57 protein-coding genes and 3 tRNA genes (1 of these 60 running past the window's edge) are annotated in these 56,153 nt (G+C 73.4%); 36 read left to right on the top strand and 24 right to left on the bottom strand.

What is annotated here, in order from left to right; translation table 11 throughout:
• A partial coding sequence (locus tag DQ237_RS15300; protein ID WP_147251837.1) for an integrase core domain-containing protein occupies positions 1-97 on the top strand: 97 nt, incomplete at its 5' end.
• Between the two features lie 22 nt (positions 98-119).
• Here DQ237_RS15300 and DQ237_RS15305 read toward each other — a convergent pair.
• The 3 genes from DQ237_RS15305 to DQ237_RS15315 are packed head-to-tail and all read right to left on the bottom strand — an operon-like array spanning position 120 to position 2,173.
• Complete coding sequence (locus DQ237_RS15305; protein WP_113801014.1) at positions 120-953, bottom strand: hypothetical protein; 834 nt, start codon at positions 951-953, stop codon at positions 120-122.
• A gap of 54 nt (positions 954-1,007) precedes the next feature.
• On the bottom strand, positions 1,008-1,817 hold the full coding sequence (locus tag DQ237_RS15310) for an Fpg/Nei family DNA glycosylase (protein WP_113801015.1): 810 nt from the start codon (positions 1,815-1,817) through the stop codon (positions 1,008-1,010).
• A 35-nt stretch (positions 1,818-1,852) separates the two neighbouring features.
• Positions 1,853-2,173 (bottom strand): GNAT family N-acetyltransferase, encoded by a 321-nt coding sequence (locus DQ237_RS15315; RefSeq protein ID WP_113801016.1) that lies wholly within the window; start codon positions 2,171-2,173, stop codon positions 1,853-1,855.
• 186 nt (positions 2,174-2,359) lie between these two features.
• Here DQ237_RS15315 and DQ237_RS15320 point away from each other — a divergent pair.
• From DQ237_RS15320 to DQ237_RS15335, 4 genes are all read left to right on the top strand, one after another.
• A tRNA-Arg gene (locus DQ237_RS15320) sits at positions 2,360-2,435 on the top strand.
• A gap of 69 nt (positions 2,436-2,504) precedes the next feature.
• Positions 2,505-3,482 (top strand): hypothetical protein, encoded by a 978-nt coding sequence (locus DQ237_RS15325; protein WP_113801017.1) that lies wholly within the window; start codon positions 2,505-2,507, stop codon positions 3,480-3,482.
• Positions 3,483-3,555: 73 nt separating this feature from the next.
• Positions 3,556-3,726, top strand: a complete 171-nt coding sequence (locus DQ237_RS15330; RefSeq protein ID WP_113801018.1) for a CsbD family protein — start codon at positions 3,556-3,558, stop codon at positions 3,724-3,726.
• A 103-nt stretch (positions 3,727-3,829) separates the two neighbouring features.
• Entirely contained in the window at positions 3,830-4,708 is an 879-nt protein-coding gene (locus DQ237_RS15335; protein ID WP_113801019.1) for a trypsin-like serine protease, read from the top strand.
• 55 nt (positions 4,709-4,763) lie between these two features.
• Here DQ237_RS15335 and DQ237_RS15340 read toward each other — a convergent pair whose 3' ends face one another.
• Together DQ237_RS15340 and DQ237_RS15345 are read right to left on the bottom strand one after the other, a co-directional pair.
• Positions 4,764-5,213, bottom strand: coding sequence for a DUF5313 family protein (locus tag DQ237_RS15340; protein ID WP_113801133.1), 450 nt, complete (start codon positions 5,211-5,213; stop codon positions 4,764-4,766).
• A 35-nt stretch (positions 5,214-5,248) separates the two neighbouring features.
• A complete protein-coding gene (locus DQ237_RS15345) occupies positions 5,249-6,058 on the bottom strand; it encodes an alpha/beta fold hydrolase (RefSeq protein WP_205730241.1) in 810 nt (269 codons plus the stop codon).
• Between the two features lie 90 nt (positions 6,059-6,148).
• Here DQ237_RS15345 and DQ237_RS15350 point away from each other — a divergent pair, with 90 nt between their 5' ends.
• From DQ237_RS15350 to DQ237_RS15360, 3 genes are read left to right on the top strand one after another with little or no spacing between them, the layout of a single operon-like run.
• Complete coding sequence (locus tag DQ237_RS15350; RefSeq protein ID WP_113801020.1) at positions 6,149-7,006, top strand: NAD-dependent protein deacetylase; 858 nt, start codon at positions 6,149-6,151, stop codon at positions 7,004-7,006.
• Positions 7,006-7,296, top strand: coding sequence for a biopolymer transporter Tol (locus tag DQ237_RS15355; protein WP_113801135.1), 291 nt, complete (start codon positions 7,006-7,008; stop codon positions 7,294-7,296). The genes DQ237_RS15350 and DQ237_RS15355 overlap by 1 nt, the downstream gene beginning before the upstream one ends.
• Before the next feature lie 16 nt (positions 7,297-7,312).
• Complete coding sequence (locus DQ237_RS15360; RefSeq protein WP_113801021.1) at positions 7,313-8,227, top strand: MSMEG_6728 family protein; 915 nt, start codon at positions 7,313-7,315, stop codon at positions 8,225-8,227.
• Here the strand turns inward: DQ237_RS15360 and DQ237_RS15365 are convergent.
• The gene (locus tag DQ237_RS15365; protein ID WP_240619665.1) at positions 8,224-8,637 is read right to left on the bottom strand and encodes a PaaI family thioesterase; all 414 of its coding nucleotides are present in this window, start codon (positions 8,635-8,637) and stop codon (positions 8,224-8,226) included. The genes DQ237_RS15360 and DQ237_RS15365 overlap by 4 nt on opposite strands.
• On the bottom strand, positions 8,634-8,993 hold the full coding sequence (locus tag DQ237_RS15370) for a VOC family protein (RefSeq protein ID WP_113801137.1): 360 nt from the start codon (positions 8,991-8,993) through the stop codon (positions 8,634-8,636). The genes DQ237_RS15365 and DQ237_RS15370 overlap by 4 nt, the downstream gene beginning before the upstream one ends.
• A gap of 106 nt (positions 8,994-9,099) precedes the next feature.
• Here DQ237_RS15370 and DQ237_RS15375 point away from each other — a divergent pair, with 106 nt between their 5' ends.
• Positions 9,100-9,798 carry a YbaK/EbsC family protein gene (locus tag DQ237_RS15375; protein WP_113801022.1) on the top strand — a complete coding sequence of 233 codons (699 nt, stop codon included), beginning with the start codon at positions 9,100-9,102 and terminating at the stop codon, positions 9,796-9,798.
• A 58-nt stretch (positions 9,799-9,856) separates the two neighbouring features.
• Here DQ237_RS15375 and mscL read toward each other — a convergent pair whose 3' ends face one another.
• From mscL to DQ237_RS15405, 6 genes are all read right to left on the bottom strand, one after another.
• Positions 9,857-10,291 (bottom strand): large conductance mechanosensitive channel protein MscL, encoded by a 435-nt coding sequence (mscL, locus tag DQ237_RS15380; protein WP_240619666.1) that lies wholly within the window; start codon positions 10,289-10,291, stop codon positions 9,857-9,859.
• Between the two features lie 23 nt (positions 10,292-10,314).
• Positions 10,315-10,932 (bottom strand): Flp pilus assembly protein CpaB, encoded by a 618-nt coding sequence (cpaB, locus tag DQ237_RS15385; RefSeq protein ID WP_113801023.1) that lies wholly within the window; start codon positions 10,930-10,932, stop codon positions 10,315-10,317.
• A 95-nt stretch (positions 10,933-11,027) separates the two neighbouring features.
• Positions 11,028-11,369: an FmdB family zinc ribbon protein gene (locus DQ237_RS15390; RefSeq protein WP_113801024.1), complete on the bottom strand. Its 342-nt coding sequence runs from the start codon at positions 11,367-11,369 to the stop codon at positions 11,028-11,030.
• Between the two features lie 122 nt (positions 11,370-11,491).
• Positions 11,492-12,163, bottom strand: coding sequence for an enoyl-CoA hydratase/isomerase family protein (locus tag DQ237_RS15395; RefSeq protein ID WP_113801025.1), 672 nt, complete (start codon positions 12,161-12,163; stop codon positions 11,492-11,494).
• Between the two features lie 24 nt (positions 12,164-12,187).
• Positions 12,188-12,808 (bottom strand): TetR/AcrR family transcriptional regulator, encoded by a 621-nt coding sequence (locus DQ237_RS15400; RefSeq protein WP_113801139.1) that lies wholly within the window; start codon positions 12,806-12,808, stop codon positions 12,188-12,190.
• A gap of 64 nt (positions 12,809-12,872) precedes the next feature.
• Entirely contained in the window at positions 12,873-13,376 is a 504-nt protein-coding gene (locus DQ237_RS15405; protein ID WP_113801026.1) for a putative immunity protein, read from the bottom strand.
• A 42-nt stretch (positions 13,377-13,418) separates the two neighbouring features.
• Here DQ237_RS15405 and DQ237_RS15410 point away from each other — a divergent pair, with 42 nt between their 5' ends.
• Both DQ237_RS15410 and DQ237_RS15415 read left to right on the top strand, forming a co-directional pair.
• Positions 13,419-13,997 carry a sugar O-acetyltransferase gene (locus tag DQ237_RS15410; protein WP_240619667.1) on the top strand — a complete coding sequence of 193 codons (579 nt, stop codon included), beginning with the start codon at positions 13,419-13,421 and terminating at the stop codon, positions 13,995-13,997.
• A gap of 51 nt (positions 13,998-14,048) precedes the next feature.
• Complete coding sequence (locus tag DQ237_RS15415; protein WP_113801027.1) at positions 14,049-14,774, top strand: VOC family protein; 726 nt, start codon at positions 14,049-14,051, stop codon at positions 14,772-14,774.
• 10 nt (positions 14,775-14,784) lie between these two features.
• Here DQ237_RS15415 and DQ237_RS15420 read toward each other — a convergent pair whose 3' ends face one another.
• The 4 genes from DQ237_RS15420 to DQ237_RS15435 all read right to left on the bottom strand — a co-directional run bounded on the left by DQ237_RS15420 (position 14,785) and on the right by DQ237_RS15435 (position 19,774).
• On the bottom strand, positions 14,785-17,148 hold the full coding sequence (locus tag DQ237_RS15420; protein WP_113801028.1) for an excinuclease ABC subunit UvrA: 2,364 nt from the start codon (positions 17,146-17,148) through the stop codon (positions 14,785-14,787).
• Between the two features lie 26 nt (positions 17,149-17,174).
• The gene (locus DQ237_RS15425) at positions 17,175-17,585 is read right to left on the bottom strand and encodes a VOC family protein (protein WP_113801141.1); all 411 of its coding nucleotides are present in this window, start codon (positions 17,583-17,585) and stop codon (positions 17,175-17,177) included.
• A gap of 5 nt (positions 17,586-17,590) precedes the next feature.
• Positions 17,591-18,040 (bottom strand): helix-turn-helix transcriptional regulator, encoded by a 450-nt coding sequence (locus DQ237_RS15430; RefSeq protein WP_113801029.1) that lies wholly within the window; start codon positions 18,038-18,040, stop codon positions 17,591-17,593.
• Between the two features lie 195 nt (positions 18,041-18,235).
• Positions 18,236-19,774: a carboxyl transferase domain-containing protein gene (locus DQ237_RS15435; RefSeq protein WP_113801030.1), complete on the bottom strand. Its 1,539-nt coding sequence runs from the start codon at positions 19,772-19,774 to the stop codon at positions 18,236-18,238.
• Positions 19,775-19,952: 178 nt separating this feature from the next.
• Between DQ237_RS15435 and DQ237_RS15440 the strand changes: the two genes are divergently transcribed.
• From DQ237_RS15440 to DQ237_RS15460, 5 genes are all read left to right on the top strand, one after another.
• Positions 19,953-20,873 (top strand): UTP--glucose-1-phosphate uridylyltransferase, encoded by a 921-nt coding sequence (locus DQ237_RS15440; RefSeq protein ID WP_113801031.1) that lies wholly within the window; start codon positions 19,953-19,955, stop codon positions 20,871-20,873.
• 112 nt (positions 20,874-20,985) lie between these two features.
• Entirely contained in the window at positions 20,986-22,413 is a 1,428-nt protein-coding gene (gene glp, locus DQ237_RS15445; protein WP_205730242.1) for a gephyrin-like molybdotransferase Glp, read from the top strand.
• An 11-nt stretch (positions 22,414-22,424) separates the two neighbouring features.
• The gene (locus DQ237_RS15450; protein ID WP_166509645.1) at positions 22,425-23,066 is read left to right on the top strand and encodes a GNAT family N-acetyltransferase; all 642 of its coding nucleotides are present in this window, start codon (positions 22,425-22,427) and stop codon (positions 23,064-23,066) included.
• 174 nt (positions 23,067-23,240) lie between these two features.
• Complete coding sequence (locus tag DQ237_RS15455) at positions 23,241-23,945, top strand: hypothetical protein (protein WP_113801144.1); 705 nt, start codon at positions 23,241-23,243, stop codon at positions 23,943-23,945.
• 69 nt (positions 23,946-24,014) lie between these two features.
• Positions 24,015-24,088, top strand: a tRNA-Ala gene (locus DQ237_RS15460).
• A 59-nt stretch (positions 24,089-24,147) separates the two neighbouring features.
• Here DQ237_RS15460 and DQ237_RS15465 read toward each other — a convergent pair.
• The 4 genes from DQ237_RS15465 to DQ237_RS15480 all read right to left on the bottom strand — a co-directional run bounded on the left by DQ237_RS15465 (position 24,148) and on the right by DQ237_RS15480 (position 28,042).
• Positions 24,148-24,942 (bottom strand): enoyl-CoA hydratase/isomerase family protein, encoded by a 795-nt coding sequence (locus DQ237_RS15465; protein WP_113801032.1) that lies wholly within the window; start codon positions 24,940-24,942, stop codon positions 24,148-24,150.
• A 64-nt stretch (positions 24,943-25,006) separates the two neighbouring features.
• On the bottom strand, positions 25,007-26,299 hold the full coding sequence (locus tag DQ237_RS15470; protein WP_113801033.1) for an MFS transporter: 1,293 nt from the start codon (positions 26,297-26,299) through the stop codon (positions 25,007-25,009).
• Positions 26,296-26,499 carry a hypothetical protein gene (locus DQ237_RS15475; RefSeq protein ID WP_113801034.1) on the bottom strand — a complete coding sequence of 68 codons (204 nt, stop codon included), beginning with the start codon at positions 26,497-26,499 and terminating at the stop codon, positions 26,296-26,298. The genes DQ237_RS15470 and DQ237_RS15475 overlap by 4 nt, the downstream gene beginning before the upstream one ends.
• Positions 26,500-26,533: 34 nt before the next feature.
• Complete coding sequence (locus DQ237_RS15480; RefSeq protein ID WP_113801035.1) at positions 26,534-28,042, bottom strand: dolichyl-phosphate-mannose--protein mannosyltransferase; 1,509 nt, start codon at positions 28,040-28,042, stop codon at positions 26,534-26,536.
• Positions 28,043-28,084: 42 nt separating this feature from the next.
• Here DQ237_RS15480 and rsmI point away from each other — a divergent pair, with 42 nt between their 5' ends.
• Positions 28,085-28,924, top strand: a complete 840-nt coding sequence (gene rsmI / locus DQ237_RS15485; protein ID WP_113801145.1) for a 16S rRNA (cytidine(1402)-2'-O)-methyltransferase — start codon at positions 28,085-28,087, stop codon at positions 28,922-28,924.
• A gap of 80 nt (positions 28,925-29,004) precedes the next feature.
• Here rsmI and corA read toward each other — a convergent pair whose 3' ends face one another.
• Complete coding sequence (gene corA, locus DQ237_RS15490; RefSeq protein WP_113801036.1) at positions 29,005-30,126, bottom strand: magnesium/cobalt transporter CorA; 1,122 nt, start codon at positions 30,124-30,126, stop codon at positions 29,005-29,007.
• 132 nt (positions 30,127-30,258) lie between these two features.
• Between corA and DQ237_RS15495 the strand changes: the two genes are divergently transcribed.
• The 8 genes from DQ237_RS15495 (at position 30,259) to DQ237_RS15530 (ending at position 39,403) form a co-directional block, all read left to right on the top strand.
• Positions 30,259-31,752, top strand: coding sequence for an amino acid permease (locus tag DQ237_RS15495; RefSeq protein ID WP_113801037.1), 1,494 nt, complete (start codon positions 30,259-30,261; stop codon positions 31,750-31,752).
• Between the two features lie 106 nt (positions 31,753-31,858).
• On the top strand, positions 31,859-32,533 hold the full coding sequence (locus DQ237_RS15500) for a hypothetical protein (RefSeq protein ID WP_113801038.1): 675 nt from the start codon (positions 31,859-31,861) through the stop codon (positions 32,531-32,533).
• A gap of 54 nt (positions 32,534-32,587) precedes the next feature.
• Positions 32,588-34,390, top strand: a complete 1,803-nt coding sequence (gene metG / locus DQ237_RS15505) for a methionine--tRNA ligase (RefSeq protein WP_113801039.1) — start codon at positions 32,588-32,590, stop codon at positions 34,388-34,390.
• Positions 34,387-35,271, top strand: coding sequence for a TatD family hydrolase (locus DQ237_RS15510; RefSeq protein ID WP_113801040.1), 885 nt, complete (start codon positions 34,387-34,389; stop codon positions 35,269-35,271). Before metG ends, DQ237_RS15510 begins: the two co-directional genes overlap by 4 nt.
• A gap of 50 nt (positions 35,272-35,321) precedes the next feature.
• Positions 35,322-36,161, top strand: coding sequence for a hypothetical protein (locus tag DQ237_RS15515; protein ID WP_240619668.1), 840 nt, complete (start codon positions 35,322-35,324; stop codon positions 36,159-36,161).
• 353 nt (positions 36,162-36,514) lie between these two features.
• Positions 36,515-37,603, top strand: coding sequence for a resuscitation-promoting factor (locus tag DQ237_RS15520; RefSeq protein WP_113801041.1), 1,089 nt, complete (start codon positions 36,515-36,517; stop codon positions 37,601-37,603).
• Positions 37,604-37,748: 145 nt separating this feature from the next.
• Positions 37,749-38,477: a 16S rRNA (adenine(1518)-N(6)/adenine(1519)-N(6))-dimethyltransferase RsmA gene (gene rsmA, locus DQ237_RS15525; protein WP_240619669.1), complete on the top strand. Its 729-nt coding sequence runs from the start codon at positions 37,749-37,751 to the stop codon at positions 38,475-38,477.
• Positions 38,474-39,403, top strand: coding sequence for a 4-(cytidine 5'-diphospho)-2-C-methyl-D-erythritol kinase (locus tag DQ237_RS15530; RefSeq protein ID WP_113801042.1), 930 nt, complete (start codon positions 38,474-38,476; stop codon positions 39,401-39,403). The genes rsmA and DQ237_RS15530 overlap by 4 nt, the downstream gene beginning before the upstream one ends.
• A gap of 7 nt (positions 39,404-39,410) precedes the next feature.
• Here the strand turns inward: DQ237_RS15530 and DQ237_RS15535 are convergent, their stop codons facing one another.
• Positions 39,411-40,040: a TetR/AcrR family transcriptional regulator gene (locus DQ237_RS15535; protein WP_240619670.1), complete on the bottom strand. Its 630-nt coding sequence runs from the start codon at positions 40,038-40,040 to the stop codon at positions 39,411-39,413.
• Positions 40,041-40,066: 26 nt separating this feature from the next.
• Positions 40,067-41,032 (bottom strand): acyl-CoA desaturase, encoded by a 966-nt coding sequence (locus DQ237_RS15540; protein ID WP_113801043.1) that lies wholly within the window; start codon positions 41,030-41,032, stop codon positions 40,067-40,069.
• 232 nt (positions 41,033-41,264) lie between these two features.
• On the opposite strand from DQ237_RS15540, the gene DQ237_RS15545 reads away from it, so the two are divergent.
• The 11 genes from DQ237_RS15545 to DQ237_RS15595 all read left to right on the top strand — a co-directional run.
• Positions 41,265-41,340 (top strand) — tRNA-Gln (locus DQ237_RS15545).
• Positions 41,341-41,384: 44 nt separating this feature from the next.
• A complete protein-coding gene (gene glmU, locus DQ237_RS15550; RefSeq protein ID WP_240619671.1) occupies positions 41,385-42,893 on the top strand; it encodes a bifunctional UDP-N-acetylglucosamine diphosphorylase/glucosamine-1-phosphate N-acetyltransferase GlmU in 1,509 nt (502 codons plus the stop codon).
• Positions 42,894-42,907: 14 nt separating this feature from the next.
• The gene (locus DQ237_RS15555) at positions 42,908-43,888 is read left to right on the top strand and encodes a ribose-phosphate diphosphokinase (RefSeq protein WP_113801044.1); all 981 of its coding nucleotides are present in this window, start codon (positions 42,908-42,910) and stop codon (positions 43,886-43,888) included.
• Positions 43,889-44,148: 260 nt separating this feature from the next.
• On the top strand, positions 44,149-44,865 hold the full coding sequence (locus DQ237_RS15560; protein WP_113801045.1) for a 50S ribosomal protein L25/general stress protein Ctc: 717 nt from the start codon (positions 44,149-44,151) through the stop codon (positions 44,863-44,865).
• Between the two features lie 92 nt (positions 44,866-44,957).
• On the top strand, positions 44,958-45,521 hold the full coding sequence (gene pth / locus DQ237_RS15565; protein WP_240619672.1) for an aminoacyl-tRNA hydrolase: 564 nt from the start codon (positions 44,958-44,960) through the stop codon (positions 45,519-45,521).
• Between the two features lie 193 nt (positions 45,522-45,714).
• The gene (locus DQ237_RS15570; RefSeq protein WP_113801047.1) at positions 45,715-47,220 is read left to right on the top strand and encodes a sugar transferase; all 1,506 of its coding nucleotides are present in this window, start codon (positions 45,715-45,717) and stop codon (positions 47,218-47,220) included.
• Between the two features lie 152 nt (positions 47,221-47,372).
• A complete protein-coding gene (locus DQ237_RS15575) occupies positions 47,373-48,623 on the top strand; it encodes a DUF1972 domain-containing protein (protein WP_113801048.1) in 1,251 nt (416 codons plus the stop codon).
• A complete protein-coding gene (locus tag DQ237_RS15580; RefSeq protein ID WP_113801049.1) occupies positions 48,620-49,384 on the top strand; it encodes a CDP-alcohol phosphatidyltransferase family protein in 765 nt (254 codons plus the stop codon). Before DQ237_RS15575 ends, DQ237_RS15580 begins: the two co-directional genes overlap by 4 nt.
• Positions 49,381-50,040, top strand: a complete 660-nt coding sequence (locus DQ237_RS15585; RefSeq protein WP_113801050.1) for a hypothetical protein — start codon at positions 49,381-49,383, stop codon at positions 50,038-50,040. Before DQ237_RS15580 ends, DQ237_RS15585 begins: the two co-directional genes overlap by 4 nt.
• A 309-nt stretch (positions 50,041-50,349) precedes the next feature.
• On the top strand, positions 50,350-55,107 hold the full coding sequence (locus tag DQ237_RS15590; RefSeq protein ID WP_113801051.1) for a PKD domain-containing protein: 4,758 nt from the start codon (positions 50,350-50,352) through the stop codon (positions 55,105-55,107).
• Positions 55,108-55,342: 235 nt separating this feature from the next.
• On the top strand, positions 55,343-56,153 hold the 5' portion of the coding sequence (locus DQ237_RS15595; protein WP_113801052.1) for a PKD domain-containing protein. It continues 2,732 nt past the right edge of the window; 811 of the gene's 3,543 nt are visible here — the first part of the coding sequence; its start codon is at positions 55,343-55,345; its stop codon lies beyond the right edge, outside the window.

The raw sequence follows: 56,153 nt of genomic DNA on the forward strand, positions 1-56,153 counted from the left end.
CACCACGGCCCTGGACAGCTGGCTGAGCCACTACAACACTGCCCGCAGCCACTCCGCCCTCGGAGGCCACCCACCGGTCAGCCGCCTCGCCGTGTGAACAACGTGTCCGGTCGCGACATCTAGCCGCAGGAGTGGTCGAGGTCGAGGTCGTCCGGCACGTACTGGGTGAGCTCGACCCGGCCGCGCGGCACGAGCGGTTCCTCCTCGCAGAGGTCGACCGCCTCGCCCCGACTCAGCCCGCCGGCCAGCCAGCTCGGCCGTCCGGCGAGCGGGCTGTCGGCGGGCACCTCGCCCACGATCCGGCCGAACTGGCGGCCCGTGGAGTAGATGCCGACCCGGCCGCCCTCCTCGGTGAGGAAGTCGGTCATGCCCTCCAGCGTCGCCCGGTTGCGGGCCTGGGCGTCCGACGAGCCGGACTGCCAGGTGTTCGAGGTCTCGACGTCCAGCCACCAGGTGTAGCGGGCCACGCCGCTGTCCAGCCGGGCCGCGCGGGCCGCGGGGCGGAAGAACGCGTGCGTGCTGGTGCGGGCGCGCTCCCAGCCGTACTGCCACGAGCAGGCCGTCGAGTTGCCACCGTCGCAGGTGCCGTACGGGGTCTCGCCGTCCGACGGCCAGGTGGCCACCAGCCCGCGGAGCTCACCGGGGTTCGCGGTGTTGAGGTAGAGCTGCACGGCCGGCTGCCGGGCGACCGCGCCGGTCGACCCGGCGGCCCACTCCAGCTGGTCGGTGAGGCACGGGTTGGTGCGGGTGGGCAGGCCCCCGTTCACCCCGACGACGGCGAAGGCGCCGGGGGTCGGGAGGTCGGCGCCGCACTGCGGGTGGGAGACGTCGTAGCCCGCGCTGCCCAGCGGGCCGGCGCTCTCGACCGGAGCTGCGGCAGCGGTCCCGGTGCCGCCGAGCAGCACCGTGACGCTCGCGATCGCGCCGGCGACGCACCGTGATGCCAGTCTCATCGGCGGCGAAGGTACACGGTCTCCGGGGGTCCCTGCCGGGGGTCGCGGGGCGGCTCAGACCGCCTGGCAGACGGGGCACCAGTAGAGGTTGCGGCCGACCATCACCTGCGTCTGCACCTCGGTGCCGCACACCCGGCAGGGCAGGCCGGTCCGGCGGTAGACGTAGTGCGCGTCCTCGCGGGTGACCGCACCGCTGCGGCGGGTCCGGTCGGCGGGCCGGGTGGTGACGATGCGGCCCATCCGCACCCCGGCGCGCATGAGCGTGACCAGGTCCGGCCACATGCGGCCCCACAGCTCGGCGTCGACCTGGCGGCCGGGGCGGAACGGCGAGACGTCGTGCCGGAACAGCAGCTCGGCCCGGTAGACGTTGCCGACACCGGCGAGCACCGACTGGTCCATGAGCAGCGCCCCGACCGCCGTGCGGCTGCCGGCGATGCGGCGATGGGCGACCGCGCCGTCGGCCCGAGGGCGCAGCGGGTCGGGCCCGAGGCGGTCGAGGATCCGCTCGACCTCGGGGGTCGTGAGCACCTCGCAGGCGGTCGGGCCGCGCAGGTCGGTCCACACCCCCGCGCCGTCGGGCCCGTCGGCCTCCCACCGCATGCGCAGGGCACCCCTCGCCGGCGGCGGCGTGCCGCTGCCGGTCGTGTACGTGCCGTAGAGCCCCAGGTGCACGTGCAGGTGGTCGCCGCCGAAGCGGGCGAACAGGTGCTTGCCGTAGGAGAAGACCTCGTCGACCACGCGCCCGTCGAGCAGCGCGGCCCCGGCGTCGAACCGGCCCTGGGGGCTGGTGACGTGCACGGGTCGGCCGGCGAACAGCTGGGTCTGGTCCCGCGCCAGGCGGTACAGGGTGTGGCCCTCGGGCATCCGCGCAGCCTAGGTGGCCGTCGGCGGAGGCCCGCTCAGCGGTCGGCGGTCTCCAGGCCGAAGTGCGGCCGGTCGTCCGCGGCCACGAGGTCGACCTCTTCGGGATGCTGCTGGATGTAGTGGCGGATGAAGGAGCAGTAGGGGAGCACGGTGAGCCCGCGCTCGCGTGCCGCGGAGAGGACGCCGGCGACCAGCGCCGTCCCGATGCCCCGGCCGCCCATGCTCGGGTCGACCTCCGTGTGCGGGAGGGCCATGGAGCTGCCCTCGACGTGATAGCTGGCCAGTCCGACCACGCGCTCGCCGACCCGGACCTCGAAACGTCCCTTCTCGGGGACGTCCACCACCGTGGTGTCCATCGATCCTCGTCCACCCTTCCGTCGTCTCCGGCGGCGTTGCCGGAGCAGGACGTACGCCCGGAAACGGTAACCCCTGGCGCCGCGTCCCTGTCCTCACACATCCGACGCACCGGGTGCGCCGGAGGTTCCGCCGCGGCGACCGATAGCCTTCCCCGGAAGGTCCGGCGCGGGGGTTGCCACGCCGAGGCCCCCGTAGCTCAGGGGATAGAGCATCGGTTTCCTAAACCGTGTGTCGCAGGTTCGAATCCTGCCGGGGGCACCACCAGCTGCTCACGACCCACGCAGGCCGTGCTCGAGACAGCGCCCGACCGGGGCCTGGGAAGCTCACCCGATGACCCTCGGCGAGGACTGGCTGGGGCCGACCATCCGCGAGGTCGCGTCGCCGCTGACCCAGCGGATGCTGCGTCCGCTCGATCGGCGCTGCCACACCGTGCAGTTCAGTACGCAGCTGACGGACGCCGACCACCGTGCACTCGCGGCATGGCTGTCCGCCTACCCGTCGGTGACGCTCCGGGCGTACGGGGCCGTGCCCGATCTGGAGTTCCTCCGCTTCTACCCGGACGTGCAACGGTTCTCGGCCGACGGGCTGTACGACCACCTCGAGTCGTTCGAGGGCCTCGGTCACCTCCGCCCTGACCTGCACACCCTGGTCCTCGGGTCGACGCGCCGGCGGCTGTCCTTGCAACCCCTGGCGCGGTTCACCGGTCTGCGGAGGCTGTACCTGGAGAAGCAGACGAGGGACCTCGATGTCCTGGCGGGGCTGATGTCGCTGACCAGCCTGACCCTGCGCTCGATCACGCTGCCGGACCTCTCACTGCTCCTTCCGCTCACCGGTCTCCGGGCTCTCGACCTCAAGCTCGGCGGCACCCGCGACCTGTCGCTGCTGCCGCAGGTCGGGAAGCTGGAGTACCTGGAGCTCTGGATGGTCCGAGGGCTGGACGACCTCACGCCGGTGGCCGGGACGACCACGTTGCGGCACCTGTTCCTGCAGGCCCTGTCGCGGGTCACCGAGCTGCCTGACCTGTCCCGCCTCGCACAGCTGGAGGTCGTGCACCTCGAGACGATGACGGGCATCACCGATCTGACGCCCCTGCTGACCGCCCCCTCGCTCCGCGAGGTGTCGCTGGTCGACATGGGACACCTGCAGCCGGCCGACGTCGGTGTGCTGGCGCGTCACCCTCGACTGCGGTTCCTGACCGCCGGGTTGAACAGCGAGAAGAAGAACCGGGCCGTTCGCGAGCTGGTCGGACTGCCCGGGAACGAGAACCCGACCCGACCGGCCTTCCTCGACGGCGACGGCGACGGCTGACCTCGCGGTATGCCGGAGGCTCCACGCCCCTGACCAGGCATGACCGGTCCCGCTCTCGGGTAGCAGCGGCGCCATGACGAACGAGAACAAGATCGCGAACAAGATCGACGAGCTCGCCGGCAAGGGCAAGGAGCTGGCCGGCAAGGCCACCGACAACCCCGATCTGGAAGCCGAGGGCAAGGGCGACCAGGCGGTCAGCAACCTCAAGCAGGCCGGCGAGAAGATCAAGGACGTCTTCAAGTAGGTCGCCACGCAGCGCCTCGTACTGCTCGCACTCCGGATTGGCACGGACCGCGTCGCCGCCCTAGGTTGACGCGCACCCAACCCGTTCCCGAGAGGACGATGCGATGCGCAAGCGCCTGCACGCGGTGCTCATCGGACTGGTCGCGCTGCTGGGCGTGGGGCTCGTCGCCCCCGCCCCGGCCGGTGCGATCACCGGTGGCACGGTCGACACGGCCAACAAGTACTCCAACGTCGGCATCATCGCGTTCTACGACGCGACCGGCCGGTACCGCTGCACGGCCACGCTCGTCACTCCGACGGTGCTGCTCACCGCCGCGCACTGCACCCAGGGCACGCTCGGCAAGACGATCGTGAACTTCAACCCGTTCATCGACGACGCCCCGCCGTCCTCGCTGCCCCGCGCGGCCGACGACACCGGCGACGGTCTGTCGAAGACCGGCTACGGGACGATGACCGGCCCCTGGTACTCGGGGACGGCGTACACGCACCCGCAGTACTCCGACTTCACCGACATGAAGAACTGGAACGACGTCGGCGTGGTCGTCCTCGACAAGGCCGTCGCCGGGATCACGCCGGCCAGGCTCGCGCCGCGCAACCGGCTCGACACCTACGCCCAGCCCGCCCTGAACAAGACGCTGTTCACCGTCGTCGGCTACGGCACCGAGGTGCGGCAGGCGACCGAGGGCCCGCAGAAGCCGACGCCGCAGAGCTACCCGATCGTCCGCCGGTACACCGACGTCGTCGGGCAGAAGCTCACCCCGCAGATCCTGCAGGTGAACGGCAACGAGCACGACCCTCGTGGTGGCGGTGGCAGCTGCTTCGGTGACTCCGGCGGCCCGACGTTCGACCGCGCGGGGTACCTCGTCACCGTGACCAGCTACGGCTACACGTCGAACTGCCGCTACATCGACGGTCTGCAGCGGGTCGACATCAAGGTCGCCCAGGACTGGCTGGCGACGTTCGGCGTCAAGCCGGCCGCCTGACCGGAGCGAACGCCCGCGGGCCCCGTTCCCCTCTGGGAGCGGGGCCCGTGGGTGTTCAGCGGCCCAGGCGCTCCCGGTAGCGGGCGGCGCGCTTGGCCGCGGCGGCCCGACGGCGTTCGCTGTCCCGCTCGTCGCGGCGCCGGGAGTGCTCGTCGCGGACGGCGGTGGCGGTGCCGGGCGGGTAGCCGGCCTTCATCACGCGCGTCTCGGTGGTCTCCGGCATGTAGGCCAGGGAGTAGATGAGGCCGAGGAAGATCCCGCCGCCGACCACGGCTGCGCGCAACCCGAACGGCGCCGGCAGGAAGACGAGGACCAGGGCGATGGGCACCGCCATCTGGACCAGCATCCGGGCCACGTGCCGCAGGCCCCAGGTGCGGGTCGTCGTGTCGTGCAGCACCCACCCGCGGTGCCGCCGCGGGAGACGCCCGCCGAGGGCGTACCAGAGCCACCGGTGCGGAGCGGGCCGGACGATCGGCTCCGTCGTGCGCTCAGCGGGCTCGGTCATCGCCACCAGCGTAGGCCCCGCCGAGCCGGCTCCGGTCAGTTCCGCCGGGTCTCCCACTCGGCGGCGCGGGCGGCGGTCTGCTCGACGATGCGCACGATGGTCTCCGGGCGGTCCGACTGCGGGGCGTGCCCGGCGGCGAGCAGGGGCCGGAACCGCGAGCCGGGGATCCAGGGCAGGTAGCGGACGGTCTGGCCCGACGCGATCCAGTCGGCGGTGCCCTGCACGAGGGTCACCGGGCAGTCGATGCGGTCCATGCCGCGCGGCACGTCGAGCAGCAGCGCCCAGAGCAGGATCCGCCAGTAGTCACGGGAGTCGGCGAACCCTTCGCGGGCGCCGATCGCCTCCTCCCGGCTGGTCGACCACGGACGCGCCTTGAGCGGGAACAGCATGGCGGCCCGGCCGACGGCCGAGCGGGACAGCGGCTCGATCAGCGGTTGCGCGGTCCGCATGACCACCCGGGCCAGGGCCATGCCGGCGCCCTGGACGATCCGCTCCGGCGGGACGTTCAGCCCCGAGGGGGCGATCGCCACCACCGAGCGCGCTCGGCCTCGGCGGGCGAGCTCCAGCCCGAGCCGCGCGCCGAGCGAGTTGCCGAGCACGTGCACGCGGTCGAGACCTGCCTCGTCGAGAGTGCGCTCGACGGCGTCGGTGATCGCGGCGACGGTGGGCCGCTCGTCGAGCGCGGGGGAGCGGCCGGTGCCGGGCAGGTCGACGTTCAGGACGTCGAAGCGCTTGGCCAGCCCTGGCAGGACGGCGTCGAAGTCGCGGTGCGAGCTGCCCATGCCGTGCAGGAGGAGGAGGGGGTCACCCGAGCCGGACCGGGAAGCCCACAGCGGTGCGGTCATCTGCGGGTACTACCCGCTGGGTGCCGTCCGCACCGGGTGAGCCGGGCCACGCTCGCGGCGCGGAGGGCGTTCGCCGGGGACCATGGTCGCGTGACCGCCGCTCCTCCCGCCGTCCCGGGGACGGGCGCCGCGCTCGATGCGCTGGCCGACCTCGTCTCCGACGGCGACGCGCTGGTGCTCTCCGGGGCCGGGCTCTCCACCGACTCCGGCATCCCGGACTACCGCGGGGCCACCGGCAGCCTGCGCCGGCACACCCCGATGACCTACCAGACCTTCACCCGTGACCCGCGCGGCCGGCACCGGTACTGGGCCCGCAGCTTCGTGGGCTGGCGGCAGATGCGCGATGCCCGCCCCAACGAGGGGCACCGCGCGGTCGCGGCGCTGCAGGGCGCCGGGTTGCTCAGCGGGGTGATCACGCAGAACGTCGACGGGCTGCACCAGGCCGGGGGCGCGCGCGACGTCGTCGAGCTCCACGGCGGGCTGGACCGCACCGTCTGCCTGGGGTGCGGTGGCATCGCGGGGCGGGCCGAGCTCGACGACCGGCTGCAGGCGGTCAACCCGCACTTCGGCCCGCGGGCCCAGGAGATCAACCCCGACGGCGACGCCGAGCTGCCCGACGAGGTGCTCGACGGCTTCGTGATGGTCGACTGCCTGGCCTGCGGTGGCGGCCCGCTCAAGCCCGACGTCGTCTTCTTCGGCGAGACCGTGCCGCGTGACCGGGTCGACTCCTGCTTCGCGATGGTCGAGCAGGCCGGCAGCCTCGTCGTCCTCGGCTCCTCCCTGACCGTCATGAGCGGGTACCGGTTCGTGCTTCGTGCGGCGAAGCTCGGCATCCCCGTCGCGATCGTCACGGTCGGCCCCACCCGGGGCGACGCCAAGGCCGACGTCCGGGTCGACGCTCCCCTGGGCGTGGTGCTGCCCGAGCTCGCCGCCCGCCTCGCGCGGTGATGCCCGAGCGCACGCCCGACGGCCGGTACGTCGTCGTCGACGGCCGGCGCTGGCGCACCGCCGACCCGTCGCTGCCCGACGACGTCCGCGCCCGGTTGCTGCACCACCTCGGGGTGGCGCGGTCGGCCGTGCGCACGTCGAAGGGGGACGACGACGCGGTCGCCGCCGCCCGGGCGCGGGTGCAGCTGGCCAAGACGGGGCTCGGCGAGCGCGGACCCGCCTGGTGGGACCAGGACGACGACGAACGCCGGGCCCGGTGGGAACTGGCGCTGCGCGAGCTCGACGGCTGATCGAGACTGGTCGGCGATGCAGACCTTCGTGCCGGTGCCCGACTTTGCCGACAGCGCCCGGCTGCTGGACTCCCCGCGCCTGGGCAAGCAGCGGGTGGAGACCCTGCAGATCCTGCGGGCGATCGAGCTGCCCGACTACGGCTGGGCCAGCCACCCCGCTGTCCTGATGTGGAAGGGGCGCACTCCAGCGCTGGTCGCCTACGGGCTGGCGATGGCCCGGGTGTGGCGGGAGCGCGGCTTCGCCGACAGCACCGAGGCGCAGATCGGGGAGTTCGCGCCCGAGGTGGTGGGCCGCTCGCAGAGCGACCTGGCCGAGGCCGGGCTGCTGCCCTCCTGGATCGGCAACGAGGAGCTGCACCGCTCGCACCGGTCGAACCTGGTGGCCAAGGACCCGGAGTTCTACCGCGGTCGGTTCGCCGAGCTCTTCGGTCCCGAGCCCGACGACCTTCCCTACCTCTGGCCCGGCCCGGACGACCTGCCGCCCGCGCCGGAACCGGAAGGAGTGCGGGTGTGGGTGGCCCGCCCGCGCAACCACAACGAGCTGGGCGCGTGCCTCGCGGCGGGAGTCGTCGGGCTCGGTACGCAGTCGGGGATCGACGTCGACGCCCAGGGCATGAGCCCTGCGGAGCTGCGGGCGCTGTCCAAGGAGATCTCCGGCCGGCGCCCCGCGAAGGACCTGCGCCAGCTGTCGGCCTTCCTCGACGAGATGCGGCCGGGTGACCCGGTGGCGCTCCCCATCGAGCACGGGGCCGGGCTGCTGGTCGGCGAGGTGGTGGGGGAGTACCTGTTCCAGGGGCGCGAGCTGCTGCCGCACCGGCGCTTCGCACGCTGGGACCGGGTGGTGCCGCGGGCGGCCGCTCGACCGCCCGCGACCCTGCAGGACCCGCGCGCCCTGTTCCAGGTGACCCTGGATCCCGCCGTCCTCCGCTAGCCGGGCAGCGGTACGTTCTGCAGCCGCACCTGGCCGCGGGCGACGAGCTTGCCGTCCTCGCGGGTGAGGAGCACCTGCCAGAGCTGCTGCGTGCGGCCCTGCTGGATCGGCTCCGCGACGACGTCGAGCCGGCCGCCCGTGGCGCTGCGGATGAAGTCGGTGTTGTTGTTGACGCCGACGGAGAACTGCCCGTGCTCCTGCACCGCGAGGCTCGCGCCGATGCTGGCGGCGGACTCGACGACCGAGCAGTAGAGCCCGCCGTGGACCACGCCCCACGGCGTGTGCTGGTCCGGACCGAGGTCGACGTGCCCGGTCACCCGCGTGCCGGTCGCCTCGGCGACGTCGAACCTCATCGCCGCGACGAACACGCCCGCAGTGGTCAGGTCCACTGCCGGCCGGTCGGGGTTCACGCGTCCCAGACCAGGCAGAACGGGTGGCCGACGGGGTCGGCGTAGACGCGGAAGTCCCCGCCACCACCGGGCAGCTTGCGGGCGCCCAGTGCCAGCACCTTCGGCTCCGCCTCCTCCACGTCGGCGACCCGGACGTCCAGGTGGAACTGCTGCGGCCGGTCGGGGTCGGGCCAGTCCGGGGGCTGCAGGTCGGGTGCCTGCTGGAAGGACAGCCGGTAGCCGGCGCCGGTGACGACGACCCAGTCGTCGCCGGGGCCGCCCTTGCTGATCTCCATGCCCAGCAGCTGCGCGTAGAAGCCGGCGAGGGCGTGCGCGTCGGGCGCGTCGATCACGACGGAGTGGAGTTGACCGATCATGAGGTCATCCTGACCCGGGACGGACCCGGCCGACAGCCCGATCCTGGTCATCCGCCGTCGGTATCCCGCCAGCGCGCCCGCCGGGAGCGTGTCGCAGGATCGATGCATGGCCGACCCCGTCGCACCCGCTCTCGGCACGCTCTCCTGGCTGCCGGCCGCCGACCGTCCGGACCTGCTCGGGCCGCCGGTGGCCGCCGCGCTCCCGGCGTTGGCCGGCCCGGCGTGGGTCGCCGAGATCGCCGACGACCTGGCCGACACCGCCGCTTTCACCGACGCCTACGGCGTCCCGCTGTCGGCGTCGGCCAACTGCGTGGTGGTGGCGGCGCGGCGGGCGGGGGAGACGACGCTGGCCGCCTGCCTGGTGCTGGCGACGACGCGCGCCGACGTGAACGGGTTGGTGCGCCGGCACCTGGGTGCGCGCAAGGCGTCGTTCGCCCCGCAGGACGTCGCGGTCGCCGAGACCGGCATGGCCTACGGCGGCATCACCCCCGTCGGCCTGCCCGCCTCCTGGCCGGTGCTGGTCGACGCCGCCGTCGCCGCCGCGGAGCTGGTGGTGATCGGGTCCGGAACGCGCGGCAGCAAGCTCGGCGTCCCCGGCTCGCTGCTGGCCGCACTGCCGGGTGCCGAGGTGCTCGAGGGCCTCGGCCAGCCGCTGCCGGCCGCGCCGCCCACCCCGCCGCCCGCTCAGCCGTTGCGGCTGGACCGCGCTCCCGACGACAGCGACGTCGGCTGGGGCGAACGGCCGGCGGAGTCCGACGACCGGCACTACTACGAGAACCGGCCGCCGCACTGGGGCAGCGACTGAGAAGGACCCCGTCCTCCCGGACCCTCGCTCGCTCGGGCCGGGTCCCTGGACGGGGCCGTCACAGCTCGTCCGGGGGGCCGTTCCGGTCAGTTCCGCGGCCCTGCTGGGCGCGGAGGAGGTCGCGGATCTCGATGAGCAGCTCGGTCTCCGTCGGCGCGACCGGTCCGGGCTCCTCGCCGCGCACCCGCCGCTGCAGGAGCCGGTGCAGGGGCATGACCACGAGGAAGTAGAGCACCGCGGCGGTCAGCACGAACGTGATCAGCTGGCTCACGAACTCGCCCCAGGTGAACGTCTGCCCGTTCAGCTCGAACTTCCCCCCGAGCTTGCCGCCACCGCCGATCACCCCGATCAGCGGCGTGAGGAACGAGCTGGCGAAGGCGTTGACCAGGGCGGTGAACGCCGAGCCGATGACGACCGCGACGGCCAGGTCGACGACGTTTCCGCGGAACAGGAAGTCCTTGAATCCCTTGAGCACCCGACCATCCAGCCACATGCCGCGGTCGTTCGCGCGAAGGGTCAGGGCGGCGGGAGGCTGATGGTCAGGGTTGCGGTCGTCGAGGCCGCGGCCAGCGCCGTGGCGGTGCCCTCGTCCACGGCCAGCAGCAGCAGTCCGGCGCCCGGGTCGTCGTCGGTGCCCTGACCCGGCACGGCGAGGACGAGCGCCGCGACAGCCACCCGCTCCGCCGTGCCCGCGTCGTCCGTGGCGAGGACGTCGACCCGGTCGCCGGGCCGCACCAGCGCGCTGACGCCCAGGTCGGCCAGCCGCACGGGTGCCGCGACCTGCCCCGCGGGCAGTCGGCTGGTGAGGCCGGTTCCCACCAGGCGGGCGTCGGTCAGCGGCTCCCCGCGGCGCACGGGTGAGGCGAGCACCTGGCGCTCCAGGAGTGCCGGGCGCTCGACCGTGCCCGCCGGGGCGGCAGCCTCCGGCAGGGTCGCGACCGTCAGGTGCTCCGCGGTCAGCCGGGCCCCGGCCGGCAGATCCACCGCCGCGACGACGACCCGCCGGCCGGCGGCGGCCTCCGCCGGTGCGGGCGCCGGTCGCAGCGCGAGGGCCAGGGCCAGCGCGACCAGCGCGCCGGCAGCGATACGGCGGGCCAGCAGCGCGGGGGAACGGGGGCGGCGGAGGCGGAACACGCATCGACCCTCCCCACGACCGGGGCGCCCCGCGAGGGCGCGACCGGATCTGTGGAGAGGGTCGAGTGCTGTGGACGGCGCCGGTCAGGCGGACGTCAGTTGGCGGCCTTGGCGGTGCTGCCCGAGGTCGACGAGCTCGACGACGTCGTGGACGCGGTCGACGAGGAGCCGCCGTCCTTGGAGCCCGACGACGAGCTCTCCTTGGACGACGACGACGACGAGCTGCTGCTCGGGGTGTCGGAGGAGCTGCTGCTCTTGCGGCTGTCGGTCCGGTAGAAGCCCGAGCCCTTGAAGACCACGCCCACCGAGCCGTAGACCTTGCGGACCGGCGCGCCGCACTCCGGGCACTCGCTGACCGGCTCGTCGGTGAAGGACTGCACGACCTCGAACTGGTGCTTGGTCTCGGGGTTGGTGCAGGCGTACTGGTACGTGGGCACTGCGGTGGCTCCCTGGTCGAGCGGAGGAACGCGGGGCTGGCACTCGACCCCGTCGACTGCCAATCATGCGCCATCGTGGCGCCCGTCGTCCACGAAGGACGACGAGCGTCACCTCTGCGGGGTCAGCCGCGCGGGTCGGTCCGGTCGCGCAGGACGGCCAGCGTCGGTGCGTACATGCGCGCCTTGATCGTGCCCAGCGTCGGGCCGGCCTTGCCGGCGAGCGACGCGGCCAGCTCGACGGCGGTCGAGCGCACCGCATCCTCTTCGACAGCCCGGTCGACCAGGCCGGCGGCCAGCGCGTCGGCACCGCCGTAGCGGCGGCCGGTCGTCATGGCCTCGTGCGCGGTCTGCGGGGTGAGCCGGGCCTGGATGAGCGCGGACATGCCGCGGGTGAAGGGGATGCCGAGGTCGGCCTCGGGCAGGCACCAGAAGCCGCGATCGCCGCGCATGACCCGGAAGTCGTGCGCGAGCGACAGCATCGCCCCGGCCGCGAAGGTGTGCCCCTGCAGCGCCGCCACGGTGATCAACGGCAGGGAGAGCACCCGGGCGAAGAGAGCCTGCACGCGGATCACGTAGTCGTCGCTCTGGTCGCCGTGCGCCATCAGCCAGTCGAGGTCCAGGCCGTTGGAGAAGAACTTGCCGGTGGCGGCGGTGACGAGGGCCCGCGGCCCCTCGGCGCGCTCGACCTCGTCGAGGGCGGCCTCGACCTCTGCCAGCCAGTCGGGGTGGAAGCGGTTCTCGGTGTCGCCGAGGTCGAGGACGAAGACGTCGTCGTCGCGGGTCAGTGCGGGCACGGGGCTCTCCTGGGTCGGGGCGGGTCAGTGCTGGGGGACGGGTGGTGGGCCGCAGTCGAGGACGGCCTCGACGGCGGCGGTCAGCTGGGCGCGGGTGTGCGGTCGCACGATGCCGGCGCGGATCTCGCCGAACAGCATCGCCGCGGGCAGGCGGACCACGCAGAGGGTGACGGCGTCGACGGCGGCGGCGTCGGCGCGGTCCCACAGCGCCCCGGCCAGGTCGCGCAGGGCGGCAGCGAGCGAGGCGTCGAGCGCCCGCAGCTCCACGGCGACGTCCGGGGCCACGGCGTCGGTGAGCACGTCGTCGCGGTGCAGGGACACGAGCAGCCGTGCGGCGCGCAGGTCGTCATCGGCCAGCGCGGCCGGAGCCTCGGCGGCGGTCAGCACCGCCCGGCGCGGGTCACCGCCCGCGAGCGCCGCGTCGACGCCGGACCGCTGACGCCCCAGGAACTCCCGCGCGCGGCGCAGCCAGGCGGCCGCGACGACGGTCTCCAGCGAGCCGAAGGAGTGGTAGATGCTCCCGTTCGAGACGCCGGATCGCTGCGCGAGGGCGCGGACCGTCAGGTGCGCGCGACCGTGCTCGACGAGCAGCTCCTCCGCGGCGTCGAGGACCGCGTCGGGTGCGTGCACGCGCGGTCGGGGCACGGGCTCCACCTCCTCTGCCGGACTCGTCGTCGCACGTAGTAGAGCACACGCTCCACAACCGGCCTCAGCAGTCGAAGACCGACCAGCAGATGTCGTTGCGCAGGAGCTGGTCGTCGAGGACCAGCTCGCGGATCGCATCGGGCAGCTGCTCGCGCTGCCAGCGGCACTCGGCCCGTCCCGCCTCCTCGCCGTGGGCCGCGCGCACCGCCTTGATCGCGTAGGCGGCCGCGCCGAGCTCGTGCGCCGCGACGTGCGCGACGACGGCGGCCTGGCCGGCGGCGTAGGCGGCGAACCGTGCCGCGCCCCGCAGGTCCCGGGCGGCGCCCATGGCGTGGCCGCCCGCGGCGCGGGCCTGCATCATCCCGACCTCGCCGCCCACCCAGGCGCGTGCGTGCGCGATCGCCTCGCGCGGTCGCGGGTCGTTCGGCCGTGCGGCCTCGAACAGGTGCAGCACGTGCTCGGCGCACGCGGCCGCCCACAGCGCGAGCAGGTGGTGGTCGGAGTCGGTGAGCGTCCCGCCCCGGCGCATCGTGACGAAGCGGGGATCGCGCACCTTCGGCAGGATCACTCCGCCATCGTGCCGTCCCGGGGCCGTGCGTAGGTTCGTCAGGTGGCCACCCAGGACGACGACCGCAGCATGCGCGAGCGGATGCTCGCCGGCGACCTCTACCTCGCCGACGACCCGGAGATCGCCGAGCAGAGCGCCCGCGCGCTCGACCTCGCCGATGCCTACAACGCGACCTCGGCCCGGCAGGGGCCGCTCCGCCGCCGACTGCTCGAGGAGCTGCTCGGCGCGATCGGTGAGGGCACCGAGATCCGGCCGCCGCTGCGGGTCGACTACGGCAGCAACATCCGCATCGGAGCCCGCTGCTTCGCCAACTTCGGACTGGTCGCCCTCGACGTCGCGGCCATCACCATCGGCGACGACGTCCAGATCGGGCCGAACGTCCAGCTGCTCACCCCGACCCACCCCCTCGAGCCCGGCCCCCGACGGGACAAGTGGGAGGCGGCACAGCCGATCACGATCGGTGACAACGTCTGGCTCGGCGGCGGGGCGATCGTGCTGCCCGGCGTGACGATCGGCGAGAACACCGTCGTCGGCGCCGGGGCGGTCGTGACCAGGGACCTGCCGGCCGACGTCGTCGCGGTCGGCAATCCCGCGCGGGTCGTGCGCACCCTCGAGCCCTGACCCGGTAAACGCGTTGCGGCGCGGAGACCGCGCTCTCTAGCGTCGCGGGGCATGTCGAGCTCTCTGGCCGCGCTCGCCGTCGACGCCTCCGACCCGCCCGCGCTCGCCCGCTTCTGGTCAGGGCTCCTGGGCTGGGCCGACCTCGGGGAGTCCGGTGACGGTGTCGTCCTCCGCGCGGAGGACGACACCGGCTTCGACCTGCGGTTCGTCCGCAGCGACGCGCGCAAGACGGTCAAGAACTGGACCCACCTGGACCTGACCAGCGCCTCGGAGGACGAGCAGCGGCGGACGGTCGAGCGCGCCCTGGAGCTCGGCGGCCGGCACATCGACATCGGCCAGCTCCCGGAGGAAGGACACGTCGTGCTCGCCGATCCCGAGGGCAACGAGTTCTGCGTGATCGCACCGGGCAACGACTTCCTCGCCGACTGCGGGTTCGTGGGGGCGCTGGCCGGCGACGGCTCCCAGGCGGTCGGCTACTTCTGGCGCGACGCCCTGGGCTGGCCCCTCGTGTGGGACCAGGACCTGGAGACCGCGATCCGCTCGCCCCGCGGCGGCCCGAAGATCACCTGGGACGGCGTGCCCCGGCCGTCCGACGCGCCGCGGAACCGCCTGCGGTTCGACCTCGTCGCCGAGGGTGACCCGGCGGCGGAGGTGGGACGGCTGCTCTCCCTCGGTGCGACCCGGGTCGGCCAGCACGGGGTCGGCCAGCACGGGGTCGGCCAGGTGGTCCTGGCCGATCCCGACGGCTACGAGTTCCGGGTGCTGACCGCGAGCTGAGCCGGTCGGGTCACGCGCCGACGTACTCCGCCAGGTGCTGACCGGTGAGGGTCGAGCGGGCCGCGACGAGGTCGGCCGGGGTGCCCTCGAAGACGATCCGGCCGCCGTCGTTGCCCGCGCCCGGCCCCAGGTCGACGATCCAGTCGGCGTGCGCCATGACCGCCTGGTGGTGCTCGATGACGATCACCGACCTCCCGCTGTCGACCAGGCGGTCGAGCAACCCCAGCAGGTTCTCGACGTCGGCCAGGTGCAGTCCGGTCGTCGGCTCGTCGAGCACGTAGACGTCGCCCTTCTCCGCCATCTGCGTGGCCAGCTTGATCCGCTGCCGCTCGCCGCCCGAGAGAGTGCTCAAGGGCTGGCCGAGGGTGAGGTAGCCGAGCCCGACGTCGGCGAGCCGCTCGAGGATCGCGTGCGCCGCCGGCGTCCTCGCCTCGCCGGTGCCGAAGAACTCCTCGGCCTCGGTGACCGGCATCGCCAGGACCTCGGCGATGTTCTTCCCGCCCAGGGTGTACTCGAGCACCGAGGCCTGGAAGCGCCGGCCCTCGCACGTCTCGCAGGTGGACTCGACGGTGGCCATGACGCCCAGCTCGGTGACGATGACCCCCGCGCCGTTGCAGTCGGGGCAGGCGCCCTCGGAGTTCGAGCTGAACAGCGCCGGCTTCACACCGTTGGCCTTGGCGAACGCCTTGCGGACCGGCTCGAGCAGACCGGTGTAGGTGGCCGGGTTGCTGCGCCGCGAGCCGCGGATGGCGCCCTGGTCGACCAGCACCACGCCGTCCCGGTTCGCGATCGACCCCTGCACCAGCGAGCTCTTCCCCGAGCCGGCCACCCCGGTGAGGACGACGAGGACGCCGAGCGGGATGTCGACGTCGACGTCCTCCAGGTTGTGCGCGCTCGCACCGCGGACCTCCAGCGCGCCGGTCGGCGTCCGCACCGAGTCCTTCGTCCGCGCCCGGTAGTCCAGGTGCCGGCCCGTGACGGTGTCGCTCTTCCGCAGCTCCTCGACCGTGCCCTCGAAGACCACCTCGCCACCACCGGAGCCGGCGCCCGGCCCGAGGTCGACGACGTGGTCGGCGATGGCGATGGTCTCGGGCTTGTGCTCGACGACGAGCACGGTGTTGCCCTTGTCGCGCAGCTGCAGCAACAGGTCGTTCATGCGGGCGATGTCGTGCGGGTGCAGGCCGATGGTCGGCTCGTCGAAGACGTAGGTGACGTCGGTCAGCGACGAGCCGAGGTGCCGGATCATCTTGGTCCGCTGCGCCTCGCCGCCGGAGAGGGTGCCCGCCGGCCGGTCCAGGGAGAGGTAGCCCAGCCCGATCCGGGTGAACGAGTCGAGCAGGTGCTGCAGCCCGGCCAGCAGGGGCGCGACGGACGGCTCCTCGAGCTCCCGGACCCAGTCCGCGAGGTCGCTGACCTGCATGGCGCAGAGATCGGCGATGTTCTTGCCGCCGATCCGGGAGGACCGGGCCTCGGCGCTCAGGCGGGTGCCCTCGCACTCGGGGCAGGTCGTGAAGGTGACCACCCGCTCCACGAAGCGCCGGACGTGCGGCTGCAGCGAGTCGACGTCCTTGGAGAGCATCGACTTCTGGACCTTCGGGATGACGCCCTCGTAGGTGAGGTTGACGCCCTCCACCTTGATCTTCGTCGGCTCCTTGTAGAGGAGGTCGGCCATCTCCTTCTTCGTGTACTTCCCGATCGGCTTGTCCAGGTCCAGGCCGATGCCCTGGAACAGCCGGCCGTACCAGCCCTCCATGCTGTAGCCGGGGACCATCAGGCCACCCTCGTTGAGCGACTTCGACTCGTCGTACATGGCCGTGAGGTCGAAGTCGTTCAGCGCGCCCATGCCCTCGCACTTCGGGCACATGCCACCCAGGTACACGGCCTCGCGGACGACGTTCTTCTCGACCCGGCCTCCCTTCTCGGTGCTCATGACGCCGCTGGCCTTGCGGGTGGGCACGTTGAACGCGAAGGCGGTCGGCGGACCGATGTAGGGGGAGCCGAGGCGGCTGAAGAGGATCCGCAGCATCGCGTTCGCATCGGTGGCGGTGCCGACGGTGGACCGCGGGTTGGCCCCCATGCGCTCCTGGTCGACGAGGATCGCCGTCGTGAGACCTTCGAGCAGGTCCACCTCCGGGCGGGCCAGCGACGGCATGAACCCCTGCAGGAACGCGCTGTAGGTCTCGTTGATCAGTCGCTGGGACTCCGCGGCGATCGTGTCGAAGACCAGGGAGCTCTTGCCCGAGCCGGAGACCCCGGTGAAGACGGTCAGCCGGCGCTTGGGGATCTCGACGCTGACGTCCTTGAGGTTGTTCACGCGCGCGCCCAGGACCCGGATCAGGTCGTGGCTGTCGGCGGCGTGCGGAGCCGTGCTCATGGGATCTCCGTCCGTTCGGCGGTGGCTCAGGGCAACTCCTGGATCCGCACCGTATTGCCCGCGGGGTCGCGGAAGGCGCAGTCCCGCGTGCCCCAGGGCTGCTGGGTGGGCTCCTGCACGACCTCGGCGCCGGTGGCCTGGACCGTGTCGAAGACGGCGTCGAGGTCCTTGGCCGCCAGCATGACCCAGCCGTACGTGCCCTTGGCCATCATCTCGGCGATGGTGCGGCGCTCGTCCTCGGTGATGCCGGGGTCGGCGGCCGGCGGCGCCAGCAGGATCGAGGTGCCGGGCTGGTCGGGCGGCCCGACGGTGATCCAGCGCATCGTGCCGGTGCCGACGTCCTGGCGGACCTCGAAGCCCAGCGCGTCGCGGTAGAAGGCCAGCGACTCCTCGGGGTCGGAGTGCGGGAGGGAGGTGGTGTGGATGGTGATGTCCATGCCGCTCACGCTAGGAACGGGATGCCCGCCGGCGCTTCTCGATTCCTGACCGGTCTGCCGACCCGCTTCGTCACGCACGACGGGAGCTCCGCCGTCCTCTCCGCTGCCGCCTTCCGGTAGGCGCTCGGCGGCATGCCGACCAGCTCGGTGAACCGGGTGCTGAACGTGCCCAGCGACTGGCAGCCGACGGCGAAGCAGACCTCGGTGACGCTCAGGTCGCCCCGACGCAGCAGCGCCATCGCGCGCTCGATGCGGCGGGTCATCAGGTAGCTGTAGGGCGATTCGCCGTAGGCCCGCTTGAACTCGCGGCTGAGGTGGCCGGCGGACAGGTGCACGCCGCGGGCCAGCGCCTCGACGTCGAGCGGCAGCGCGTACTCCCGGTCGATCCGGTCGCGGACCCGGCGCAGGAGCGCGAGGTCGCGCAGCCGCTGCTCCTCCGCGGGGGTTCCGACCATGATCGCGATCGTGCCAGCGACGGTCGTCGTCCGGAAGCGGTCGCGACCCTCACGGGGGGCAGGCTGGATGCGACGCCGCGTCCGTCCCTCGCCGCTCAGCGTCCTCCCTCACCGTTCGGGGTCCTCCCTCACCGTCGACGGTGAGGGAGGACCCGGGACGATCAGGTCACCTGATCATCAGCGGGCTCAGCGGGCTCAGCGGCCGAGGTGGCGGTAGCGGTGCAGCCGGGTCCGGAAGCGCTCGGTGTCGTCGCGGCCCAGCAACCCGGCCAGCTCCTCGCCCAGCACCCGGCCCAGCCGCAGGCAGAACTCGGTCGGCTCGTCGGCGGCGTCGGGGCGCTCGGGGACCACCCGGTCGACGATCCCCGTGCGCCAGAGGTCGGTCGCCCGCACGCCCTGGTTCGCGGCCATCTCCCCGGCCCGCTCGGTGGTGCGGTGCACGATCGCCGACGCCCCCTCCGGTGGCAGCGGCCCGAGCCACCCGTTGGCCGCGGCCAGCACCCGGTCCGCGGGCACCAGCGCGAGCGCGCCGCCGCCGGTGCCCTGACCCAGCAGCACCGCCAGCGTCGGCGCCTTGAGCACCACGAGGTCGTGCAGGCAGCGGGCGATCTCCCCGGCCAGCCCGCCCTCCTCGGCCTCGCGGGAGAGCGCCGCGCCCGGGGTGTCGATGAGGGTCACCAGCGGCAGCCGCAGCTGCTCGGCCAGGTGCATGCCGCGCCGGGCCTCGCGCAGCGCCGCCGGGCCCAGCGGCGCCGACATCGACTGGCCGCGCCGGTCCTGGCCCAGCACCACGCAGGGGGCGCCGCCGAAGCGGGCCAGCGCGAGCAGCAGCCCCGGGTCCTTCTCGCCGGCCCCGGTGCCCGAGAGGCCCACGACATCGGTCGCCGCGGTGCGCAGCAGCCGCCGCACACCGGGCCGGTCCTCGCGGCGCGACGCGGTGACGACGTCCCACGCGGTGCGGCCGTCCTCCGCGTCGTCACCGTCCCTGCCGTCGTCCGCGGTGGGCCGCTCGGCATCGGCGACGTCGACGTGCCAGGTCTGGCGTGCGGCCAGGACCCGCAGCGCCCGATCGGCCACCTCGGCGACCTCGTCGTGGGGCACGACGGCGTCGATCAGCCCGTGCTCGGCCATGTGCTCGGCGGTCTGGACGCCCTCGGGGAACTTCTCGCCGTACAGGGACTCGTAGACCCGCGGCCCGAGGAACCCGATGGAGGCGCCCGGTTCGGCGATGGTCACGTGACCGAGGGACCCCCACGATGCGAGCACCCCGCCGAAGGTGGGGTTGCGCAGGTAGACGAGGTAGGGGAGCCCGGCCTCCTTGTGCCGCGCGATGGCCGCGGTGATCCCGATCATCTGCAGGAAGGCGACCGTGCCCTCCTGCATGCGGGTGCCGCCGGACACCGGCGCGGCCAGCAGCGGCAGTCCCTCGTCCGTCGCCCGCTCCACCGCCGAGATCAGCCGCTCGGCCGCGGCCACCCCGATGGAGCCGGCGAGGAACCCGAACTCGCCCGCCACGACGGCCACCCTGCGGCCGCGCAGCCGGCCCTCGCCGGTGATGACCGACTCGTCCTGCCGGCTCTTCTCCGCCGCGCGGGCCAGGTCGGCGGCGTAGCTCTCGCTCACGTCGCGGGGCTGGATGGGGGAGTCCCACGACTGCCAGGACCCGGGGTCCAGCACGAGGTCCCGCAGCGCCCGGGCATCGAGGCGGGCCGGCCGGTCGGTCGGTGCGCTCACGGGGTCGAGTCCTCCTCGGTGCGGTGCTTCCCGGTTCCGCCGTCGGCCCACGGGTCGGAGAACCGTAGCGGGGGCCCGGGCGGACGCAGCCGGCCGAGGGGGATCGTCGCGCACATCGGGCGGGACCGGGCGCCGGCGATCGTGCTGCCGGTCGCGGTGGCCTGGATAGGCTGCCCGCATGTCGAACCCCACGAGCCGCCCGGCGCGGAAGGCGGTCATCCCCGTCGCCGGCATGGGCACCCGATTCCTGCCGGCCACCAAGGCCGTGCCCAAGGAGCTGCTCCCGGTCGTCGACCGTCCCGCTCTCCAGTACATCGTCGAGGAGGCGGCCCGCGCGGGCCTGCCCGAGGTCCTGATGGTCACCGGCCGCAACAAGGCCGCCATCGAGGACTTCTTCGACCGCACGCCCGAGCTCGAGGCGGCGCTGGAGAAGAAGGGCGACGCCGGCCGGCTGGCCGCCGTCCAGGAGTCGACCGACGTGGCGCAGGTGCACTTCGTCCGGCAGGGCGAGGCCCGCGGGCTGGGTCACGCGGTGCTGCAGGCGGCGGCATTCGTGGGGGACGAGCCGTTCGCCGTCCTGCTCGGCGACGACCTCATCGACGCCCGCGACCACCTGCTCGAGCAGATGCTCGCCGTCCAGGCCGAGCACGGCGGCTCGGTGATCGCGCTGCTCGACGTCGGGATGGAGAACATCGACAAGTACGGCGCGGTCGCCATCGACCCCGCGTCGTCGGGCGGCGACGTCGTCGCCGTCACCGGCCTGGTCGAGAAGCCCCCGGTCGCCGAGGCCCCCAGCAGCCTGGCGATCATCGGCCGCTACGTGCTGGCCCCCGAGATCTTCGACGTCCTGCGGGAGACCGCTCCGGGTCGGGGCAACGAGATCCAGCTGACCGACGCGCTGGCCACCCTCGTCGAGCGCGGCGAGCCCGTCCACGGCGTGGTGTTCGGCGGTCGCCGGTACGACACCGGCGACAAGCTCGACTACCTCAAGGCCGTCATCAGGCTCGCCGCCGAGCGGGACGACCTCGGCCCGTCGCTGCGCGGCTGGCTGCGCGAGTTCGTCACCGAGCTGCCCGCCGAGGGCGCGTCGCCGTCCTGACCGGCGCCGAGGAGGGCACGATCGGGCGGCGGCGCGGAACCGGAGCACCTCCGGTCCCGCCGTCGCGCGAAGCGGTGCCGGGCCACGGCACGGCAGGACGACGGTGGTGAGGATGTCGGGGCACAGCGACGGCGGGAACAGCGACGGCGGAGGGTTCCGGGGCCACCGGGACACCGCCCAGGTCGACATGCCCATGGCGCCACCCCAGCGCACCGGCCCGGTCGGGGCTCGTCCCTCGGCTCCGGTGCCGCCCAAGCCCGCGCTGACCGGGCCGGTGCCGCTGCCTGCCGACGGCCGCTCCGACGCCTCCCCGCTGGTGCGCACGGTGGAGCGCCACCTCGACGAGATCCTCGCGGCGGTCCCTCAGCCGGACGCCATCGAGCTGGCCGTCCTCGACGCCCAGGGGCTGCTCTGCGCCGAGGACGTCGTCAGCCAGCGGGCGCTGCCGGGCTTCGACCAGGCCGCGCTGGAGGGGTACGCCGTCCGGGCCGAGGACGTCGCCGCCGCCAGTGTGCGCCGTCCGGTCGAGCTGGCCGTGGTGGGCGAGAGCGTGGCCGGGGCGAGCGAGCCGACCGCGATCGGCCCGGGCCTCGCGCTCAAGGTGGCTGCCGGCGCGATGCTGCCGGCCGGGGCCGACGTCGTCGTCCCCGGTGTGTGGACCGACCGGGGCGCCGCTCGGGTCGCCGTCCAGGCCGGTCCGCCCGCCGGCAGCTACGTCCGCCGCACGGGTGACGACGTCGCACAGGGCGACCCCGCGGTGCAGGTGGGCACACCCATCGGGCCGGCGCAGATCAGCCTGCTGGCCGCCGTCGGCCGCGACCGCGTGCTGGTGCGGCCGCGCCCCCGCGTCGCCGTCCTGAGCGCCGGCACCGAGCTGGTCGACGTCAGCACGACGCCCGCGCCGGGGCAGCTGGTCGACGTCAACAGCTACGCGCTGGCGGCGGCCGCCCGGGACGCGGGCGCGGACGCCTACCGCTCGGGTGTCCTGCCCACCGAACCGCGGCGCCTCTCCGAGGTGCTGGAGAGCCAGCTGCTGCGCAGCGACCTGGTCCTGATCTCGGGCAACGTCGCCGGTGGCGGCTTCGACATGGTGCAGGAAGCCCTGGCCCAGCTGGGGGAGATGCGCTTCCGCCAGGTCGCCATGCACCCCGGTCCCGCGCAGGGCTTCGGCCGGTTGGGGCGCGACGAGGTCCCGGTCATCTGCGTGCCGGGCGAGCCGGTCGCGGCCCTGGTCTCCTTCGAGGTCTTCGTGCGGCCGGCGATCCGGCTGATGCTGGGCAAGCGCCAGCTGTTCCGGCGCACCGTCCAGGCCATCTCCGGGCAGCAGCTGCTCTCCCCGCTGGGGTACCGCCAGTACCTGCACGGCAGTGTCATGCGGCATCCCGACGGCGGCTACGTCGTCGAGCCGGTCGGCGACGCCACCGACGCCCTCCTCGCACGGACGGCGCGGGCCAACTGCCTGATCGTCATCGACGAGGACGTCACCGAGGTGGCCGCCGGCGGACTGGTCACCGTCATGCCGCTGCTGCTCGGCGGCTGACCGCCCGGCCCGTGGACGATCCGCTGCTGCACCCCGGCTGGCCGGCCCGCCTGTCCGCCGGACCGGTGGAGCTGCACCCGTTGCGCCGGCGTGACGCCGCGGAGTGGAGCCGGCTGCGGGTGGCGAACGAGGGCTGGCTGCGGCCCTGGGAACCGACGGCGGCCGCCCCGTGGGCGACCCGGCACAGCCCGGCCGCCTACCGGGCGATGCGGCGCACCATCGCCCGCCGGGCCCGGGCCGGCACCTCGCTGCCGTTCGCGCTGAGGGTGGACGGGCGGCTGGCCGGGCAGGTGACGGTGGACAACATCGTGCGCGGCGCGTTGCGCACCGGCTCGCTCGGCTACTGGGTCGACCGGGCGGTGGCGGGGCGGGGGGTCGCCTCGCTCGCGGTCGCGCTGGTCTGCGACCACGCGTTCGGCCCGGTGGGGCTGCACCGCCTGCAGGCCGACATCCGGCCGGAGAACGGTCCGAGCCGGCGGCTCGTCGAGCGGCTCGGCTTCCAGCGGGAGGGCCTGCTCCGGCGGTACCTCGACATCGACGGCGGCTGGCGGGACCACCTCGCCTACGCCCTGCTCGCCGAGGACCTGCCCGACGGTGTCCTCGACCGCTGGCGGGAGATGTCGCCGGGTCGACACGGCGACCGGTCGACATAGCACGCACGGTGGTGGCCGACCCGGCGCCGGTGGGCGACACGCCGTCCCTCGTCACACCGGTCCCACAACACATCAGCGACACGCCCGCGCGCCTCCCGGATCGCACCGTCGTCCCTGCTTAGCCTCGCCTGGCGAGTGACTGATGTGACAGGTGGTGTTCCTATGGGATCGGGCGTGCTCTTGGCCGCTCTGGTCGTGCTCTGGTTCGTCGTGCTGGTGCCCATGGTGGTGACCCGCGGCGATGCCGACGGCGGCCGGGTGGAGACGGCCGACGCCGGCCGCACGCTCCAGCGGCGCCGGTCCGCCGAGACGGTGCGGCGCGCGGAGACGGAGCGGGTCGAGATCGACCGCGACGTGCTGCGGACGACCGGTGAGCTCAAGGTGGACGTGCACGCGCTCCGACGTCGGGCCCTCGGTGGTCTGGTGCTGGCGACGCTCGCCTCCCTCGTGGGCTCGCTGCTGCTCACCCCGTGGCTCTGGATCGCCACGGGCGTCTTCGGCCTGGCGACCGTCGGCTACGTGCTGGTGCTGCGGAAGGTGGCCCGCCGCGAGCGGATGGCCGCCCGCCGGGCCGCCCGGGTGGCTGCGCGCGAGGCGATGCGCACCCGGACCACCGCGCGCCCCGTCGCCACGCCCGTGCAGCGGACCGCCCCGCCCGCCGAGGTGTTCGAGACCGTCGCGCAGCAGGGCCTTCCGGCCATCCCGCACTCGAGCGTCCCGCTGGCCCCCGTGCACGCGCTGCGGCCGGGTCGGGTCGTGGCCGCCCGCACGCCGGCGCCGGTCGGATGGCAGAACAGCGCGGTGGTCGGGCTGGACGACGACGACATCGGTTTCGCCGACATCGACGAGTACCGCCCGGCGCGAGTCGCCAACGCGTGACGACCTCCCTGCTCCCCGACGCCCCGGTGGTGGCGTCGGGGAGCGGGACCGGTAAACTCTTCCTCGCAAGGGGCTGTGGCGCAGTCCGGTAGCGCACCTCGTTCGCATCGAGGGGGTCAGGGGTTCAACTCCCCTCAGCTCCACCCTGCACGACCGAAGGCCGGATCCGCGAGGATCCGGCCTTCGTCGTTCCCCCTCCGCCTCAGCGGGCGGCGCGGAAGTCCGGCTGCCGCTTCTCGACGAACGCGCGCACGCCCTCCCGGCCCTCCGGGTCGCCGGCCGACTCGGCGATGAGCCGGGCCTCCTCGTCCAGCTGCTCCTCGAACGAGCGCGTCGCCGCACGGCGTACCAGTGCGCGGGTGCGCACCATGGCCCGGACCGGTCCGGCGGCCACGGCCCGAGCCGTCTCGACCGAGATCTCCCGCAGCTCCTCGTCCTCGACCAGCCTGGCCACCAGACCGGTCAGGTGCGCCTCCGCGGCGGTGAGCGACTTGTTGGTGAGCATCAGGTCCAGCGCCCGGGGCGCCCCCAGGGCACGGGCCAGCGCCCAGGACGTGCCGCCGTCGGGGGAGAAGCCGAGGGCGCCGTAGGCCGGGCGGATCTTCGTGGTGCGCCCGCAGATGACGATGTCGCAGGCACCCATGAGCCCGATCGCCGCGCCGGCCACCGCGCCCTGCACTCCGGCGACCACCGGCACCGGGCAGTAGAGGACCTTGCGCACCGCTTCGTGCCAGTCGTGCGCCAGCTGCCCGACGTGCGCCGCGGGATCGGCCGCCCCGGCGAAGGAGTGCACGTCCCCGCCCACGCAGAAGCGCGGCCCGTTCGCCAGGACCAGCACGGCACGGGAGGCCTCCGGACGCGCGTCGAGCGCGGCGGCGAACGCCGCCGCGAGCTCGGGCGTCAGCGCGTTCCCGGTCTCGGGCCGGTCGAGCGTGATCCGCCAGACGTCGCCGTCGGCCTCGGTGAGCACGTACGGCCGGTCCTGCGCCTCGGTCATCGTCGTCCTCCCCGTCGGCGAGTTGCTGGTCCCGCCACCGTAGGCGGCGGGACCGGCAGGCGCGTCACGAGCGGCGAGCGGCCGCCGCGACGTGGAGCTCCTCGTCGATCGCACCTGGAGCGCCGCCGAACTCGTCGGCGACCTCGCCGGCCACGTCGTCCTCGGTCGGTGCGTGCCCGGCCATGTCGGCGTCGGCCCGGGCCAGCAGGGCGTGCCCCGTGCTCAGGACGATCACCGCCATCACCACCGCTCCGGCGCCGACCAGGAAGGGGACGTGGTCGGTCAGGTGCTCGGCCAGCTTGCCGGCGGCGAACGGCGCCAGACCACCGCCCAGGAACCGGACGAAGCCGTACGCGGCCGAGGCCACCGGGCGCTCGACCGGCGCCACGAGCATCACGGCCTGGGTGGTCAGCGTGTTGTTGATGCCGATGAAGATGCCGCTCACGATCACGGTGACGACCACGACGGCGCGGACGTCGGCCCAGATGCCCATGACGGCGAGGTCGACGGCGAACAGCAGCAGCGCGGCGTAGAGCGAGCGCGCGGTGCCGAACCGGTCCTGCAGCCGAGGGGCGCCGACGACGGAGAAGAGCGCGACGAACAGACCCCAGCCGAAGAAGACGAAGCCGAGCTGCAGGGCGGAGAGCTCCATCGGGTAGGGCGCGTAGCCCATCATCGTGAAGAAGCCCCAGTTGTAGAGCAGCGCGGTGAGGCTCATGGTCAGCAGCCCGCGGTGCCGCAGCGCCTTGATCGGGGCGCTCAGCCGGGTCGGGCTCGCGGGCTTCGGCGTCGGGTCGAGCAGGACGACGGTGGCCAGGAGGGCGATGGCCATGAGCCCGGCGACGCCGAAGAACGGCCCGCGCCAGCTGATGTCGCCGAGGAGGCCACCGATCAGCGGGCCGGTCGCGATGCCGAGGCCCAGGGCGGCCTCGTAGAGGATGATCGCGCCGGCGAACCCACCGGACGCGCTGGCCACGATCACCGCCAGCGAGGTGGCGATGAACAGCGCATTGCCCAGGCCCCAGCCGGCGCGGAAGCCGACGATCTGGTTCACGGTGTCGGAGAACCCGGCGAGCGCGGCGAACACCACGATGACGGTCAGGCCGGTGACCAGGGTCCGCTTGGCGCCCAGCCGGCTGGAGACCCAGCCGGTGCCGAGCATCGCGACGGCGGTGACGACGAGGTAGCTGGTGAACAGCAGGCTGACCTGGCTGGGCGTGGCGTCGAGCTGGGCGGAGAGCGCGGGCAGGATCGGGTCGACCAGACCGATGCCCATGAAGCTGACGACGCAGGCGAAGGCGACGGCGTAGACCGCCTTGGGCTGCTTGAACATGCTGGCACCGGCGGCGGAGCTCACCGGACCACCTCCAGGGTGTCGGGCCGGCGCCGCGCGTCGGCGAGCTGGGTGGGCGTGCGGCCGGCCTCGCTGAAGCGCGCGACGCCGAGACCGACGTCGCGGCGCGGCGCGGCCTGCACCGCGGGGCGGCGGACCGGGCGGTGGGGCGGGCTCAGCCGGAGGACGACGTCCTCGAGCCGGTCGACCGGTTCACCATGCACACCAACTGTTGTACAACCCAACCATGTCTTCGGGTCAGAACCATGACGGGAACCACATCCGCTGGACCCACTCGGCGTTCGAGAGCGGTTCCCCGGTCAGCACCGGCCAGAAGAAGACGAAGGTGCCCGCCACGACGGCCACGTACAGGCAGGCTGCACCCAGCCCGGCGCGGCGGCGCAGCCAGGAGGCGTCCAGCGGCCCGACGACGTCCTGCAGCGCGAGGGCCACCGCGAGCACGAAGAAGGGCAGCGCTGGCGCGATGTAGAAGATGAACATCGTCCGGTCCAGGTTGACGAACCACGTCAGCCACCCCGCCGCGATCCCGACGCCGGCGGTCAGCGCGGCCGGGTCGCGCCGCGCGATGATCCGCCAGAGCAGCCACAGCATCGCCGGGGCGAACACCAGCCAGAGCGTCGGCGTCCCGACCATGAGGATGTAGCGGATCGCCTGCTCGCCGTCGGCGTCGGTGAGCCCCTGCGGGTTCCACAGCAGGATCGGCCGCCCGTCGACGAGCCACGACCACGGGCCGGACTCCCAGGGGTGGGGAGTGGAGAGCCCGTTGTGGAAGCGCCACCACTCCGCGTGCTGGTGCCACAGCGAGCGGAGTGCGTCCGGGACCCAGGGCCACGCGGTGTCCGGGTGCTGCTGTGCCCAGGCCTTGCCCTGCGACGTCTCCCCGAGGAACCAGCCGGTGAAGCTCGCGAGGTAGGTGAGGACCGGGACGGTCGCCAGCGCCCACACCGCTCCGGGCAGCCCGCGGCGGGCGGTGGTCGCGGTGGGGCTGCGCACGCCGGCCTCCCGCCACGCGGCGCGGTCCCAGAACAGGGACAGGACGGCGAAGAAGGCCAGGAACCAGATGCCGCTCCACTTCACCGCGCAGGCGCAGCCGAACAGGAACCCGGCGGCGATGCGCCAGCCCCGCGGGCCGAGCCGGAACCCGCCCGCGCCGACCGCTCCGGCGGCCCGCACCCGTGCGCGCACGACGTCGCGGTCGACCACCAGGCAGGAGACGGCGGCGAGCACCAGCACCTGCAGGAAGATGTCGAGCAGGCCGATCCGGGACAGCGTGAACTGGAAGCCGTCGGCCAGCATCAGCACCCCGGCGAGGAGGCCGACGAGCGTCGATCCGGTGAGCCGGCGGGCGAGGCGGAACAGCAGCACGACCGCCACGGAGCCCGCCACTGCCGAGGGGAACCGCCAGCCGAAGGAGTTGTAGCCGAACAGCTGCTCGCCGAGGGCGATGAGCCACTTGCCCAGCGGCGGGTGGACGATGAAGGAGTAGCCGCGGTTGTACTCGTGGCCCCAGATCAGCAGCTCGCGGGCCTCGGGCGGGTAGTAGGCCTCGTCGAACAGCAGGTCCCTGGGGTAGTTGATCCCCCACAGCCGGGCCGCGAGCGCGACGAAGCCGAGCACCGCGGAGATGACCCAGGACGTCAGCCGGTCGGCCGGGAGCGGGGGCACGACCTGCCGGCGCGGTCCCGGCGCGCGCAGGCGGGTGGCCGGTGGTGCCGGGTCGACCGGTCCGGGAGCCAGCACCGCCATGTCGTCAGGGTAGTGAAGGGGTGCCGTGACAGGCTCGTGGTCGTGAGCGGACGGCTGGTGCTCGGCGGAGCACCCCTGGGACAACCCGGCGACGTCGGTCCCCGGCTGCGCGAGGTGATGGCGACGGCCGACGTCCTGGCCGTCGAGGACACCCGGCGGCTGCACCGGCTGGCTGCCGACCTGGAGGTCACCTTCACCGGCCGGGTGGTGACCTTCCACGAGTCGGTCGAGCAGGCGCGGCTGCCCGGACTGCTCGATGCGCTGTCCTCCGGATCGACGGTCCTGCTCCTGACCGACGCCGGCATGCCCTCGGTGTCCGATCCCGGGTACACGCTGGTGCGCGCCGCGATCGAGGCCGGCATCGACGTCACCTCGGTGCCGGGGCCGTCGGCGGTGACGACGGCGCTCGCCGTCTCCGGGCTCCCGGTCGACCGGTTCTGCTTCGAGGGGTTCCTGCCGCGCAAGGCGGGGGAGCGCCGGTCGACGTTCACCGCGCTGGCCGACGAGCGCCGCACGATGGTGTTCTTCGAATCACCCCACCGGCTGGCCGACGCGCTGGCCGATGCCGCCGCGGTGCTCGGCGACGACCGGCCGGCGGCGGTCTGCCGCGAACTCACCAAGACCTACGAGGAGATCCGGCGCGGGGGGCTGGCCGAGCTCGCGGCGTGGGCGGCCGAGGGCGTGAAGGGCGAGATCACCCTCGTCGTCGCCGGCGCGCCCGAGCGCGTGGTGGAGCTGAGCGAGGCCGAGATCGCCGCCGCGGTCGCCGCCGAGGAGGCCGCCGGGGCCACCCGCAAGGACGCCATCCGCGCCGTCGTCACCCGGACCGGCCTGCCCAAGCGCACCGTCTTCGACGCCGTCGTCGCCGCCAAGACCCCCTGACGCCGTCAGTGCACTGATCGTGGTGACGGCGCGGTCATCACCACGATCGGTGCACGGTCGCGGCGCCGAGCCGCGAGGGATCAGAGCCAGCCGTTGCGCTTGAAGCCGCGGTGCAGGAAGAAGCAGGCACCCAGGATGACCAGCCACACCAGCAGGTAGCCGTAGCGCCAGTGCAGCTCCGGCATGTGCTCGAAGTTCATCCCGTAGATGCCGGCGATCGCGGTGGGGACCGCGACGATGCCCGCCCACGCCGAGATCTTGCGCATGTCCTCGTTGTCGGCCATCGACGTCCGCGCCAGTGACGCCTGCAGGATGGAGGTCAGCAGCTCGTCGAGGCCGTTGACCTGGTCGCGCACGCGGATCGCGTGGTCCAGCACGTCGCGGAAGTAGGAGCGCATCGCGTCCGGGACGACGTCGACCGGCCGCTCGGCGAGCTTCTGCAGGGGCACCTCGAGCGGGGAGACCGCCCGCCGCAGGGCCATGAGCTCGCGCTTGAGCTGGTACAGCCGCCCGATGTCGTCGGTGCGCTCGGGGCTGAACACCGACGCCTCCAGCTCGTCCACGTCCTCCTCGACCGCCCCGGTCACCTCGACGAAGGTGTCGACCACCAGGTCGGAGACGGCGTAGAGGACGGCCGAGGAGCCGAGGCAGAGCAGCTCGCGCTGCTCCTCCAGCCGGTGCCGCAGGTCGGTGAGCGGGCTGTGCTCGCCGTGCCGCACGGTGATCACGTAGTGCTCGCCGAGGAAGACCATCACCTCGCCGGTGTCGACGACCTCGCTGGTCGCCGTCAGCTGCTCGTGCTCCACGTAGGTGGCGGTCTTGAGCACCATGAACAGCGCATCGTCGTAGCGCTCGAGCTTCGGCCGCTGGTGGGCGTAGACGGCGTCCTCGACGGCCAGCGGGTGCAGGTCGTAGCGCTCGGCGATCGCCCCCAGCTCCTCCTCGGTCGGCGCGTAGAGCCCGAGCCAGACGAAGCCGCCGCGCTCCTCGGCCATGCGCAGCGCGTCCTCCGGCGCCACGGCCTCCTGCCGCCGTCCGTCCACGTAGACCGCGCAGTCGACGACGGCTGGTACGTCGGGCCGGCGGGTGGGCGCGCGGCGCTGACCGCCGGCCGGCCGCGGGCGCAGCGTCGGCGGCTCGCCGGGGGGTGCCTCCGAGGGCAGCTCGAGCGGGGCGGCCGGTGGCGTCTCACCAGCGGTCATCGCAGGCACCTCCTCACGGATCCACCGGACCGGACGGGACAGCAGCGTAGGCGTGCGGCCCTCCGGTGCCCGTGCCACGCTTCCTGCAACACACGACGCCGGCGCCCCGCCGGCCGACGGAGGAGGACACCCGTGGCCGGCACGACCCACCGCATCAAGTCGGTGGAGGAGTCCATCCGGGACACCGACGAGCCCGAGCACCGGCTCAAGCGGAACCTCTCGGGCCTGGACCTGACCATCTTCGGCGTCGGGGTGATCATCGGGACGGGCATCTTCGTGCTCACCGGGGTGGTGGCCAAGGAGCAGGCCGGCCCCGCCGTCTCCGTGTCGTTCGTCATCGCCGGGATCGTCTGCGGCCTCGCGGCGCTCTGCTACGCCGAGTTCGCCTCCACCGTCCCGGTCGCCGGCTCGGCCTACACGTTCTCCTACGCGACCTTCGGGGAGTTCCTCGCCTGGATCATCGGGTGGGACCTGGTCCTCGAGCTGGCGCTGGGTGCGGCCACCGTGGCCGTCGGCTGGTCGGGCTACCTCGGGCAGCTGCTCGGTGACCTCGGGCTCTCGCTGCCCAGCGCGATCGCCGGGGACGACGCCAGGGTGGACGTCCCGGCGGTGGCCATCGTGCTCGCCATGACCGCCGTCCTGGTCCTGGGCATCAAGCTGTCCTCGCGGGTCACCGGCGTCATCGTCGCGATCAAGGTGGCCATCGTGCTGCTGGTCATCGTCGTCGGCGCCTTCCACCTGACCGCGGACAACTACACGCCGTTCGTGCCGCCGGCGCAGGCCGCGGCGGAGGGATCGGCCGGCTGGCACAGCCCGCTGATCGAGCTGCTCGGGTTCGCCCAGGGGACCTTCGGCTGGGGCGGGGTGATCGCCGGCGCCAGCATCGTCTTCTTCGCCTTCATCGGCTTCGACGTCGTGGCCACCGCCGCCGAGGAGACGAAGGACCCGAAGAAGGACCTGCCCCGGGGCATCATCGCGTCACTGGTCATCTGCACGCTGCTCTACGTCGCGGTGTCGCTGGTCGTCGTCGGCATGCAGAACTACACGGAGCTCAGCACCGAGGCGCCCCTGGCCAACGCGTTCTCCGCGCAGGGGATGCCGGTCTTCTCCGGGATCATCTCGCTCGGTGCGCTGGCCGGGCTCACCTCGGTCGTGATGATCCTGATGCTCGGCCAGTCCCGGGTGCTGTTCGCCATGAGCCGTGACCGGCTCCTGCCGCCGGCGATGGCGAAGGTCCACCCCTCGTACGGGACCCCGTACCGGATCACCATCGGCACGGGGGTCGTGGTGGCGGTGCTGGCCGGCGCCGTCCCGTTGGACGTGCTCGCCGAGCTGGTCAACATCGGCACGCTGTTCGCGTTCCTCCTCGTCTCCCTCGGCGTCGTGATCCTGCGCCGCACCCGGCCGGACCTGCCGCGGGCGTTCCGGGTGCCGTTCTCACCCGTGCTCCCGGTCGTGTCCGCGCTCGCCTGTCTCTGGCTCATGCTCAACCTGCCGGCGGAGACCTGGGCCCGCTTCCTGATCTGGATGGTCGTCGGCGTCGGCTTCTACTTCGTCTACGGGCGCGGGCACAGCCGGGTGGGCCGCGCGCGGGGCGCCGAGGTGACCTCGGCCACTCGGACCTGACGTTCCTCACCCTCCGGGGTGAGAAATCGCGAGCCCCGGCTCAGGCCCGGGGCGAGCGGTCCCGTCCTGACCGGAGACACCGTCCACCGGTCAGGGAGAGAGTTTCGTGGCGATCAGCGTCCTCGATGTCCGCGGCACCGTCGCGGGTCCGTCCGTCCGCACGGAGCGGTCGGTCGACGACGTCGCCGCGGGGACCGAGCTGCGCCGGGTCCCTGCTCCGGCGCTGTTCGCCGGCCTCCTCTCGGTGCTCCAGGCCGTCGGTCTGCTCGCGACCGGGCTCACCCAGATCGACGGCGTCCTGTCCTCCGCGGTGCGGCCGGCGGGGCTCCTGGTCGTCGGGGCGCTGCTCGCCCTGGCGGGCTGGATCGTGCTGGCGGCCGGTGGCGGCGCGGCGCTGGTCGACGGCACCACCCGCCGCCTGCTGGTCGCGACCTCGGCGGTGGAGCTGTTCGTCGTCGCCCTCGTCGGCGTCATCGCGGTCGTCCAGCCGCTGCCGGAGGTGCTGACCTACGGCCTGCCGGTCCCGGTGGCCTTCGCCGGCGCCATCGCCCTTCCGGTGGCCAAGCTGCTCCTGGCCGACGCCCCGTCGGCCCGGCGCTGGGTGACCCAGGGCCGGCGGCTGCGGACCCGGCGCCCCGGCCCGGACCCCACGCGTGCCTACCGCGGTCTGTGCGCGGCCACCCTCGGGGTCATCGCCCTCGGCCTCGGCGCGCTGACCGTGCTCACCCCGGTGCAGCCCCACCCGGAGAGTCCCGCGTCGAGCGTCGTCTACCACCCCTGACCGCACGCTCCGCACGACCGGGGGCCGGAACGGCGTTCCCCGTACTGTTAGGCCGTGAGTGATCGGCACATCCTGACCGCAGTCGCCTGGCCCTACGCGAACGGGCCGCGGCACATCGGCCACGTCTCCGGGTTCGGCGTCCCCTCCGACGTCTTCAGCCGCTACCACCGCATGGCCGGGGACAAGGTCCTCATGGTCAGCGGCACCGACGAGCACGGCACCCCGATCACGGTCGCTGCCGACGCCGAGGGCATCACGCCCCGGGAGATCGCCGACCGCAACAACCGGCTCATCGTCGGCGACCTGCAGTCCCTGGGGCTGAGCTACGACCTCTTCACCCGCACGTCGACGGCGAACCACGCGCAGATCAGCCAGGAGATCTTCCTCGGCCTGCTGAAGAACGGCTACGTCTTCCCGAAGACGACGCTCGGCGCGATCAGCCCCTCGACCGGCCGCACCCTGCCCGACCGCTACATCGAGGGCACCTGCCCGATCTGCGGCTACGACGGCGCGCGCGGGGACCAGTGCGACAACTGCGGCAACCAGCTCGACCCCATCGACCTGATCAACCCGGTCAGCAAGATCAACGGCGAGACGCCGAAGTTCGTCGAGAGCGAGCACTACTTCCTCGACCTGCCGGCGTTCACCCGCGCGCTGGGCGACTGGCTGGCCACCCGCACCAGCTGGCGGCCGAACGTCCTCAACTTCAGCGTCAACCTGCTCGAGGACCTCAAGCCGCGCAGCTACACCCGCGACATCGACTGGGGCGTGCCGGTCCCGCTCGAGGGCTGGCGCGACCGCAACGACAAGCGGATCTACGTGTGGTTCGACGCCGTCGTCGGCTACCTGTCGGCGTCGATCGAGTGGGCCCGCCGCTCCGGTGACCCGGACGCGTGGCGGCAGTGGTGGCAGACGCCGGACGCGGACGCCTACTACTTCATGGGCAAGGACAACATCGTCTTCCACTCCGAGATCTGGCCCGCTCAGCTGCTCGGCTACAACGGCGAGGGCGACAAGGGCGGGACGCCGGGCTCGCTCGGCCGGCTGAACCTGCCGACCGAGGTGGTCTCCAGCGAGTTCCTCACCATGGAGGGCAGGAAGTTCTCCAGCAGCCGGCAGATCGTCATCTACGTGCGCGACTTCCTCGCCCGCTACGACGCCGACGCGCTGCGCTACTTCATCGCCGTGGCCGGCCCGGAGAACCAGGACACCGACTTCACCTGGGAGCAGTTCCGCCGCCGCAACAACGAGGAGCTGGTGGCCGGCTGGGGCAACCTGGTCAACCGCAGCGTGTCGATGGCGGCCAAGAACGTCGGCGCGATCCCGACCCCGGGCGACCTGACCGACGACGACCGCGCCCTGCTCGCCACGACGTCGGGAGCGTTCGGCACCGTCGGCGAGCTGCTCTCGCGCAACCGGCAGAAGGCCGCCATCGGCGAGGCGATGCGGGTGGTCGGCGAGGCGAACAAGTACCTGTCCGACCAGGCGCCGTGGAAGCTCAAGGAGGACCCGGCCCGCCGGGACACCGTGCTGCACACGGCGCTGCAGGCGATCAAGGACTGCAACGGCCTGCTGACGCCGTTCCTCCCGCACTCGGCGCAGCAGGTGCACGAGCTGCTGGGTGGCGAGGGCACGTGGTCGGTGGCGCCGGAGATCCACGAGGTCACCGACCTCGACGACGGCTCGCCGTACCCGATCATCACCGGCCCCTACGACCAGGGGCAGGCCGTCTGGGCCTCCACGCCGCTGGCCGCCCCGGGCACCCCGCTCGCCGCTCCGAAGCCGATCTTCACCAAGCTCGACGAGTCGGTGGTGGCCGAGGAGCTCGCCCGCCTGGAGGAGGGCACGCAGCAGTGAGCCGCTCGGCTGCGTCCCGTGCCAACAAGAGGGGCGAGCCGCCGCCCTCGCCGGAGCCGCTGCCGGCCCCGGCCCTGGACAGCCACACCCACCTGGACATCGTGCTGGGGGAGCGGCCGGCGGACGGCGAGCACGGCGAGTGGGCCGCCGACGACGCGGTCGACGCCGAGATCGCGGCCGCCGCGGCGGTGAACGTCACCCGGCTCGTCCAGGTCGGGGTCGACGTCGCGTCGTCGCGTTGGTCGGCCGACCTGGCCGCCCGGCACCCGAGCGTGCTGGCCGCCGTCGCGATCCACCCGAACGACGCCGGCGCGGGCAACGCCGACGACGACGCCCTCGCCGAGATCGACCGGCTCGCCGCGCTCCCGCGGGTACGGGCCGTGGGGGAGACCGGCCTGGACCGCTTCCGCACCGGCGAGGAGGGCTGGGCGGCCCAGGAGGCGTCGTTCCGTGCGCACATCCGGATCGCCAAGGAGCACGGGGTGGCGCTGGTCATCCACGACCGGGACGCGCACGAGGAGATCCTCCGCGTCCTCGAGGACGAGGGGGCCCCGGAGCACACGGTGTTCCACTGCTTCTCCGGGGACGCCGCCTTCGCCAGGGCCTGTGTCGAACGCGGTTACGTGCTCTCCTTCGCCGGCACGCTCACGTTCGGCAACGCCGGCTACCTGCGCGAGGCCGCGGCGCTCACGCCCGCCGGTCAGCTGCTGGTGGAGACGGACTCGCCGTTCCTCACCCCCGTGCCGCACCGCGGCCGACCCAACGCCTCCCGGCTGGTGCCGCACACCGTGCGGGCGCTGGCCGAGGTGACCGGCATCGAGCTCGTGGAGCTGTGCTCGACGCTCACCGCGAACGCCGAGCGCGTCTTCGGCCGCTGGTAGCGGAACCGCTGCCGGGGTCCACGCGAGCGCAGAAGGGGGACAATCGCACCGTGGGCCGTCTCATCGCTGTCGTGCTCTTCGTCGCCCTGCTGGTGCCCGGGGTGCTGCTGGCGCGTGCCTGGGGGCTGGCCGCCGGCCGGCGGGTCGTTGCCGCGGCGGGCGTGGAGTTCGTCGAGCCGACGGCGGAGGGTGCCCTGACCTTGCGGCGCCAGGCCGCCCACGGTCGCCGCTGGCGCCGGCTCGGGCTCCTGCTCGGCCTGGCCGGCATCGTGGGCAGCGTCGTGCTCTTCGCCGAGGCCTCGGTCTTCCTCTGGCTGCCCGCCCTGGCGATCGGCCTGCTGGCCGGCGTCCTGCTCGCGGAGGCGACCCGGCCCCGGCCCCGCTGGAGCCTCGCGTCGCCTCCGCGGCGCCCCCGGCAGGGCGAGCAGATCTCGGCCTGGCTGGTCTGGGCCATGCGCGCCGTCGTCGCCGGAGAACTGCTCACCGCCGCGCTGATGGCCGACGCCGGCGACCTCGGCGCCCATGTCGGGCCCGTCGTGGTCGGGATGCCGCTGCTCGCCTGGCTGCTGGCGGAGACCGCCCTGCTGCGGGCTCTGCTGCGCCCGATGCCGGCCGCCGGCGCCGACGTCCCCGTGGACGAGGCCCTCCGCACCTGGACCGCGCACCTGGCGACCGCCGCGGCGAGCGTGGCGGCACTGCTCCCGTTCGGCACCCTGCTGCTGCGGGCCGGACTCGACCGGGGCGACCGCGTGGGCGACGGTCTCGACGTCCTCCCGGTGGCCCTGGTCGCCGGAGGTTTCTCGGCGCTGGCCGCCGGGCTCGCGGTCGCCGGCTTCCTGGTGACCTGGCTGCGGCCGGTCCGGTCGGCGGCTCCCGCTCTCGCCGGCTGACGGGCGGGCCGCGTTGCCCGCTCGTCCCGATGCCACACCGTGTGCTTGGTCACGGCCAGGGGACGGCTGGCCACGGCAGTCACACCGGCCTCACCCGGCACGGCGCTCACACAGTGCACCGGCGCGCCCACGGAATGCAATGAGAGGCAACTGCTTCACTCGTTGTGCACCGTTGCCACGCGCTCAGTGTTCGTTATCGTGTCGTGACCGACAGCCGGGGTGGAGGAATGACCCGGGTGGCATCCCCGCTCCGGCACCCCGGACGGCCGCTGCTCGAGTCGGCACCGGTGGCCGGGCCGCTACCCGCGGCGTGGTCCCTCTCCTGCCCGGGTTCTGTGACCCCTGGAAGTGTCGTGCGCCGCTCCCTTCAGCTCAGCCTCTTCGCCCTCGTCCTGCTCGGACTGGTGGGTGGGACGCTGGCCTTCTTCATCGCCCAGAAGTCCGTCACGCTCACCGTCGACGGACAGACCCGCGACGTCGGCACGTACGCCGACACGGTGGGCGACGTGCTGGAGGACGAGGGCCTCTCCCTCGCCGCGCACGACGTGGTGCTGCCCTCCCCGGACGCGCCGCTGGGTGACGGCGACGCCGTCGTCCTCAACCGGGCGCGCCCGCTGAACCTCACCGTCGACGGTGTCTCGCGGGAGGTCTACGTGACCGCGCTGTCGGTCGACGAGGCGCTGGACCAGCTCGGGCTGCGCGCTGACGGCCTGGTCGTCTCGGCCAGCCGCAGCGATCGACTGCCGCTCGAGGGCATGCAGCTGACCGTCACGACCCCCAAGGAGGTCGTGCTCGTCGCCGACGGCCAGGAGCGCGTGGTCGTCACCACCGCGGCCACCGCCGGCGACCTGCTCGCCGAGCAGGGCATCGCCCTCAGCCAGACCGACCGCACCAGCCTCCGGCTGGAGCAGGGTCTGCTGAACCGGATGCGGCTGCAGGTCTTCCGCGTGCAGGTCTCGGAGATCACCGAGACCACGCCGGTGGCGCACGGCCGGGTGGAGACCAAGGACGACGCCGCGTTCCAGGGCGACGAGAAGGTCACCCAGCCCGGTGTGGACGGCGAGCAGCAGACCACCTGGCGGGTCACCGTGGTCGACGGTCGCGAGACCGCCCGCGAGAAGCTCGCCAACAGCGTCACCCGCAAGCCGGTCGACGAGCTCGTCACCGTCGGCACCAAGGCCCGTCCGGCCAACAAGCCGACCGCCGACGGCCTGAACTGGGCCGCCCTGGCCAAGTGCGAGTCCGGTGGCCGCCCCAACGCGGTCAGCGCCTCGGGCAAGTACCGCGGCATGTACCAGTTCTCGCAGTCGACCTGGAACGGCGTCGGCGGCACCGGTGACCCGGCCGCCGCCTCGGTGGAGGAGCAGACCTACCGCGCCCAGCTGCTCTACCAGCGCTCCGGCGCCGGCCAGTGGGGCTGCGGCAGCCACCTGTTCGACTGAGCTCCCGCTGAGCACCACACCTGAGCAGACCGACGGGCTGCTGGGCCCCGCCGCCATCCGCGAGCTGGCCCAGCAGCTCGATCTGCGTCCCACGAAGACCCTCGGGCAGAACTTCCTGCACGACGCGAACACCATCCGCCGGATCGTGCGCACCGCCGAGGTGCGCCCCGACGACGTCGTGCTCGAGATCGGCCCGGGCCTGGGGTCGCTGACCCTGGGCCTGCTGCCGGCGGTCGCCCGTGTCACCGCGGTCGAGATCGACCCGCGGCTGGCCGGGCTGCTGCCCGACACCGTCGCGGCCCGTCGTCCCGACCTCGCCGACCGGCTCACCGTCGTGCAGGCCGACGCCCTGCGGATCACCGAGCTGCCCGGGCCGCCCCCCACGGCGCTGGTGGCGAACCTGCCCTACAACATCGCCGTGCCGGTGCTGCTGAACATGCTCGAGCTGCTGCCGACGCTGGACCGCGCGCTCGTGCTGGTGCAGGCCGAGGTGGCCGAACGGCTGGCGGCCGGACCCGGCTCGGGCGCCTACGGCATCCCGTCGGTGAAGGCCGCCTGGTACGGCGACGTGCGCCGGGCCGGCAACGTGGGCCGGCGGGTGTTCTGGCCCGAGCCCAACGTCGACTCCGGTCTGGTGTCCCTCGTGCGGCGACCGCCGCCCGACGGCGACCGCGAGGCCACCTTCGCCGTCGCCGACGCCGCGTTCGCCATGCGTCGCAAGAGCCTGCGGGCGGCGCTCGCCCGCTGGGCCGGGAGTCCGGCTGCGGCCGAGTCACGGCTGCGGGCCGCGGGCATCGATCCCACGGCTCGCGGTGAACAGCTGTCGGTGGCCGACTTCGCCCGGCTGGCCGCGACCGATCCGGTGCTGCCGTGACGGCGGTCGTCGTGGCGCGGGCGCCGGCCAAGGTCAACGTGCACCTCGGCGTGGGCCCGCTGCGGGAGGACGGCTTCCACGAGCTGCACACCGTGTACCTCGCCGTCTCGCTCTTCGACACCGTCGAGGTCGGCCCCGGGGACGGGCTGGCGCTGAGCGTCGCCGGCGAGGGGTCCGGAGTGGCCGACGGGCCGGGTGCCGTCCCCGGCGACCGGACCAACCTCGTGTGGCGGGCCGCCGAGCTCCTCGCCCAGCACGCCGGTGTCCCCGCGGACGCCTCGCTGGCCGTCACCAAGAGCATCCCCGTCGCCGCCGGGCTCGCCGGTGGCAGTGCCGACGCCGCGGCGACGCTGGTCGCCCTGGACGCCTTCTGGGGAACGCGCGTCGCCCGGGAGGACCTCCTCGGTCTCGCCGCCCGGCTCGGCAGCGACGTGCCGTTCAGCCTGGTCGGCGGCGCCGCGCTCGGCACCGGCCGCGGCGAGCAGGTCTCGCCCGTCCTCGCGGAGGGGACGACGCACTGGGTCCTGGGCATCGCGGGGGAGGGGCTCTCCACGCCGGCGGTCTACGGCGAGCTCGACCGGATGCGGGCCGCGGGGCAGCTCCCGGCGGTCACGGGGGCGGCGACCGCCGAGCCGGTCCTCGCTGCGCTGCGGTCGGGGTCGGCCGGTGAGCTGGGCCCGGCGCTGGCGAACGACCTGCAGAGCCCGGCCCTGAACCTGCGGCCGGGACTCCGCAGAGCCCTGCGTGCCGCAGCGGACGCCGGCGCGCTCGCCGCGCTGGTCAGCGGATCCGGACCGACCGTGGCGGCGCTGGCTGCCGACGAGGAGGCGGCGGTGCGGCTGGCCGCCGAGCTCGCCGGGACCGGCGTGTTCCGGACGGTGCGGGCGGTGGCCGGGCCGGTACCCGGCGCACGCCTGGTCGCCTGACGTCTCGCTAGGAGCCCGTGGGCGGGTCCCGGAGATCGAGGTGGGACAGCCCGTCGTAGGCCAGGCTCACGAGGCGTGCGGCCACCTCGTCCTTGGCCGGACTCCGGGTGTCCAGCCACCACTGGCCCGTCAGCGCGACCATGCCGACCAGGGCCTGGCTGTACAGGCCGGCCAGGCCCGCGGGGCGGCCGCGTTCGGTGAAGTGCGCGCCCAGGAGGTGCTCGACCTTGCGGGCGACCTCGCCGATGAGCGAGCCGAACGGTCCGCCCCCACTGGTGACCGGCGCATCCCTGGTCAGCACGCGGAAACCGTCGGTGTCGTCCTCGATGTAGTCCAGCAGCGCCAGCGCGGCTCGTTCGAGCAGGTCACGGGGATGCCCCGGCGCCGACAGCGCGGCGGTGAACCGGTCGAGCAACCGCTGCATCTCGCGGTCGACGACGTCGGCGTGCAAGCCCTCCTTGCCGCCGAAGTGCTCGTAGACCACCGGTTTGCTCACCTGGGCCCGCGCGGCGATCTCCTCGACCGAGGTCGCCTCGAAGCCCTTCTGGGCGAACACGCCCCGTCCGACGTCGAGCAGCTGGCGCCGCCGCTCGGGACCGGACATGCGCACGCGGGAGGGGCCGGCGGGAACCCCCACCGGCCGCTCCCGGGAGTCCGACGCCGTCAGGAGACCGCGGCTTCGGCAGTGCGCCGCTTGGCCGCCAGGCGCACCGGGTCGGGCCACTTGACGTGCCACGCCCAGCCGAGCTTCTCGAAGATCCAGATGACCCGGGCGCTGATGTCGATCTGGCCGCGCAGGACGCCGTGGCGGGCGCAGGTCGGGTCGGCGTGGTGCAGGTTGTGCCAGGACTCGCCGGCGCTGAGGACCGCCAGCGGCCAGAAGTTCGTCGCCCGGTCCCGGCCGGGGGAGACGAAGGGGCGGGCCCCCACCACGTGGCAGACCGAGTTGATCGACCACGTGACGTGGTGCAGCAGCGCGATCCGCACGAGGCCGGCCCAGAAGAAGGCCGACCAGGCGCCGGCCCAGCTCCCGGTGACCAGGCCGCCGATGACGGCCGGGAGGAACAGGCTGATCCCCGCCCAGACCACGAACATCTGGTCGGTGCGGACGAGCGCGGAGTCCTTGAGCAGGTCGGGCGCGTAGCGCTCCATGTTGGTCTTGCGCCGCTCGAACAGCCAGCCCAGGTGCGCGTGGAACATGCCCTTGAGCAGCGAGCGCAGGTCGGTGCCGTAGCGCCACGGGGAGTGCGGGTCGCCGTCGCGGTCGGAGAAGGCGTGGTGCCGACGGTGATCGGCCACCCACTGCACCACCGGCCCCTGGATCGCCATCGAACCGGCGACGGCGAGGCCGAGCCGCAGCGGCCGCTTGGCGCGGAACGAGCCGTGGGTGAAGTAGCGGTGGTAGCCGACGGTCACACCGAGCAGGGTGAAGAAGTAGAAGCCGACCGCGAGGCCGACGTCGAGCCAGGAGAGTCCCCAGCCCCAGACCGCCGGGACCACCGCGGCCAGTGCCAGGAACGGCACGATCACGATGACGTACAGGGTCACGATCTCCAGCACGCTCTTGCGCCGGCCGATCGCGTTGGCCGGCAGCCCTTCGTGGGGCGCCGCCTGACGCGGGGGAGACATGGGCCGGGTTCGAGCAGGAGCGGACAAGGGGCCTCCGGGGCGACCGAGGGGGAAACGGCGGGCGCACGACGGGCCCGGCTACGTGGCCGTAACCTACGGCACCGTAGGGCGACCGGCGACCCGGGCCGCGGATCCCGCGGTCGGCCGGGCAGGTGCTCCCACGGGGCGCCGGGCCCTAGGCTCGCTGGGGGCGCCGGGACGACCGGTGCTGCCGGGCCACCACGGCCGGCGATGGGGGATGGGGTAATCGGCAGCCCGCCGGCCTTTGGAGCCGGGAAGTCTCGGTTCGAGTCCGAGTCCCCCAGCCAGGTCACCCAGCCAGCAGCTGCGCCGACGCCGACCGAGGAGATCCGTGACCCACGCCCAGCCGGTCCCCGCACCCGCCGCCCCGACGGTCGCCGCCGTCGTCGTCCTCGCCGCCGGGCAGGGCACGCGGATGCGCTCGTCGTCGCCCAAGGTGCTGCACACCCTGGGTGGTCGCAGCATGCTCGGGCACGTCCTCGCCGCCGCCGCCCCGCTCGCGGCCGGCGTGACGGTCGTCGTGGTGGGAGCAGGCCGCGAGCTCGTCCGGGAGCACCTCGCCGCGGTGGCCCCGGAGGCCCTGCCGGTGGTCCAGGAGGAGCAGCGCGGGTCCGGCCATGCCGCCGCCGTCGCGCTCGCCGCGGTACCCGAGCTGAGCGGTCCGGTCCTGCTGGTCAACGGCGACGCCCCCCTCCTGCGGACCACCACGGTCGCCGCGCTGGTGGAGGAGCACCTGCGCGCCGGCAACGCGCTCACCGTGCTGACGGCGGAGGTCGAGGACCCCACGGGCCTGGGCCGGATCGTCCGGGACGCCGACGGCTCCGTCGTGGCCATCGTCGAGCAGCGGGATGCCACCGACGAGCAGCGCGCGATCCGTGAGATCAACGCCGGCGTCTACGTCGGTGACGCGGCTGCCGTCCGCTCCGCCCTGGGCCGGATCGACGCCGACAACGACCAGGGCGAGCTGTACTTCACCGACGTCCTGGGTCTGCTCGTCGAGGACGGCGCCCGGGTCGGCGGCGTGGTCGCGCAGGACCCGGACGACGTCCTGGGCTGCAACGACCGGGTGGAGCTCGCCGCCCGGCGCCGGACGCTCAACGACCGGGTCCTCGACGACCTGATGCGCAGCGGCGTCACCGTCGTCGACCCCCTGACCACCTGGGTCGACGTCACCGTCACCGTGGGTCGCGACGCCGTCCTGGAGCCCGGCACCCACCTCCAGGGGGTGACCTCCGTGGGTGACGCTGCCCACGTGGGCCCGGACACCACGCTGGTCGACACCGAGGTGGGCGAGGGGGCCAGCGTGGTCCGCGCCCACGCGGTCGGTGCCAGGGTCGGCGCTCGGGTCTCCGTGGGCCCGTACGCCTACCTCCGCCCGGGCACCGACCTGGGTGCCGGGGCCAAGGTCGGCACCTTCGTCGAGACCAAGAACGCGCAGGTGGGAGAGGGGTCGAAGATCCCGCACCTGTCCTACGTGGGTGACGCGACGATCGGTCGGGGGACCAACATCGGGGCCGCCACGGTGTTCGTGAACTACGACGGCGTGGCCAAGCACCACACGACGATCGGCGACCACGCCCGCACGGGGGCCGACAACATGTTCGTGGCGCCGGTCACCGTCGGGGACGGCGCGTACACCGCCGCGGGGTCGGTCATCACCTCCGACGTGCCCCCCGGGGCGATGGCCGTCGCTCGGGCACCGCAGCGCAATGTGGCAGGCTGGGTGCGTCGCCGACGGTCCGGAACGCCCGCTGCGGAGGCCGCGGCAGCGGCCGAGGGCCGGGCCGGGGCACCCCGGGAGGAGTCGTCCGGGCCCTCCCGTGCGGACCACGACAGCTAGGGACAGCGAAGCCGATGAGTGCGATCCGGCAGACGACGAACAAGAGCCTGATGCTCTTCTCCGGTCGGGCCTACCCGGCGCTGACCGACGAGATCGCCGGTCACCTCGGCGTGACGCCCACCCCGACCGCGTCCTACGAGTTCGCCAACGGTGAGCTCTTCGTGCGGTTCGAGGAGTCGGTCCGCGGGTGCGACGCCTTCGTCGTCCAGAGCCACACGGCGCCGATCAACACCTGGCTCATGGAGCAGCTGATCATGGTCGACGCGCTCAAGCGCGCCTCGGCCAAGCGGATCACCGTCGTGGCCCCGTTCTTCCCCTACGCCCGCCAGGACAAGAAGCACCGCGGTCGCGAGCCGATCTCCGCCCGCCTGGTCGCCGACCTGTTCAAGACCGCGGGCGCCGACCGCCTCATGGCCGTCGACCTGCACACCGCCCAGATCCAGGGCTTCTTCGACGGGCCGGTCGACCACCTCTTCGCGATGGACCTGCTCGTCGACGAGGTCAAGCGCAAGTGGGGCCACTGCGACCTCACCGTCGTCTCGCCCGACGCCGGGCGGGTGCGCGTCTCGGAGCGGTGGAGCGACAAGCTCGGCGGCACCCCGCTGGCCTTCATCCACAAGACGCGCGACGTGACGCGTCCCAACGAGGTCGTCGCCAACCGCGTGGTCGGTGAGGTCGAGGGGCGGGTCTGCGTCCTGGTCGACGACATGATCGACACCGGCGGGACGATCGTGAAGGCCGCCGACACCCTCTTCGCGCAGGGCGCGGCCGACGTCGTCATCGCCGCCACCCACGGCGTGCTGTCGGGGCCGGCGGTCGACCGGCTCAAGAACAGCCGGGTCAGCGAGGTGCTGATCACCAACACGCTGCCCATCGAGCCGTCGCGGCAGTTCGACAAGCTCACCGTGCTCTCCATCGCCCCGTTGCTCGCCCAGGCGATCAAGGCCGTCTTCGAGGACGGCTCGGTCACCAGCCTCTTCGGCGGGGAGTCGTGACATGGCGGTCCTCCGGACCGCACCGCGACCGCGGGACGTCCCCGGCGTGAGCTGAGCCGCGCCGCGGGGACCCTCCGGGCCCCGCTCCGCGGCGCCGGAACGGCACCTGGCCGCGGTACCCGGCCGAAGGCCGGGTACAGTCCAGCACAGCCCGGCGAGGGAGCGGTTCGTCCGACTCCGTGATCGACGTGTGCCCCCAGGGGTGTGCTGCGCTCGCGCGCCGGTCGCAGACCGATCCACCTTCTGAGGAGCACATCACCGTGGCTGACTTCCGTCTCGAGGCCGAGACCCGCACCGAGTTCGGCAAGGGCAGCGCCCGCCGCACCCGCCGCGCCGGCCGCATCCCCGCCGTCCTCTACGGGCACGGCAAGGACGTCGTCCACCTGTCGCTGCCCGCGCGCGAGTTCGCCGCGGCGCTGCGCAACGGCGGGTCCAACGTCCTGCTGACCGTCGTCCTGGACGGCAAGGAGCAGCTGGCCCTGACCAAGGCCGTGCAGCGCGACCCGCTGACCCGCGTCCACGAGCACGTCGACCTGGTGATCGTCCGCCGCGGCGAGAAGGTCACCGTCGACGTCCCGGTCCTGACCGTCGGCGAGACCACCGCCGACGTGCTGGTGAGCATCGAGCTCAACACCGTGTCGCTCGAGGTCCAGGCCACCGCGATCCCCGAGTCGATCGAGGTCGACGTCACCGGCCGCGGTGCCGGTGAGGGCGTGACCGCCGGTTCGCTGACCCTGCCGAAGGGCGCCACGCTGGTCACCGACGCCGAGGCCCTCGTCGTCAACCTGATGGCTGCTCCCAGCGCCGAGGCCCTCGAGGCCGAGCTGGCCGAGGCCGAGGCCGAGGCCGGCATCGAGCGCGAGGAGTCCGACGAGGCCGCCGAGGGCGCCGGCGAGGGCGACGTCGTCCCCGAGCCGCAGGACCAGGGCAGCGGCGAGTCGATGGACTCGGCGGAGAAGTCCGCCGACAACGGCTGAGGTCTCCGCTGACCGAGAGCACGACCCGCGGGGGCGCCGGCACTGCCGGCGCCCCCGCGGCGTCCCCGCCGTCCGAAGGCCCCTTCCTCGTCGTGGGACTGGGCAACCCCGGGCCGCAGTACGCCGGCAACCGGCACAACGTGGGCGCCATGGTCCTCGAGGAGCTCGCCCGCCGCGCGGGCGTCAGGCTCGCTCCCGGCAAGGGTGCGCGATCGCGCGCGGTGTCCGGGGAGGGCCGGCTGGCGGGGCGGCGGGTCGTGCTCGCGGTGCCGTCGACCTACATGAACGAGTCCGGTGGTCCGGTGCGCGGCCTGCTCGACTACCACAAGCTGCCGCCGGAGCAGCTGGTCGTCCTGCACGACGAGCTCGACATCCCGTTCTCCGCCGTCCGGCTCAAGCGGGGCGGGGGAGAGGGCGGGCACAACGGGTTGCGCTCGATCAGCCGCTCGACCGGCACGAAGGACTACCTCCGGGTGCGCGTCGGCATCGGCCGCCCCCCGGGCAGGCAGGATCCTGCCGACTTCGTGCTCAAGGACTTCTCGTCCACCGAGCGCAGGGAGCTCGACCTGCTGGTGGTCGAGGCGGCCGACGCCACCGAGCTCCTGCTGACCGCAGGGCTCGAGGCCGCCCAGAACCAGGTCCACCCGCGCACCTGATCGTCGACGGGCGGGGCCGCCGGGTCCTATCGGGTGAAAGCGTGACGCTCCGTGTTGACGGGAGCCCTGACGCTCTGTGATGGTTGCCGCGCATCTGCACCATCGCGCATCGGAAAGGCGCTGCTCACAGGCGTGTGATATCGCCTGCGGGTACCGATCCGACTACGCTGCGTAACATCGTTCGGGGGGACGCATGCTCTTGGATCGCCAGCAGGCGAGCAACGGGGCGGTGATCCTGCCGGGAGCTCCCGGTGGATCGACCGCTGTCTCCCTGCCGCGTCCCCGTCCGCTCGCCCGCCGCTCCGCACCGGCCTGGGTGCGCTCGTACACCGTCGCCCTGGTCGCGGTGGAGACGCTGATGGCCGCCGCCGCCGGTGCCGCGGTGCTGTTCGGCCGGGCCGCCCCGGTCCCCCCGGGGTCGGCGCTGTTCTGGGCTGCCCTCGCGCTGGTCGTGGCGTGGCCGGTCCTGCTCGGGTGCACCGGCGCCTACGCCGAGCGCGGGTACGGGACCGGGAGCGACGAGTACCGCAGGGTCGCCCGCGCGGGCTTCCTGCTGCTGGCGACGACGAGCTTCGTCTCCTACGTCGGGGCGCTCGACCTCAGCCGCGCGCTGGTGGTCGTGGCCATCCCGCTGCTCACCCTGGCCACGCTGCTCGGCCGGTACGCCGCGCGCGCCCGCCTGCGGGCGCTCCGCGCCCAGGGGCAGTGCACGAAGAAGGTGGTCGTCGTCGGCCGGGGCAGTGCGGTGCTGGAGCTGGTCACGCGGCTGCAGCGCGAGCAGTACGCCGGGCTGGAGGTGGTGGCGGCCGCCGTCACCCCGTCCGACCGGGTCCGGGTCGCCGAGCGGGCCGGCGTGCCCGTCGGCGGTCTCGACGACGTGCTGCTCCTCGCCGAGACGCACGACGCGGACACCATCGCCGTGACCTCCGCGAGCGAGACCGCGGCGCAGTACCTCCGGCAGCTGTCCTGGCAGCTCGAGGGCACCGGCATCGAGCTGCTCGTCGCCCCGGGCCTCATCGAGGTGGCCGGCCCGCGGCTGCACATCCGTCCCTTCGAGGGGCTGCCCCTCCTCGCGGTCGAGCAGCCGTGCTTCGAAGGCTGGCGCCGCGTCGTCAAGGGCGGCGTGGACCGCTGCGTGGCGGCGCTGGCCCTGCTGGCGTTGGCGCCGGCGCTGCTGCTCATCGCGGCGGCGGTCTCCCTGACCAGCGCCGGGCCGGTCCTCTACCGCCAGGAGCGGGTCGGCCTGAACGGTCGCACCTTCACCATGCTCAAGTTCCGGAGCATGGTGGTCGACGCCGATCGCCAGCTGGACGGCCTGCGCGCGGAGAACATCTCCGACGGGCTGTTGTTCAAGCTCCGCACCGACCCCCGCGTGACCCCGGTGGGCCGGCTGCTGCGCCGGCTGTCGCTCGACGAGCTGCCGCAGCTGCTCAACGTGCTCGGTGGCTCGATGTCGCTCGTGGGCCCGCGCCCGCCGCTGCCCGCCGAGGTCGCCCGGTACGACACCTCCGTGAGCCGCCGTCTGCTGGTCAAGCCGGGGCTGACCGGGCTGTGGCAGATCTCCGGGCGGAGCGACCTGTCGTGGGAGGAGTCGGTCCGGCTGGATCTCCGCTACGTCGAGAACTGGTCGCTGGCGCTGGACGCGGTCATCCTCTGGAAGACCGGGCGAGCCGTGCTGTCCCGCTCCGGGGCGTATTGACCCACCTCTTCCGGGCGTCACTCGCACGAGTCACGCCCACCCGAGGATCGGCCCCCGGTGGCCGCGCCGTCGGCGAAGCTCCTGGTGGGAGAGCGTCGAAGCGGTCACCGTCAGGTGACCGGACCGGACGCTCAGGACAGGACGGAGGGGCCATGCGGATCGCCATGGTCGGCACGCGCGGCGTACCCGCTCGGTACGGAGGGTTCGAGACCGCCGTCGAGGAGGTCGGGCGCCGGCTCGCCGAGCGGGGCCACCGGGTGGTCGTCTACTGCCGCAGCACGCCCGGTCAGGCCGAGCGGCCGCAGCGGTACCTGGGCATGGAGCTGGTGCACCTGCCGGCGGCGCGCAAGCGCTCGCTGGAGACCCTGAGCCACTCAGCACTCTCCGTGGCCCACCTCCTGGCGCACCGCACCGACGCGGCCTTCGTGTTCAACGCAGCCAACGCGCCGCTGCTGCCCGCACTGCGTGCGGCGCGCATCCCGGTCGCGACCCACGTGGACGGGCTGGAGTGGAAGCGGGCCAAGTGGGGTCCGATCGGCCAGCGCTACTACCGCATGGCCGAGGCGCTGGCCGTCCGCTGGTCGGACGCGCTGATCGCCGATGCCCAGGGGATCGCCGACTACTACCGGTCGGAGTTCGGGGTGCCCACCACGCTGCTCACCTACGGCGCGCCCATGATCGCCCCGGGCACGGACAAGCTGGCCGAACTGGGGCTCACCCCGGGCGGTTACCACCTCGTCGTGGCGCGCTTCGAGCCGGAGAACCACGTCGACGTCATCGTCGACGGCTACCGGCGCAGCGGCGCCACCAAGCCGCTGGTCGTCGTCGGCTCGGCCCCGTACTCCGACGCCTACACCGCGCGGGTGCACGGGCTGGCCGACGAGCGGGTGCGGTTCCTCGGGGGCGTCTGGGACCAGGACCAGCTCGACCAGCTCTACGCGCACGCCTACACCTACCTGCACGGGCACTCGGTCGGCGGCACCAACCCGTCGCTGCTGCGCGCCATCGGGGCCGGTACGGCGGTGCTCGCCTACGACGTCGACTTCAACCGGGAGGTCATCGAGGACTCCGGCCGCTTCTTCGTGAGCCCCGCGGACGTCGCCGCGCTGGTGGACGCCGCCGAGTCCGACCCGGTGTCGATCCGGCGTTCCGGGGTGCGGGCGCGTGAGCTCGCGAAGGGCTACGACTGGGACGACGTGGCCGCGGGGTACGAGCAGCTCGCCCGCCGGCTCGCCGGCCGCCACGTGCCCGCTCGTCGTCCCTCGGGGCGCCGCTTCCCGGCCGCGACGTCGGTGCCGGCGCCGGTCCCGTTCCCGCGACCGGCCGTGCTGCCGGAGGTGTCGGGGCGGACCGCGATGGGTGCCGGCTCCGAGGTGATCCGGTTCCCGGGAGCCCAGCAGTGACCCTCGCCGACACGGCCCGGCCGGTCCCGGCCCGGGGCGAGAGCCTCCGGACGACGATCGGGCGCCTCTCCGCGGCTCAGAAGGGTGCCACGGGCGCTCCCGCCTACTCGCGGTTCGTGAACCGCAAGGCGGGTCGTGTCCTGGCGGCTCTGGCCTTCCACGCACGGCTGACGCCGAACGCGGTCACCGCTGTGAGTGCGACCTTCACGGCCTCGGCGATCGCCCTGCTCGCACTCGCCCGTCCGTCCTGGCCGGTCGGCGTCGCGGTCTCGGTGCTCCTCGCCGTCGGTTACGCCTTCGACGCGGCCGACGGGCAGCTCGCCCGCCTGCGCGGGGGTGGGTCGCCGGCGGGGGAGTGGCTCGACCACATGGTCGACGCCGCCAAGACCTCGAGCCTCCACCTGGCCCTGCTCGTCGGGCTCTACCGGTCCGAGGCGGTGCCCCGCGGGCCCTGGCTGCTCGTGCCGCTGGGCTTCTGCGTCGTCGCCGCGGTCCTCTTCTTCGGCACGATGCTCAACGAGGCCCTGCGTGAGCGGCACGGGGCGCGCACGCGTGCGGCACGGACCGACCAGCGCCCCAGCATCCTCCGCTCGCTCCTCGTGGTCCCGACCGACTACGGCCTGCTCTGCTGGGTGTTCGTCCTCCTGGGCGCGCCCGCGATCTTCTTCGGCGTGTACACGTTCCTCTTCGCCGCGACTGCCGGGTACCTCGTGCTCGCCTGCGGCAAGTGGTTCCGCGAGATCGGACGGTTGCCCCGATGAGCACTCCCACCGAGACGCCGGCACCCGGTCCGGTCGCGTCGCCGGGCCGTCGACGGCTCCTCCTCGCCCTCGCGGCGGGCGCGCTGGTCGCCGTCCTGGTCGTGGTCGCCGTGCTGCTCGGCGGGGACGACGACGACGACCGGAAGCCGACCTCCGGTGCCTCCAGCACCAGCTCCGCCCCGACCGACACCGCGGTCCCGCCGCCGCTGCCGACCCCGGAGCCGACCGGGCCCACCGAGGACGCCGACGAGCTGCCGGCACCGCTGCCCGAGGCGGCGCTGGACGCGACCGTGGACGCCGGGAACGGCGTCGCCGCCTCCCTGCCCTCCATCCGGGGCATCCAGGGATCGGCCACCGGACCGGGCAACATCGCCGGCCCGGCCGTCCAGGTGACGGTCCGGATCAGCAACGGCTCCGCTGCCGCGATCTCCCTGGGCGGTGTGGCCGTGAACATGTACTACAGCGACGAGCGCACTCCGGCGTCCCCGCTCGACGACCCCTCGCAGCGCCCGTTCGCGGGCATGCTCGACCCCGGGCAGAGCGCGGAGGGCGTCTACGTCTTCAGCGTCCCCGCCGAGGCGCGCGACATGGTGACCGTCGAGGTCGGTTACCAGGCGGGGGCTCCGCTGGTGCTCTTCACCGGCCCCGTCCGCTGAGCCCCGGCCCCGTCCGGGGCCGGCTCCCTCTCCCGCAGGACCCCGACCGGGGTCGGCCGCGTCGTCCGCGGCCGGCCCCGGTCGTCGTCGTACCGGCCCGCAGCGGCCGTCACCTGCCCGAATCGGTCGCAGGAGGACGAGTGTCCGATCACCCATAGTCACGAACCGTCGATGATCGACGGAAGAATGCCCTGGTTGTCACCGAATCGGGCGGTTGCGTCGCAGAGTTTCAGCGCTGATCGTCACTCTAGGTATTCGGGAACCGGTCCGTCTGCGTGACGGTCGGGGATGCGACATGGGGGAAGCGGCATGGAGTCACGCACGGCTGGCGCGTCGACGCGGCTGATCGCGGGAGTGATCGCGCTGCTCCTGTGCGCGGGTGCCCTGGTGCTGGGCGGCACGGCCGCGCGGGCCGACTCCGCACCGCCGACCGCGGCCGCCACCGACCCGACGACCGTCTCGGCCGACCCCCTCCCCACCGTGCAGGTCAACGGTGTCGTGTGGGCGCAGACCGTCGTGGGCACCACGGTCTACGCAGCGGGGTCGTTCACGCGCGCACGCCCCGCGGGGGCTCCTGCCGGCACGCAGGAGGTGGTGCGCAACAATCTCCTGGCCTTCGACATCCGCACCGGGCAGCTGATCGAGTCCTTCGCCCCGGATCTCAACGCCCAGGCGCTGGCGGTCACGCCGTCCCCCGACGGGAAGCGCATCTACGTCGGCGGTGACTTCACCGTCGCCAACGGCCAGCCCCGCAGCAGGGTCGCGGCCTACGACACGGCCACTGGTGCACTCGTCGCGAACTGGTCTCCTGGCGTCAACAGCCAGGTCCGGGCGTTGGCCGCCACCGCATCGACGGTCTACATGGGCGGTTCGCTGACGGCCGTGGGCAGCGTGAGCCGCACGAACCTGGCGGCTGTCGCTGCCGCCAATGGCTCGCTCCTCCCATGGGCGCCGGTTCCGGGCATCGGCCCGACGGATGGGAACAGCCTGCCGCTGTTCGACGCGAACGGCAACGCCATCCCGGGAACCATCGATCCCGTCCGCAACCGGCAGACCTCGTCTGAGGTACTGGCGCTGGTGGTGACCGGGGGCGGTAGCCAGGTCGTCGCCGGCGGTCGCTTCTACACGATGAACGGAGCGCGGGCCTCTGCCGTTGCGGCTCTGGATCCCGTCACCGGCGGCAATCGTCCATTCGCCATCAACCAGGTCGTCACCAACCAGGGCGCCAACTCGGCTGTCTGGAGCCTCTCCACCGACGGTACGGTCGTCTACGGGACTGGCTACGACTACTCGGGACCGGGCAACCTCGAAGGCTCCTTCGCCGTCACGGCGGCCGGAGGTGGGATCCGCTGGATTGCCGACTGTCGGGGTGACACCTACTCCAGCTTCCCGATGAACGGCGCGCTGTACACCGCATCCCACGCGCACCAGTGCATCAACATCGGCGGTTTCCCCGAGCAGGAGCCGAGGGTCTGGAAGCGAGCGACCGCAGTGAGCCTCGCCGCCAATGGCAGGGTCGGCACGGTCACCCAGGGGAACTACAACTTCACGGGCCGCCCGGCTCCGGCGCTCCTCACCTGGTTCCCCGAGTTCGCGCAGGGCACCTACACCAAGCAGTACCAAGCGGGTTGGAGCGTCACCGGTGACGGCCAGTACGTCGTCTACGGCGGAGAGTTCCCCTCGGTGAACGGGCAGGCTCAGCAGGGGCTGGTCAGGTTCGCCATGCCCTCGAAGGCTCCGAACGCGGTCGGGCCCCGCGTGGAGCCCGGGGTGGGCGTCACCTCCGTCGCGGCTGGCGTCTTGCGTGTCAGCTGGAAGGGTGCCAGCGACCTGGACAACCGCTACCTGACCTACCGGGTCTACCGGGACGGTGCCGCAGCGCCGGTCGTGACCTTCACCCGTTCCTCCCAGTGGTGGCAGGTGGCCCCGGTTGCGTGGGCCGACCGTGCCGCCGGTTCGGGTACGCACAGCTACCGCGTCACCGTGAGCGATCCCTACGGCAACACGACCGAGGTGGGCTCGGCCAGCGGCGGCTCGGCGGGCACCGGCCCCTCCCGTCCCTACGCCGAAGCCGTGCACGCCGATGGCGCCACCGACTACTGGCCGATGGGAGAGAGCGCCGGCACGACGGCCTACGACCAGGCGGGGGTCGACGACGCCGTTGCCAGCGGTGGGATCGGCCGCGCTTGGGCGGGTGCGCTCCGAGGAGACACCGACTCCTCGGTCTGGTTCGACGGCGCAACCGGCTACTTCTCGACGCAGGTGCCCCGTCGCGGTCAGAACACGTTCTCCGTCGAGGCGTGGTTCGAGACCCGGACCACCGCCGGCGGCAAGATCATGGGATTCGGAGACCAACGGACTGGGCTGAGCAACAACCACGACCGCCAGCTCTGGCTCGAACCGAACGGGCGGTTGCACTTCGCAGTCTGGCCTGGCACGCCCTTCGAGTTGGTGACCCCCGGTGCCTACAACAACGGCGTCTTCCATCACGCGGTCGCCACCGTCGGGCCGACCGGCATGTCGCTCTACGTCGACGGGAAGCTCATCACGAGCCGTACCGACGCGATCATGGCCCAGGAGATCACCGGGTACTGGCGCATCGGTGGGGACCGGACCTGGTCGGGGTCCCCCTTCTTCAACGGGCGCATCGACGAGGTTGCGGTGTACCCGACGGTGCTGACCGCCGAGCAGGTGGCCCGGCACTACACCATCGCCACCACCGGCACGGCGACCAACGTCGCGCCGACCGCCGTGTTCACCTCTGTGGTCTCCGACCTCACCGCGTCGGTGGACGCCACGGCGACCACCGACCCGGACGGGCGCGTGGTGTCCTTCGCTTGGGACTTCGGTGACGGGTCGGCGGCCACGGGCGTCACGGCGAGCCGCCGTTACGCGTCGCCGGGCACCTACACGGTCACGTTGCGCGCGACCGACGACAAGGGTGCGGTCGGCACCACGACCCGGCAGGTCACCGTCACCGCCCCGCCGGCGAACCAGCCCCCGACGGCCGCCTTCACCACGACTCCGGCCGGCCTCACCGCCTGGGTCGACGCGTCGGGGTCCCGCGATGCCGACGGGACGGTGGCGTCCTACGCATGGGACTTCGGTGACGGATCCACCGGCGCGGGTGCGACGACCTCGCACACGTTCGGCGCGGCGGGCACATACCCGGTGAAGCTGACCGTCACGGACGACGACGGCGCCACGGGGAGCGTCACCCGCCAGGTGACCGTGGCCGCGTCCACCGGGCCGGCCGTCGTCGCCCGGGACGCCTTCGGGCGCACGACGACCAACGGCCTCGGTACCGCGGACATCGGTGGTCCGTGGACCGCGACCGTCGGCGCCGGCCGCCAGTCGGTGACCCCGGGTGTCGCCCAGCTGGCGATGCCCACGGCCGGGAACAACACCGGTGCACACCTGGGCGATGTCGCCCAGACCTCGGCCGATCTGCGCACGTCGTTCACCCTCACGGCGGCGCCCACCGGCGGGGGAACCTACGTGTACGCCATCGGGCGGCGTGCCGGGACGGCTGGTGACTACCGGGTGCGGGTCCGAGTAGCTCCCGACGGTTCGCTGGCGCTGGCGTTGTCCCGCGTCGCCGGCGGCGCGGAGGCCTTCCCGGGCGGGGAGGTCGTGGTCCCGGGCGTCACCTGGGCCCCCGGTGCGACCATCGAGCTGCGCGCCCAGGTGTGGGGCACCGGGACCACCGAGGTGCGCGGCACCGTCTGGCGGCAGGGGACGGCGGAACCGGCGCCCCAGCTGGTGCGTAGCGACACGACCGCGGCGCTCCAGGTCCCCGGGGCAGTGGGACTGGCGGTCTTCCGCCCGACCAGCAACACCGTGGCCTCCGCCGCCCGGTTCACCGGCTTCTCCGTGACGACGGTCCCGACCGGTCCGGCCCCGAACGCGGCGCCGACGGCGGCGTTCACGTCGACGTCGGACGGCCTGGCGCTGTCGGTGGACGGGTCGGGCTCGAGTGACCCGGACGGGACGGTGGCCGGGTTCGCGTGGTCGTTCGGTGACGGCACGAGCGGTGCGGGTGCGACGGCGTCGCACACCTACGGGGCTGCGGGCAGCTATCCGGTGCGGTTGACGGTCACCGACGACGACGGTGCGACCGCGGTGGTCGAGCGCACGGTGACGGTGACGGCGCCGGTGGTGAACCGGGCGCCGACGGCGGCGTTCACGTCGACGTCGGACGGCCTGGCGCTGTCGGTGGACGGGTCGGGCTCGAGTGACCCGGACGGGACGGTGGCCGGGTTCGCGTGGTCGTTCGGTGACGGCACGAGCGGTGCGGGTGCGACGGCGTCGCACACCTACGGGGCTGCGGGCAGCTATCCGGTGCGGTTGACGGTCACCGACGACGACGGTGCGACCGCGGTGGTCGAGCGCACGGTGACGGTGACGGCGCCCGTGGGCCCGCCGCCGGTGGCCCGCGACTCGTTCCGGCGCACGGTCAGCGGTGGTCTCGGGACGGCTGACGTCGGGGGGCCCTGGACCGCCGCGAACGGGGCGACCCGGCAATCCGTGGTCCCCGGCGTCGCGACCCTCGACCTGCCGGCCGCCGGTAACCTGACCGGGGCATACCTCGGCCAGGTCCAGCAGACGTCGGCGGACGTCCTCGCCTCCTTCTCGCTGACGTCGGCGCCCACCGGCGGCGGGGCGTCGGTGTACGTGACCGGGCGCCGGGTGGGCACCAACCAGGAGTACCGCGCGCGGGTGCGCTTCCTCGCCAACGGCACGGTGGGGCTCGCTCTCACCCGCCTCTCCGGCACGGCCACCGAGGTCGTCATCGGCAGCGAGGTGATCGTGCCCGGTCTGACGTATGTGCCCGGCACCGCCCTGCAGGTGCGGGTCCAGGTGTCCGGCACCGGTACGACGCAGCTGGCCGCGAGCGTGTGGAACGCCGGGGACGAGGAGCCCGCGGTCCCGACGATCACCCGGTCGGACACGACCGCGTCGCTCCAGACCGCCGGCGGGTTGGGTGTTGCGGCATATCTGTCCGGAAGCGCCACGCGCGGCACGGCGGTCCGGTTCACCGCCTTCGACGTCGCGCCGGTCGACTGACCGCGGACGGTCCGGGCTCCGCTCCGGAGTCCGGACCGCCCCGCAGCTAGCTCGCTGCAGTGGCCTGAGTACGCTGCGTGAGAACGACCTCCCCTGACCGAGGGAGGGTTGCGCATCGTCACCGGATCGTGTGATTACGCCCGCCGTGTCCGCGTGTCATCGTCACCGTGAGTATCGCTCCAACGGCGTCGTGCGGTGGGGGCGTCGCAGCTCGCAAAGTTTCGGGGGGAACGAAATGAGCACGTCCACGCTGTCCAGCGGTCGGCGCCTCGCGTCGGCGTTCGTGGTCGCGCTGACCGCGGCCGGAACCATGGCACTGCTGCCGGCCGGCGCCGCGCAGGCCGACACCCGACCGCTCGTGCCGTCGGCGGCCACGCCCGTGACGGTCTCGGCCGACGCGCTGCCCACCGTCCAGATCAACGGCGTGGCCTGGTCGCAGGTCGTCGTCGGCAACACCGTCTACGTGGCAGGCAAGTTCACGACCGCCCGCCCGGCCGGTGCGCCTGCCGGCACCCAGGAGGTCGCGCGCACCAACCTCCTGGCGTATGACATCCGCACCGGCACGCTGATCCCGTCCTTCGCGCCGAGCCTCGACGCGCAGGCACTGGTCGTCACCGCCTCGCCGGACGGCTCGCGCATCTACGTCGGTGGTGACTTCACCACCGTCGACGGTCAGACCCGCAAGCGCGTGGCCGCGTTCGACACCGCGAGCGGCACCCTGATCACGAGCTGGGCGCCCGCCGTCCAGAGCCAGGTGCGCGCGATCGCCGCCACCGACGACACCGTCTACCTCGGCGGCAGCATCACTGCCGTCGGCGGTGTCAGCCGCACGCGGCTGGCCGCGGTCCGGGCCTCCGACGGGGGGCTCCTCCCCTGGGCCCCCGTCCCGGGCGCCGCCGCGACCTCCGGCAGCGACCAGGTGATGGCGCTCGTCGTCACCGGTGGCGGCAGCCAGGTCGTGGCCGCCGGCCGCTTCGACTCCCTCAACAGCGTCAAGGCGACCGGGGTCGGGGCGCTCGACGCGACCACCGGCCAGACGAAGCCCT

It is taken from the genome of Blastococcus sp. TF02-8 (assembly GCF_003319175.1).
GTDB lineage: Bacteria > Actinomycetota > Actinomycetes > Mycobacteriales > Geodermatophilaceae > Blastococcus.

Coding starts and splice junctions, on each gene's coding strand:
- DQ237_RS15305 (WP_113801014.1), bottom strand. CDS start 953: ATGAGACTGGCATCACGGTGCGTCGCCGGCGCGATCGCGAGCGTCACG.
- DQ237_RS15310 (WP_113801015.1), bottom strand. CDS start 1,817: ATGCCCGAGGGCCACACCCTGTACCGCCTGGCGCGGGACCAGACCCAG.
- DQ237_RS15315 (WP_113801016.1), bottom strand. CDS start 2,173: ATGGACACCACGGTGGTGGACGTCCCCGAGAAGGGACGTTTCGAGGTC.
- DQ237_RS15325 (WP_113801017.1), top strand. CDS start 2,505: ATGACCCTCGGCGAGGACTGGCTGGGGCCGACCATCCGCGAGGTCGCG.
- DQ237_RS15330 (WP_113801018.1), top strand. CDS start 3,556: ATGACGAACGAGAACAAGATCGCGAACAAGATCGACGAGCTCGCCGGC.
- DQ237_RS15335 (WP_113801019.1), top strand. CDS start 3,830: ATGCGCAAGCGCCTGCACGCGGTGCTCATCGGACTGGTCGCGCTGCTG.
- DQ237_RS15340 (WP_113801133.1), bottom strand. CDS start 5,213: ATGACCGAGCCCGCTGAGCGCACGACGGAGCCGATCGTCCGGCCCGCT.
- DQ237_RS15345 (WP_205730241.1), bottom strand. CDS start 6,058: ATGACCGCACCGCTGTGGGCTTCCCGGTCCGGCTCGGGTGACCCCCTC.
- DQ237_RS15355 (WP_113801135.1), top strand. CDS start 7,006: ATGCCCGAGCGCACGCCCGACGGCCGGTACGTCGTCGTCGACGGCCGG.
- DQ237_RS15360 (WP_113801021.1), top strand. CDS start 7,313: ATGCAGACCTTCGTGCCGGTGCCCGACTTTGCCGACAGCGCCCGGCTG.
- DQ237_RS15370 (WP_113801137.1), bottom strand. CDS start 8,993: ATGATCGGTCAACTCCACTCCGTCGTGATCGACGCGCCCGACGCGCAC.
- DQ237_RS15375 (WP_113801022.1), top strand. CDS start 9,100: ATGGCCGACCCCGTCGCACCCGCTCTCGGCACGCTCTCCTGGCTGCCG.
- mscL (WP_240619666.1), bottom strand. CDS start 10,291: ATGTGGCTGGATGGTCGGGTGCTCAAGGGATTCAAGGACTTCCTGTTC.
- DQ237_RS15415 (WP_113801027.1), top strand. CDS start 14,049: ATGTCGAGCTCTCTGGCCGCGCTCGCCGTCGACGCCTCCGACCCGCCC.
- DQ237_RS15420 (WP_113801028.1), bottom strand. CDS start 17,148: ATGAGCACGGCTCCGCACGCCGCCGACAGCCACGACCTGATCCGGGTC.
- DQ237_RS15425 (WP_113801141.1), bottom strand. CDS start 17,585: ATGGACATCACCATCCACACCACCTCCCTCCCGCACTCCGACCCCGAG.
- DQ237_RS15430 (WP_113801029.1), bottom strand. CDS start 18,040: ATGGTCGGAACCCCCGCGGAGGAGCAGCGGCTGCGCGACCTCGCGCTC.
- DQ237_RS15440 (WP_113801031.1), top strand. CDS start 19,953: ATGTCGAACCCCACGAGCCGCCCGGCGCGGAAGGCGGTCATCCCCGTC.
- glp (WP_205730242.1), top strand. CDS start 20,986: ATGTCGGGGCACAGCGACGGCGGGAACAGCGACGGCGGAGGGTTCCGG.
- DQ237_RS15465 (WP_113801032.1), bottom strand. CDS start 24,942: ATGACCGAGGCGCAGGACCGGCCGTACGTGCTCACCGAGGCCGACGGC.
- DQ237_RS15480 (WP_113801035.1), bottom strand. CDS start 28,042: ATGGCGGTGCTGGCTCCCGGACCGGTCGACCCGGCACCACCGGCCACC.
- corA (WP_113801036.1), bottom strand. CDS start 30,126: ATGACCGCTGGTGAGACGCCACCGGCCGCCCCGCTCGAGCTGCCCTCG.
- DQ237_RS15540 (WP_113801043.1), bottom strand. CDS start 41,032: ATGTCTCCCCCGCGTCAGGCGGCGCCCCACGAAGGGCTGCCGGCCAAC.
- DQ237_RS15555 (WP_113801044.1), top strand. CDS start 42,908: ATGAGTGCGATCCGGCAGACGACGAACAAGAGCCTGATGCTCTTCTCC.
- DQ237_RS15570 (WP_113801047.1), top strand. CDS start 45,715: ATGCTCTTGGATCGCCAGCAGGCGAGCAACGGGGCGGTGATCCTGCCG.
- DQ237_RS15575 (WP_113801048.1), top strand. CDS start 47,373: ATGCGGATCGCCATGGTCGGCACGCGCGGCGTACCCGCTCGGTACGGA.
- DQ237_RS15585 (WP_113801050.1), top strand. CDS start 49,381: ATGAGCACTCCCACCGAGACGCCGGCACCCGGTCCGGTCGCGTCGCCG.
- DQ237_RS15590 (WP_113801051.1), top strand. CDS start 50,350: ATGGAGTCACGCACGGCTGGCGCGTCGACGCGGCTGATCGCGGGAGTG.